Origin of the sequence: Bacillus marinisedimentorum, assembly GCF_001644195.2 — a bacterium.
GTDB classification, from domain to species: Bacteria; Bacillota; Bacilli; order Bacillales; family Bacillaceae_O; genus Bacillus_BL; species Bacillus_BL marinisedimentorum.
The window spans coordinates 1-57,671 of sequence record NZ_LWBL02000015.1 but is presented as its reverse complement, the minus strand read 5'-3'; the positions used below and the strand labels follow the sequence as shown (position 1 = coordinate 57,671).

Annotated in this window: 52 protein-coding genes and 2 tRNA genes; 14 read left to right on the top strand and 40 right to left on the bottom strand. The window is 45.2% G+C overall.

The features are described 5' to 3' along the window. Window positions 1-125: 125 nt before the first annotated feature. Together A4U59_RS04410 and A4U59_RS04405 are read right to left on the bottom strand one after the other, a co-directional pair. Window positions 126-1,100 (bottom strand): AAA family ATPase, encoded by a 975-nt coding sequence (locus A4U59_RS04410; protein WP_070120057.1) that lies wholly within the window; start codon window positions 1,098-1,100, stop codon window positions 126-128. A gap of 299 nt (window positions 1,101-1,399) precedes the next feature. Further along, on the bottom strand, window positions 1,400-1,729 hold the full coding sequence (locus A4U59_RS04405) for a PadR family transcriptional regulator (protein WP_070120056.1): 330 nt from the start codon (window positions 1,727-1,729) through the stop codon (window positions 1,400-1,402). A gap of 274 nt (window positions 1,730-2,003) precedes the next feature. On the opposite strand from A4U59_RS04405, the gene A4U59_RS04400 reads away from it, so the two are divergent. From A4U59_RS04400 to A4U59_RS04380, 5 genes are all read left to right on the top strand, one after another. Next, window positions 2,004-2,567 (top strand): sigma-70 family RNA polymerase sigma factor, encoded by a 564-nt coding sequence (locus A4U59_RS04400; RefSeq protein ID WP_070120055.1) that lies wholly within the window; start codon window positions 2,004-2,006, stop codon window positions 2,565-2,567. Further along, window positions 2,536-3,957, top strand: coding sequence for a DUF4179 domain-containing protein (locus tag A4U59_RS04395; RefSeq protein WP_070120053.1), 1,422 nt, complete (start codon window positions 2,536-2,538; stop codon window positions 3,955-3,957). Before A4U59_RS04400 ends, A4U59_RS04395 begins: the two co-directional genes overlap by 32 nt. Window positions 3,958-4,206: 249 nt before the next feature. Then, the gene (locus tag A4U59_RS04390; protein WP_070120051.1) at window positions 4,207-4,461 is read left to right on the top strand and encodes a DUF2642 domain-containing protein; all 255 of its coding nucleotides are present in this window, start codon (window positions 4,207-4,209) and stop codon (window positions 4,459-4,461) included. A 183-nt stretch (window positions 4,462-4,644) separates the two neighbouring features. Next, a complete protein-coding gene (locus tag A4U59_RS04385; protein ID WP_245680493.1) occupies window positions 4,645-5,916 on the top strand; it encodes a chloride channel protein in 1,272 nt (423 codons plus the stop codon). A gap of 63 nt (window positions 5,917-5,979) precedes the next feature. Then, a complete protein-coding gene (locus A4U59_RS04380; RefSeq protein ID WP_070120048.1) occupies window positions 5,980-6,591 on the top strand; it encodes a DUF421 domain-containing protein in 612 nt (203 codons plus the stop codon). 331 nt (window positions 6,592-6,922) lie between these two features. Here A4U59_RS04380 and rlmH read toward each other — a convergent pair whose 3' ends face one another. The 24 genes from rlmH to A4U59_RS04265 form a co-directional block, all read right to left on the bottom strand. Then, window positions 6,923-7,402 (bottom strand): 23S rRNA (pseudouridine(1915)-N(3))-methyltransferase RlmH, encoded by a 480-nt coding sequence (rlmH, locus tag A4U59_RS04375; protein ID WP_070120046.1) that lies wholly within the window; start codon window positions 7,400-7,402, stop codon window positions 6,923-6,925. Window positions 7,403-7,481: 79 nt separating this feature from the next. Then, complete coding sequence (locus A4U59_RS22175; RefSeq protein ID WP_245680492.1) at window positions 7,482-7,760, bottom strand: CxxH/CxxC protein; 279 nt, start codon at window positions 7,758-7,760, stop codon at window positions 7,482-7,484. Window positions 7,761-7,788: 28 nt separating this feature from the next. Continuing rightward, window positions 7,789-9,027 carry a S1C family serine protease gene (locus A4U59_RS04365; protein ID WP_070120044.1) on the bottom strand — a complete coding sequence of 413 codons (1,239 nt, stop codon included), beginning with the start codon at window positions 9,025-9,027 and terminating at the stop codon, window positions 7,789-7,791. Between the two features lie 204 nt (window positions 9,028-9,231). Next, on the bottom strand, window positions 9,232-10,029 hold the full coding sequence (locus A4U59_RS04360) for an MBL fold metallo-hydrolase (protein WP_070120042.1): 798 nt from the start codon (window positions 10,027-10,029) through the stop codon (window positions 9,232-9,234). Window positions 10,030-10,044: 15 nt separating this feature from the next. Further along, window positions 10,045-10,851 carry a two-component system regulatory protein YycI gene (locus A4U59_RS04355; RefSeq protein WP_070120041.1) on the bottom strand — a complete coding sequence of 269 codons (807 nt, stop codon included), beginning with the start codon at window positions 10,849-10,851 and terminating at the stop codon, window positions 10,045-10,047. Beyond that, complete coding sequence (locus A4U59_RS04350) at window positions 10,838-12,205, bottom strand: YycH family regulatory protein (RefSeq protein WP_070120039.1); 1,368 nt, start codon at window positions 12,203-12,205, stop codon at window positions 10,838-10,840. Before A4U59_RS04350 ends, A4U59_RS04355 begins: the two co-directional genes overlap by 14 nt. Then, window positions 12,202-14,025 (bottom strand): cell wall metabolism sensor histidine kinase WalK, encoded by a 1,824-nt coding sequence (gene walK / locus A4U59_RS04345; RefSeq protein WP_070120037.1) that lies wholly within the window; start codon window positions 14,023-14,025, stop codon window positions 12,202-12,204. Before walK ends, A4U59_RS04350 begins: the two co-directional genes overlap by 4 nt. 6 nt (window positions 14,026-14,031) lie before the next feature. Beyond that, window positions 14,032-14,736, bottom strand: coding sequence for a response regulator YycF (gene yycF / locus A4U59_RS04340; RefSeq protein ID WP_070120035.1), 705 nt, complete (start codon window positions 14,734-14,736; stop codon window positions 14,032-14,034). A 506-nt stretch (window positions 14,737-15,242) separates the two neighbouring features. After that, window positions 15,243-16,685 (bottom strand): peptidoglycan DD-metalloendopeptidase family protein, encoded by a 1,443-nt coding sequence (locus A4U59_RS04335; RefSeq protein WP_083270651.1) that lies wholly within the window; start codon window positions 16,683-16,685, stop codon window positions 15,243-15,245. 646 nt (window positions 16,686-17,331) lie between these two features. Continuing rightward, window positions 17,332-17,403, bottom strand: a tRNA-Glu gene (locus A4U59_RS04330). Window positions 17,404-17,407: 4 nt separating this feature from the next. Further along, window positions 17,408-17,483: transfer RNA gene (locus tag A4U59_RS04325), tRNA-Lys, on the bottom strand. A gap of 268 nt (window positions 17,484-17,751) precedes the next feature. Beyond that, window positions 17,752-19,044, bottom strand: coding sequence for an adenylosuccinate synthase (locus A4U59_RS04320; protein ID WP_070120033.1), 1,293 nt, complete (start codon window positions 19,042-19,044; stop codon window positions 17,752-17,754). Window positions 19,045-19,334: 290 nt separating this feature from the next. After that, window positions 19,335-20,699 (bottom strand): replicative DNA helicase, encoded by a 1,365-nt coding sequence (dnaB, locus tag A4U59_RS04315; RefSeq protein WP_070120031.1) that lies wholly within the window; start codon window positions 20,697-20,699, stop codon window positions 19,335-19,337. A gap of 30 nt (window positions 20,700-20,729) precedes the next feature. Further along, entirely contained in the window at window positions 20,730-21,176 is a 447-nt protein-coding gene (gene rplI / locus A4U59_RS04310; protein WP_070120029.1) for a 50S ribosomal protein L9, read from the bottom strand. Further along, complete coding sequence (locus tag A4U59_RS04305) at window positions 21,173-23,146, bottom strand: DHH family phosphoesterase (protein WP_070120027.1); 1,974 nt, start codon at window positions 23,144-23,146, stop codon at window positions 21,173-21,175. The genes rplI and A4U59_RS04305 overlap by 4 nt, the downstream gene beginning before the upstream one ends. A 35-nt stretch (window positions 23,147-23,181) precedes the next feature. After that, window positions 23,182-24,117: a YybS family protein gene (locus A4U59_RS04300; RefSeq protein WP_070120025.1), complete on the bottom strand. Its 936-nt coding sequence runs from the start codon at window positions 24,115-24,117 to the stop codon at window positions 23,182-23,184. Window positions 24,118-24,652: 535 nt separating this feature from the next. Next, on the bottom strand, window positions 24,653-24,811 hold the full coding sequence (locus tag A4U59_RS21650) for a hypothetical protein (RefSeq protein WP_169823910.1): 159 nt from the start codon (window positions 24,809-24,811) through the stop codon (window positions 24,653-24,655). A 338-nt stretch (window positions 24,812-25,149) separates the two neighbouring features. Then, window positions 25,150-25,380 (bottom strand): 30S ribosomal protein S18, encoded by a 231-nt coding sequence (rpsR, locus tag A4U59_RS04295; RefSeq protein ID WP_070120023.1) that lies wholly within the window; start codon window positions 25,378-25,380, stop codon window positions 25,150-25,152. A gap of 46 nt (window positions 25,381-25,426) precedes the next feature. After that, window positions 25,427-25,930, bottom strand: coding sequence for a single-stranded DNA-binding protein (gene ssb / locus A4U59_RS04290; RefSeq protein WP_070120021.1), 504 nt, complete (start codon window positions 25,928-25,930; stop codon window positions 25,427-25,429). A gap of 22 nt (window positions 25,931-25,952) precedes the next feature. Beyond that, window positions 25,953-26,240 (bottom strand): 30S ribosomal protein S6, encoded by a 288-nt coding sequence (gene rpsF / locus A4U59_RS04285; protein ID WP_070120019.1) that lies wholly within the window; start codon window positions 26,238-26,240, stop codon window positions 25,953-25,955. A gap of 701 nt (window positions 26,241-26,941) precedes the next feature. Next, a complete protein-coding gene (ychF, locus tag A4U59_RS04280; protein ID WP_070120017.1) occupies window positions 26,942-28,042 on the bottom strand; it encodes a redox-regulated ATPase YchF in 1,101 nt (366 codons plus the stop codon). A gap of 400 nt (window positions 28,043-28,442) precedes the next feature. Continuing rightward, entirely contained in the window at window positions 28,443-30,446 is a 2,004-nt protein-coding gene (locus A4U59_RS04275) for a molybdopterin-dependent oxidoreductase (RefSeq protein WP_070120015.1), read from the bottom strand. Window positions 30,447-30,481: 35 nt separating this feature from the next. Beyond that, on the bottom strand, window positions 30,482-30,676 hold the full coding sequence (locus tag A4U59_RS04270; RefSeq protein ID WP_245680491.1) for a DUF951 domain-containing protein: 195 nt from the start codon (window positions 30,674-30,676) through the stop codon (window positions 30,482-30,484). Between the two features lie 141 nt (window positions 30,677-30,817). Further along, window positions 30,818-31,831 carry a YkvI family membrane protein gene (locus A4U59_RS04265; protein ID WP_070120012.1) on the bottom strand — a complete coding sequence of 338 codons (1,014 nt, stop codon included), beginning with the start codon at window positions 31,829-31,831 and terminating at the stop codon, window positions 30,818-30,820. Window positions 31,832-31,911: 80 nt separating this feature from the next. Here A4U59_RS04265 and yyaC point away from each other — a divergent pair, with 80 nt between their 5' ends. Continuing rightward, window positions 31,912-32,550, top strand: coding sequence for a spore protease YyaC (gene yyaC / locus A4U59_RS04260; RefSeq protein WP_070120011.1), 639 nt, complete (start codon window positions 31,912-31,914; stop codon window positions 32,548-32,550). A 510-nt stretch (window positions 32,551-33,060) separates the two neighbouring features. Here the strand turns inward: yyaC and A4U59_RS04255 are convergent. From A4U59_RS04255 to rpmH, 14 genes are all read right to left on the bottom strand, one after another. Further along, window positions 33,061-33,795 carry a DUF554 domain-containing protein gene (locus tag A4U59_RS04255; RefSeq protein WP_070120009.1) on the bottom strand — a complete coding sequence of 245 codons (735 nt, stop codon included), beginning with the start codon at window positions 33,793-33,795 and terminating at the stop codon, window positions 33,061-33,063. A 10-nt stretch (window positions 33,796-33,805) separates the two neighbouring features. Then, window positions 33,806-34,960 carry an aminotransferase class V-fold PLP-dependent enzyme gene (locus A4U59_RS04250; RefSeq protein ID WP_070120007.1) on the bottom strand — a complete coding sequence of 385 codons (1,155 nt, stop codon included), beginning with the start codon at window positions 34,958-34,960 and terminating at the stop codon, window positions 33,806-33,808. Between the two features lie 197 nt (window positions 34,961-35,157). Continuing rightward, a complete protein-coding gene (locus tag A4U59_RS04245; RefSeq protein ID WP_070120006.1) occupies window positions 35,158-36,015 on the bottom strand; it encodes a ParB/RepB/Spo0J family partition protein in 858 nt (285 codons plus the stop codon). After that, the gene (locus A4U59_RS04240; RefSeq protein ID WP_070120004.1) at window positions 36,008-36,769 is read right to left on the bottom strand and encodes a ParA family protein; all 762 of its coding nucleotides are present in this window, start codon (window positions 36,767-36,769) and stop codon (window positions 36,008-36,010) included. The genes A4U59_RS04245 and A4U59_RS04240 overlap by 8 nt, the downstream gene beginning before the upstream one ends. A 569-nt stretch (window positions 36,770-37,338) precedes the next feature. Next, the gene (noc, locus tag A4U59_RS04235; RefSeq protein ID WP_070120002.1) at window positions 37,339-38,190 is read right to left on the bottom strand and encodes a nucleoid occlusion protein; all 852 of its coding nucleotides are present in this window, start codon (window positions 38,188-38,190) and stop codon (window positions 37,339-37,341) included. Between the two features lie 92 nt (window positions 38,191-38,282). Then, window positions 38,283-38,999 (bottom strand): 16S rRNA (guanine(527)-N(7))-methyltransferase RsmG, encoded by a 717-nt coding sequence (gene rsmG, locus A4U59_RS04230; protein ID WP_070120000.1) that lies wholly within the window; start codon window positions 38,997-38,999, stop codon window positions 38,283-38,285. A gap of 77 nt (window positions 39,000-39,076) precedes the next feature. Then, window positions 39,077-39,217 carry a hypothetical protein gene (locus tag A4U59_RS21645; protein ID WP_169823909.1) on the bottom strand — a complete coding sequence of 47 codons (141 nt, stop codon included), beginning with the start codon at window positions 39,215-39,217 and terminating at the stop codon, window positions 39,077-39,079. A gap of 10 nt (window positions 39,218-39,227) precedes the next feature. Next, on the bottom strand, window positions 39,228-41,108 hold the full coding sequence (gene mnmG / locus A4U59_RS04225; protein ID WP_070119998.1) for a tRNA uridine-5-carboxymethylaminomethyl(34) synthesis enzyme MnmG: 1,881 nt from the start codon (window positions 41,106-41,108) through the stop codon (window positions 39,228-39,230). 37 nt (window positions 41,109-41,145) lie between these two features. Beyond that, window positions 41,146-42,522 carry a tRNA uridine-5-carboxymethylaminomethyl(34) synthesis GTPase MnmE gene (mnmE, locus tag A4U59_RS04220; RefSeq protein WP_070120143.1) on the bottom strand — a complete coding sequence of 459 codons (1,377 nt, stop codon included), beginning with the start codon at window positions 42,520-42,522 and terminating at the stop codon, window positions 41,146-41,148. Window positions 42,523-43,412: 890 nt separating this feature from the next. Beyond that, entirely contained in the window at window positions 43,413-44,054 is a 642-nt protein-coding gene (gene jag / locus A4U59_RS04215) for an RNA-binding cell elongation regulator Jag/EloR (protein WP_070119996.1), read from the bottom strand. Continuing rightward, window positions 44,051-44,773, bottom strand: a complete 723-nt coding sequence (spoIIIJ, locus tag A4U59_RS04210; RefSeq protein WP_425388875.1) for a YidC family membrane integrase SpoIIIJ — start codon at window positions 44,771-44,773, stop codon at window positions 44,051-44,053. Before spoIIIJ ends, jag begins: the two co-directional genes overlap by 4 nt. A 123-nt stretch (window positions 44,774-44,896) precedes the next feature. Next, window positions 44,897-45,127 carry a membrane protein insertion efficiency factor YidD gene (gene yidD, locus A4U59_RS04205; RefSeq protein ID WP_070119992.1) on the bottom strand — a complete coding sequence of 77 codons (231 nt, stop codon included), beginning with the start codon at window positions 45,125-45,127 and terminating at the stop codon, window positions 44,897-44,899. Continuing rightward, window positions 45,124-45,489 carry a ribonuclease P protein component gene (gene rnpA, locus A4U59_RS04200; protein WP_070119990.1) on the bottom strand — a complete coding sequence of 122 codons (366 nt, stop codon included), beginning with the start codon at window positions 45,487-45,489 and terminating at the stop codon, window positions 45,124-45,126. Before rnpA ends, yidD begins: the two co-directional genes overlap by 4 nt. Before the next feature lie 467 nt (window positions 45,490-45,956). Further along, window positions 45,957-46,091, bottom strand: a complete 135-nt coding sequence (gene rpmH, locus A4U59_RS20780) for a 50S ribosomal protein L34 (RefSeq protein ID WP_083270649.1) — start codon at window positions 46,089-46,091, stop codon at window positions 45,957-45,959. A gap of 692 nt (window positions 46,092-46,783) precedes the next feature. On the opposite strand from rpmH, the gene dnaA reads away from it, so the two are divergent. The 8 genes from dnaA to A4U59_RS04160 all read left to right on the top strand — a co-directional run bounded on the left by dnaA (window position 46,784) and on the right by A4U59_RS04160 (window position 57,501). Continuing rightward, the gene (gene dnaA / locus A4U59_RS04195; RefSeq protein ID WP_070119988.1) at window positions 46,784-48,133 is read left to right on the top strand and encodes a chromosomal replication initiator protein DnaA; all 1,350 of its coding nucleotides are present in this window, start codon (window positions 46,784-46,786) and stop codon (window positions 48,131-48,133) included. Window positions 48,134-48,373: 240 nt separating this feature from the next. Beyond that, entirely contained in the window at window positions 48,374-49,510 is a 1,137-nt protein-coding gene (dnaN, locus tag A4U59_RS04190) for a DNA polymerase III subunit beta (protein WP_070119986.1), read from the top strand. Between the two features lie 239 nt (window positions 49,511-49,749). Then, window positions 49,750-49,962 carry a S4 domain-containing protein YaaA gene (yaaA, locus tag A4U59_RS04185; RefSeq protein WP_070119984.1) on the top strand — a complete coding sequence of 71 codons (213 nt, stop codon included), beginning with the start codon at window positions 49,750-49,752 and terminating at the stop codon, window positions 49,960-49,962. 15 nt (window positions 49,963-49,977) lie between these two features. Next, window positions 49,978-51,096, top strand: a complete 1,119-nt coding sequence (gene recF / locus A4U59_RS04180) for a DNA replication/repair protein RecF (protein ID WP_070119982.1) — start codon at window positions 49,978-49,980, stop codon at window positions 51,094-51,096. 9 nt (window positions 51,097-51,105) lie between these two features. Then, on the top strand, window positions 51,106-51,375 hold the full coding sequence (gene remB / locus A4U59_RS04175; RefSeq protein ID WP_070119980.1) for an extracellular matrix regulator RemB: 270 nt from the start codon (window positions 51,106-51,108) through the stop codon (window positions 51,373-51,375). Between the two features lie 176 nt (window positions 51,376-51,551). Then, window positions 51,552-53,471 carry a DNA topoisomerase (ATP-hydrolyzing) subunit B gene (gene gyrB / locus A4U59_RS04170; RefSeq protein WP_070119978.1) on the top strand — a complete coding sequence of 640 codons (1,920 nt, stop codon included), beginning with the start codon at window positions 51,552-51,554 and terminating at the stop codon, window positions 53,469-53,471. Window positions 53,472-53,741: 270 nt separating this feature from the next. Next, entirely contained in the window at window positions 53,742-56,306 is a 2,565-nt protein-coding gene (gyrA, locus tag A4U59_RS04165; RefSeq protein ID WP_070119976.1) for a DNA gyrase subunit A, read from the top strand. 88 nt (window positions 56,307-56,394) lie between these two features. Further along, window positions 56,395-57,501, top strand: a complete 1,107-nt coding sequence (locus A4U59_RS04160) for an HD-GYP domain-containing protein (RefSeq protein WP_157888133.1) — start codon at window positions 56,395-56,397, stop codon at window positions 57,499-57,501. Window positions 57,502-57,671: the final 170 nt, after the last annotated feature.

Below are 57,671 nucleotides of genomic sequence, written 5' to 3'. Positions count from 1 at the left end.
CCTGACCGTTCGGGTTTATCATGATCTGAAATACTTATGTCCCAGCCTCTTTCAAAATATCTACAATTTATTTATTTTTCATTTAGCAATAACCAATTCCACTCATTATTTTATGATATGTATCATCATTTTTTTGCCTTATATAAGGTTTTTCCATCTAAACTTTTTCTGCTGCCGCTTAAGTTAAGTTCATATATGGAACCCTCTTGATTTTCTGTAAAAGTAACCAAAACGGGAAACGATTCTATATAGAAATGAAGATTATCCCCTTCTTTGACAGGTAAAATTTTAATATCCGGCCAGATTAAATCACAGACAAGATTGCCATTCAAAATTTTGATAGTGCATTCTACTTCGCCTTCCTGGTCTCTATAAGTCCCGCAATATCTTATATTCTCTTCTGAAGTCAGATCTGGATTACTTCTAACAAAGTTTACGTCTAAGAATTCTAAAATCCGTTGACGGTATTCATCCCAGTTTCCTTCTGAGTTTTCAATGGATAATTTAGTAAACTTGTAATTCTCAACAAGACGATTGGTGAAGTTTTGATATTCTGACCAGAGTTTAATCACTCCTGTCTCTCCTGCTAAACCGCTTTTCTTAACATAAGGAGTGAGGATGTCTAAATCAACAAACCATTTTTTCCAGCCTGGTCCCCGGCGTTTCCAGACCTTCCGAATCGACTGTTCAGCATTCTCCTGATAGAAATAAATCAGGGCAGGATTCAGTGGACGGATGATCTCTTCAATCTCCTGCGTGAAGTCTCTGATCCGCTCTTCTCCTAAATTATTTTGGAAAAGGAGCCTAACGGTATTTTGCAAAATGAAGCTCTCAATAATATGTACCTGATCAGATTCGCTGACATGCTTGGCAAATTCCCGCCATATCTTCGGGGTTTCCTCTAAAAACGCCTCTAACTCAGCCTGTGAAGTAAAAACCTCTATGTCTTCTTCATAATTCAGGGGATGGTTATCTTCTTCTTCATGATACCACTTAACTTTAATCCCATTGTTCCTTAACTGGTTTGCCAGGAACTGAGCGGTGGTTGATTTGCCTGAACCTGTTATCCCGTCAATCAAAATTAGTTTTGTGTTAATCATAACTGTATCTCCTTGTCTCAAGGTATGGTGTATTTCAAATAAACGAACAGTTTCACCTGTTAAACGCTAGTGTTGATTTCCGTTGCAGGTACTCGCTTTCCGCGGGGCGGGCGGTGAGCCTCCTCATCGCTATCGCTCTTGCGGGGTCTCACCTGTCCCGCTAGTCCCGCAGGAGTCTCGCACCTTCCACTCCAATCAACTAGTGTAAAAAATCAACATTGAGCTTTAACACAGCCTTGAAATTTAAAAAAAGCGAAGTTCGATCAAAAACTGTTCAGACTCTTTAGAAAGGATGTTTTTTACAACTTCTTTTTATTTAGAACATTATTAACAGTTAAGCTTAACTGGTCCCAACGCTTGATAAATAACTTCAGCTCTTGTTCCCCCTTTTCTGTTAATGAGTAATATTTTCTTTTAGGTCCGGCCGTTGACTTTCTTAAAGTAGCACGAACTAATCCTTCCTTTTGCATTCGAAGTAGTAAAGGATAAATGGTGCCTTCACTGAATGAGTTAAACCCATAAGACTCCAGCCTCGCCGCTAATTCGTATCCATAGATTTCTCCATCTTTAATGATTGCGAGAAGACACCCATCTAATATTCCTTTTAACATTTGAGTTGTATCTGCCACAATATTTACTCCTTCCAATACCTTGTAATACAAGATATATTTTCATTATAATTTTTACTATCTTGTATTACAAGGTATAATTGAAAATAGTTCCAATAATAATAGCCCCGCTTGGGTTCTCTTTAAATAACTGATCTTTTTGGAAATTTAAAATTTTAATCTGTTTGCAAGTTACTGTTCACCGAACTTCATAAAACAATATTTGAACTTGAATAGAAACGCCATTAAAAGGTAAATCACTTGAAACTTTTTTATCCGATGACTGCTCTAACAAATGAAAGGAGGCATTGATTTGGATAATAATATAGATCTTGTTAAAAAAGCAATAAATGGCAATGTTAAAGCTTTTGAAAAGCTTGTTAAAAAAGAAAGTGAGAAATTGTATAAAACAGCCTTTCTTTATGTACGGAATAAAGAGGATGCTTTGGATGTACTCCAGGAAACAATCTATAAAGCATTTGTATCAATAGAACAAGTGAAACAGCCTGAGTTCTTTAATTCTTGGCTAACGAAAATATTAATCCGCACTGCGTATGACTTTCTTAGGAAAAAAAAGAGAGTTGTCTTAGATGACACCCTTCTGAACAACTATAAGACAGAAAGCAGACTTGATATTGAAGGGAAAATTGACCTGGTAAATGCAATCACTAAATTAAATCAGGATTATCAAACGGTTATTATTTTATTTTACTATCATGATTTACCGATTCGCTGTATTGGAGAGACCCTTGAAATGTCAGAGAATACAGTGAAAACAAATCTTCGACGGGCAAAAATTGAATTGAAAAAAATCTTGGGAGGGATGAATGAATATGAACAAACAGCATCTCAAAAATGAAATCAGTGAAATCGAGTTCCCTCAAAGTGAAGTTTTCGATGCAATTAATAGCGGGATAAAAAAAGGGCGAAAAGAAAAAGGATCAGGAAGAATGCCACGAATTAAAATGATTGGAACTGTTTCATCCATTGCTGCATCTGCCTTTCTTGCGTCAGGTTTAATATTTGCACCCATAACCAATGTTTTAGCATCTGTACCAATAATAGGTTCAATTTATGATAAATTCAGTTTGCAAATCGGACATGAATTGCTAGAAAGCAATTTAATCACCCAACTTAATGAAGAAGCAAAAAGTAATGGAATAAATATGACAATTACAAGTGCTTATTATGATGGAAATGTAATCGGTATAACCTTTAAGGCCGATAGCGACAGTATAGCTTTAAATAAAATTGGCGATAAAGGACCTGAGACTGAATATGGATATAGTTTTCACCTGTTTAACGGTAACGAACAAGAACAATGGTCTTCTACTATGACTCAATTGGAAAAGTCAGATGATGGGTATATTGCTGCTATGGAATTTTATAATCCCGATGCTGATTTACCTGAAAATTATACTCTTCCTCTAACTTTCACCTCTATTACTGGCGTAAAAGGTATTTGGAAGTTTGACATTCCTGTTAAACAAATTCCTTCCGAAACAGTTACTACAGAAGGTAAAAGTATTTTTAAGGATTATTCTATTCAGGTGGAATCGGTTATTAAAGGAAAAGCAACTACATTCTTAAAATACAAAACAACATTGCCGTTAGTAGGAAAAAATGATGATATCAATATAACTGTATTTGATAATGAAGGTAATAGATTATCAAAAAACCGTGCAGATGTATTATCAGCAGAACAAAACAATGATGTTGTAGTAAAAGATGTTCGAGAGTTATTTAACAGCAAAATAAAAGAAAACACTAAGTATTTAACAATTCAACCTGAAATCAGAAGGCACGAACAAGAGGCACTAAGCTCTTTGGAAAAGAACACTCCTTTTATTGTTGATAGTAAAAGGTTTGATTATAAAATACGTGTAAACAATATAGAGCAAAATGGAAATCAAGTTATTTTAAATTACAATGTCCAGAATGTGGAAACAAAAGACTTCAGGAAAGATATTATTCAAAACTTTGCTGATTTCATCATGATTATAAAATCTGATAAAATACGTGAAAGTGAAAGTGGAGAGTTGGATATGAAACAAATGCTTGAGCATCGCATTCGAAGTAATCAAGCAAAAGAAACGGGTGATGATAATCTACATTTCCGATCTGTTTTTACTATTGAAAACTCAGTTGGATTTAATATAAAGGACTACTCTTTAATGGTTCCGTTTGGAACTTTAAGTAGCAACACACCTATTGAAATGGAACCAATTAAAATTGAATTAGGTAAATGATGTTTAGGGGGGGCAGAGGGACAGGTCGAGGCCACTGTCCCATAACAAAAACCGGGACAAGGTGCCTGTCCCTTGTCTTCTTTGGTGTTTGGATAATCTCCTCCAAAATTGGTTCATACATTCTCCAACAGACTTCTTATATATTCTCTTTGAACGAATCATTCATGAAAATAATGGCTCTCGGAACAAGTCAAGCTATACTGTCATAAATTGATAAGGTAAAACAGCACGTACTTTGGAGGAAAAAGAATGAACCCTATGTATGCCTATCGCATGAATCCGCAAATAACACAAAATGGACCGGTGCAAGTTATTGTCATAGAACCTTTCGTATATGAAGCCCTGCGCAGTCTAATAGGAAAAAGAGCGGTTCTTGATACTACACGCGGTTCCGTTAGTGGAATGGTTGTTGATACAAAGCTTGATCATGTTGTCATTCAAGAGCATGATTCCACATTCTTTGTTCGCCTACGTGAAATCGTTTGGATAATGCCTGAATCTTAAACCTATCCATGATTTCATTAGCTACAGCCCGAGCTTAAAGACAAAGGGCGGGCAGAGGGACAGGCCCACTGTCCTATAACAAAAAGGGGACAAGGTGCCTGTCCTCTGTCCCTCATAATTTAAATACAGTGGGCAAAACTAGAAGCGATATTCACATTAGATTAGAAATGAGGTGAATTGTCGATGCTTCTAACGTATAAAAACTTTTTTTCAACTCTTGGCCAATGGGTTTTCTTTGGAAGCATAATTGGTTTAATCGTTGGCTCGACAACCACTTTCCTTTTAGAAATAAACGATTATCTTGGTGATGATATACGGTTAAAAAGAGATTGGCTTATCTTCTTTCTCCCCTTTGGAGGAATTGTAATAGGATACATATACATGAACTATGGAAAGGTAATTCTGAATAATACTTTGAATGACACTGCTGAATTAAATAACCTCGTGATCGACTCCGTTCACGGAAAAAAAGAAGTGCCGCGGAGAATGGGTCCCATCGTCTATCTCGGGACTTTTATAACCGTCCTATTTGGCGGGTCAACGGGAAGGGAGGGTGCAGCGGTCCAAATGGGAGGAAGTGTAGCTGCGGCAGTCAATAAATACTTTAAAGTGAACAGACTCGACACAAAAACTCTAATGATGAGCGGAATAAGCGCTGGTTTTGGCGCTGCCTTCGGGGCACCCATAACCGGCGTTGTATTTGGCATGGAAATGACTGCATTAGGAAAATTGAAGTTTGAAGCACTCGTTCCATGTCTTACGGCGAGCTTTGTTGGCCATTATGTAACTACCGCCGGTTGGGGACATAAACACGAAGAATTCATCATCCAAAGCGTACCTGAAGTGTCGATTATTACGTTTCTGAAAGTTATTCTCTTATCTGTGATTTTCAGCCTGATAAGTGTTTTCTACTGTCAGTTGAGGCACGGAATACAAAACTTCTCTGAGAAACTATTCAAGAAAAATCACATGAAAAGAGCCTTCTTTGGAGGAATCATCATTGCAGCATTAACACTAATGATTGGCTCACAGGACTATAATGGCCGGGGATTAGATATGCTTGAACAATCTTTCCAGGAAGAAGTCCCTCCTTTTGCTTTTCTGGCCAAACTGATATTTACTGCTGTGACTCTAGGCAGCGGATTTGTTGGCGGGGAAGCCATCCCCCTCTTTTTCATAGGAGCGACACTGGGAAATACTTTACATACATTTATCGACTTACCTATGTCTTTTCTCGCTGGATTAGGATTAATTGCTGCCTTTTGTGCAGGTGCCAATACCCCTTTGGCAGCTTTCCTTTTGGCAATGGAGATGTTTGACGGAAAAGGATTAGAGTATTTTTTGGTTGCCTGTCTGGCCAGCTATCTATTTTCAGACATCACGGACTATGGCCTTCTCAAAAAATATATGATCCTAAGAGCAGGTTATATAATCTTCCCCAGGGAGAAACCATAGAAAATATAGAAAAAAAGAAAAAATCCACCAAACAAAATTGATTGTTCGGAAAGGGGGGTGCTTGTGGATTTTCACTTCATATGGAAAGCAATTGTCGTCGTGGTTGGAGGAGTCCTTATTTTGCGGTTAGCTGGAAGAAAGTCAATCTCACAGCTTACGGTTGCTCAGACTGTCATGATGATAGCGGTTGGATCATTGATTATTCAACCTGTTGGCGACAGGAACATCTGGATTACAATGGTGATTACCTTTCTAATGGTACTTACCCTTATTTCTATTGAGTATGTGGTGTTAAGGTCGAATGCTCTAGAATCCTTCATATATGGAAAATCTCTTATAGTAGTCGAAAACGGCCAAATTAATGAAAGCAATTTAAAAAAACTGCGCTTAACGGTTGATATGCTTGAAGTACGAATGAGACAGCAAAACATCCAGCATTTCTCTGATTTACAATGGGCGACAATAGAACCAAACGGGCAGTTAGGTTATATGCTGAAATCTGATAAGCAATATGCTACGAAAGAGGATATACAAATGCTGAAATCATTGATTGAATCAAATCAATCCAATCCTCAACATGAAACATCAAAAACGAAACCAAGTGTCTCAAATAACATATTTAACGAAGTTAAAAATAGAAAGCATAAAGAAAAACCTAAAGAGAATTTGGATTAAGAGTAAACGCTAAACGGCACCCAATTAAGGAGACATCATTTTTAAAGTTCATCGGCGATATTTCAGGGAAATTGTCTGTTCGATTACAGGTTTCTTTTTGGTGACAAACGAGGCTGGGACAAAAGTATTTTAGTCAAAGAAAAATCCGAACTATGTTGCGAAAATCTAAATAGAGCTTCGCAATAGTTCGGATTTTTTTATGTATTTTTTAACTGAAATTATTTGTCTATGGAGTCGGGCCATTTAGTTATTGTCCAGTCTCGTTATGTCAATTGTCACCCTATTAAAAACTAAACGGCATAGATTACCATCGGCTGAGTTTATCTTCTCCTTACTTATGATACGGTTCCCCCCGATTAATCCGAAACGCCCGATACACCTGCTCAACCAGTACCAGCCGCATCAGCTGGTGCGGCAACGTCATTTTCGAAAACGACATCGAACTGTCCGCCCGCTTCATCACTTCTTCACTTAATCCGAGGGATCCGCCAATCACAAAAGCGACTTTACTTTTGCCGTACGTTGCAAGATTATCGAGGGTTTTTGCGAATTGTTCGCTTGTTTCCTGCTTTCCTTCTATCGCTAGAGCGATTACGTGGCTGTCAGGGGATATTTTTTGGAGGATGCGCTCGCCTTCTTTTTGTTTCACCTGGAGCATTTCCGCATCGCTTAAATTTTCAGGCGCTTTTTCATCAGGCACCTCGATGATCTCCATTTTCGTGTAAGGCTGCAGGCGCTTCACGTATTCCTGGATACCCTGCTTCAAATATTTTTCTTTCAGTTTGCCAACCGTAATAATTGAGATGTTCACACTTATCCCCTTTCTACGCACAGATTATCCACAGATTTTATCCACATATGCACAATATCTGTCCACATATGGTATAGGATCACCCGTTCGATACCATATACAATGCAGGATTAGAGCAGAATTCACAGGTTGTGGATAACTTCTTGTCTTCAGCCAGTTTGTTGAACTCAGGCGGGGTGTCCGCCACATCCAGTGCGCCTTCGAGTGCTCTGTCCACATGATCGTTGCAGCAATATATCACCATGTTCCCGGTTGCTCCCTTCTTTACCGTGTTGTAGATATGTTTCTTCCGGTCTCTCCATATGCATTTTACCCGTTTTATCCACAATTCATCAACTTCAAAAAGAAAGCCTTCCATTCATTACTTGGAAGGCTTCTCCTTGCTCTTATTGTGCTCTATTCTGATCTTCTGCCAGCGTCATTTCTGTTGTCTGTTTCTTGCCGTTCCGATAAAACGTAATCGCCAATTTCTCGCCAATCTGTTTATCTTGATACAGGTATTGTCGGAGATCCAGTACATTTTCAATTGGCTCGCCATCAAGCGCCGTAATGACATCAAGCTCCTTGAGGCCTGCTTTTCCTGCAGGGGACATTGGTACGACACCTTCCACAAAAACACCTGATTTGATATCTTCAGGAAGCTTTAATGTTTCCTGCCAGTGGTATTTCGGCACTTCGCTGAGAGAACGGATGCTGACACCCATATATGGCCGTTTTACTTCCCCGTTCTTCTCAAGCTGTTCAATGATCGGGATGACCGTGGACGTCGGAATCGCAAGTCCGATCCCTTCAACCGCCGACTGGGCAATCTTCATTGAATTGATTCCGATGACCTGGCCGTTGATATTGACAAGGGCACCGCCGCTGTTACCCGGGTTGATCGCCGCATCCGTCTGGATGACTTCAGCCTGCCAGTCCTGGGTGCCGTCCCCATTCAAATCAACCGGAATTGTACGTTCAAGGCCGCTGATGATTCCTTTGGACACGGATCCTGAAAAACGAAGTCCGAGCGGATTGCCGATGGCAAGCGCTGGTTCACCTGGTTTCAGGTTTTCCGAGTTGCCGAACTCAGCTACTTTTTCAACATGTTCCGCATCCATCTTCAAAACGGCAAGATCCGTGAAAATGTCGGTTCCAACCATTTCTGCCGGGACTTTTGTGCCGTCGGCAAGGCTGACTTCAATCTGGCTGGCGCCCTGGACTACGTGATTATTCGTGACGACAAACGCTTCGCCATTTTCCTTTTTATAGATGACGCCTGAACCTGTCCCTGCTTCCTGCGTCTCGCCGCCTTCCTGCTGCGACCAGAAATCGGCCTGCTGAAGGTTTACGACACCCACTACAGCTTCTGACACTTTATCAACCGCTTCAGTTACAGCGGTGTTTACATCAACATTGACATTCTGTGTGGTCGATGGCATCTCATCATTGCCGTTTTCCTCGCTGCTGCCGACAATTGGTTCGTCTTGTTGTCCAGAGACTCCCGGTACGATCCCTGATTCAAGCAGAAACGGCAGGGAAAAAAGAACGATAAGGGCACCGATGATGACACCGAACAGTCCTTTGAACCATCCGCCGCGCCGTTTGCTTCTGCGGTTCTCATACTCATCATCATAATATCCCATTGTAAGCACCAATCCTTTCATTTTTGAGGGAATTATTTTATGAATTGTGCTGGATCTTGCGAAGCCATTTTTCCTGGCTCCTCATTGATGATTATAAATGGAAAATGTATCAAATGGATGTCAAAGCCCGAACAAAAGTCTCCTTTTCTGTTCCCTTTTCTTTTCAGTATGAAAACATTTTTTACAAATCAGGGATAACCGGTCCTATAATGTAATGATTTCAGTCGGTTCCTGCGGATCGGTATCATACAGGCCAAACTGTTGTTCACCAATGGCTAAGCCTTTTTGTTCAAGTGTCTGGGCCACCGACATTCTGGCAAGATCTTTAATATTGTTATCTTTACTTAAATGAGCCAAATAAATACGCTTTGTCTTATCTCCAATTATATCAGCGAGGGCGAGTGCAGCGTCTTCATTTGAAACGTGTCCGACGTCGCTTAAGATTCTTCGCTTCACATTCCACGGATAACGGCCCATCCTCAGCATGTCGACGTCATGATTCGCTTCAAAGATGATCATATCCGAATCACGGAGCGTTCCTTTAATCCTGTCGCTTACATAACCGGTGTCGGTGGCAAGCGACACTTTTTTTCCTTCATGATGAAAGACATAAAACATCGGTTCCGCCGCATCATGGGACACGCCGAATGATTCGACATCAAGATCGCCGAACGTTTTTACCGTCTCCATATCAAAGACGAACTTTTGGCCTGTATCGACTTTGCCGATCATGCTGTCCATCGCCTGCCATGTTTTTTCATTTGCGTAAATCGGCAGCTTGTACCGCCGGGCAAGAATGCCGAGCCCTTTTATATGGTCGCTGTGTTCATGTGTCACTAGGATGCCGTCAAGCTCTTCGGGATTGATTTGCCTCTGACGCATCAGTTCTTCCATTTTTTTGCCGCTTAGTCCGGCATCGACTAGCAGTTTCTGTTTGCCGGTTCCGATATAAAATGCATTACCGGAGCTGCCGCTGGCCAGAACACTGAAATGTAAACCCATTTATACTTCACTCCACTATTGATAAACTTGTTCCAAAAACTCTTCGGCCTTCACTTCAATGACTTGCCCTTCAACTGCATTGACAAAAAAGCTTTTTCCCTCTTTTAGCCTTATATGCCATGTAGGGGCCACCACCTGGCCACCTCCTGAAAGTGGGACAAGCGTGTAATACCCCATACTGATATGTGTGATTTCACTGCCAGAAGGAAGCATGTATTTCCGATAGAGGTTTTCGATGGCCTTAATTGCAGGCAGGATGCTCTGTTCCTCCACGTCCATTTCTTCAAGATCGACCAGATAGGTCTGATAATAACGGGTAATTTCATTATCCTCATTCAATTCCATCAGGACCATCCCGTTTTTATTAAAGTAAATCGTACTGTTTTTATATGTCTGAAAGAACATAAGAACATTATTCGATTCATCATGGCCCCAATACGTATAATCTTCACCGTGCATGACATTGTTTTCCATAAGTGCCCGCAATTCCTCATCGCTCATTTCTTCCGAAAACTGCACTGGTTCTTCAAAGGTGGACATGATCATCGTTTCGTTCCTGATGTTGATATTCTGCCCGTCGAGGTCACCCAGTTCATCAGGGGTGAATTTTTTGCTTTTCCCGCTTATATATTGCTTGATTTCGTTATTTTTCGGAATCGCCGGATACGTGATGTCCTCCTCTTCCAACTGTTCCTCGATGGTGGATTCAGTCACCTGGTCCAGCTGCGATTTATTGATTTTTTCAATAAGCTGGAAGGTCAGGAAAACATTCAGAACGAGGAAAGACAATATAAAAATGGTTTTTGTTTTATTCCAATCCAATTTTTATACCCTCCCCGCCTGATTCCTCTTTCATGGATACCTGTTCCCATCTGCCGTTGAAACGGATGAACCATGCGGGCTTGAAAAGGAGAACTTCCGGCACTTTATCATCCAGCGCAAATCCAATTTTAATATCCTCGATCATTTCCGAGTCAAATCCCTGCCTTTTCTCCAGTGCCTCGATCACCTTTTGTCCGGATGGCAGTGTGATATCAGCTGTTTCATTTTCAAGCGGGTCGCCTTGCAAGTATAGAAGCGGCCTTGTATAGCGGTTCACTCCCTCATTGTTCCAGGACAGGCTTAAAGCTGCTGTTTCAATAGATTGATTTTCCCTGATAACTGGAGAAACATCGAAAACAGGATAGTGGGCCAGATACAGACGGAACTCCGCTTCATTTTGAAGGGTTGTCCAATCAAATAAATAGTACGTATCCACCCAGCCGGCATGGTCATTGACAAACTCGACACTGTCAAGCACGAGTTCGGCGGGATCTTTTTGCAGGCCTGCCGACGGCACCTGGTTTTGAAACCGCATCAGGCTGTTTTCCTGTAACGTTTCGAGCGCGCGGGTGCCGTCGGTGTACGTCTGTTCCCCGATATCTTTTTTATAATTTTTCACAAGGTTCTTATTGCTGAACAGCGCTTCGCTGAACAAATCCGGGTTCAGCTTATCTGTGAAAAAGGTGTATGATTTCAATCGGACGTCTTCAGCCGGCAAGAAAAATTCCTTTTGTTCCGAGATGGTCTGCAAGAAATGCGGCTTATAGTCCCCTGTCACTTTAGTAAACGTATTGATCAAGTACTCAAGGTTCAAATTGCTCAACTTTGCCCCGTAAACATTCTGAGTATCATACGACACGAAAAACGCTTCGGGCTGGCTGTCTTCTGCCACGGAATAATCAATAATGACCCGGTCAAATGCGTGGGATGCTTTTAAATCTGCCGAAAACGTAAAGATTCTTTCAAAAACACCGAGTGGAATCTCCGTAGGAAAAATGATTTCAAGTGTATTGTTCCGGTCAATTTTTTTATTGAAAACATCCTGGTCCGTTATTTCGAGCGGATACAGCTGGTGAAACGTCCAGTTTTGCATCTCCCGGTACAGTTTGTTCACAAGGGATTGATCCATTAACCCATAATGGTGCCCGCCTGTATTCAGCATAACGGAGGAAGGCCTGATCAGCTGGCTTGGATACCGTTTATCGGCAATGCTCACGTCCTGGAGATATTCAGCATTTGGAATCCTTTCATATTCAGGCTGGTATGTCCAAATGCTGTACGTTAATACAACACTCAAGATGACCAGGAGGGTAAGCGCTACCGTCTTCATTGTTTCGAGGTTTTTTCTTGTCATAGCACATCATCCTCGCGATCTCTCTCAAGAGGAAGGACAAAGTTAATGGCTGTCCCTTTCCCCTCTTCACTTTCTGCCCAGATCCTTCCGCCATGAAGCTGGATGATTTCCTTTGCAATAGCAAGTCCGAGGCCAGTTCCGCCCATTTTGCGGGAGCGCGCCTTGTCAACACGGTAGAAACGTTCGAATACCTTTGATAAGTTATCCTTTGGAATCCCCATTCCCTGGTCTTTAATACTGATCTGGATATCCGTCGGATTATGAATAAGCTTGAACGTGACTTTTCCGCCTTCAGGAGAATATTTCAAGGCGTTTGAAATGATATTATCAATGACCTGGGTTACCCGGTCCGCATCTATATAAACATATAAGTTCTCATCCGGAATGATCCGCTCAAACGAAACATTTTGAGCTTTCGATAATTCGAACCGGTCAATAATGCCGTGATAAAAAGGCGTGAAATTGACACGGTTTAAATTCAGCTTGATATCTTTACTATCAAGCTTGGACAGCTGCAGCAAGTCATTGACAAGCCGGATCATCCGCTCTGTTTCCGTCTGAGTGACACCGAGGAAGCGCGGTGCGATCTCTTTATCCTGCCATGCCCCATCAGTCAGGGCTTCGATATAACTTTTCATCGTTGTCAGCGGCGTCCTTAATTCATGTGAAACGTTAGCAACAAATTCACGGCGTTCCTGTTCAATCCTCTCCTGCTCTGTAACATCATATAATACAGTCATAAAACCATTCGGATAGCCGTGTTCATTTTGAATAATCGAGAAGTTTGCACGGATGATCGATTCCTCATCCTTGCCGGTATAAAAATCAAAAATAAGCGAATCGTCATCTTCATAAATATTTTCAAGTGAAATGTCCGACTCGATTGGAAGAATGGATAACAGCGATTCACCAATTGTTGTTTCACGTGAAACATGCAGCATTTTTTCAGCCTGATTATTCATTAAAATGACGTGTCCCTGCCTGTCAGCAGCAATGACGCCATCGGTCATATGAGCGAGAACAGAGCTTAATTTTTTCCGCTCTTCTTCGGTCATATCCTGGGCGAGCTTCAGCTTTGTAGTCAAATCGTTGAAGGTAAGGGCAAGCTGCCCAATTTCATCGTCCCCATACACTTTGACTTTACGTGAGAAGTCTCCGCGGGCCATGACTCGTGCCTGCCGTTTCATATCTGATATCGGCCTTGTGATCGTCTGCGCCAGAAAAATGCCGAGCAATGCTGTGATCAGCATCGAAATGAGCGTTCCAGTGGCAAAAATACCATTGATCTGGTTCATTTCATCATAAATTTCTTCCATAGAAGCGACAAGATAGATGACACCAAGTACCGACCCGTTTGATTTAACAGGCATCGTTCTCGCGGTCAGACGCTGTCCCCGGTCAAGAAGCCTTCGCGTATCGCCCTGGCCGGAAACAAGTGCAATATCGACCATCCGCTCTGTTGTCCGCTTTCCGACAAACGATTGCTTGTAAGGATTCGATGTACCCACAACACGCTGATTGGTATCGATCACCTGGACTTCAAGGACGTTATCGGATTGTATATCACTAAGCAAACTGCGGATATCCTCTTCTAATGTTTTACTGTCTTCTGCGGAACGATCCTTCGTCATTTCCTGCTCAACAGAGGAAGCGAGCATCTGCGACCGCTCCCGCAGCGATTCATCAAAGTTATTCATTAAACTATCTTCAAGTTCGCGCACAAAATAAACGCCGATGACCTGCATGGCGATCAGGATCAACAGCGTATAAATAAGAATGAACTTAAAATGAATCGATTTAAAGAAACCGATTTTTCTCATGTAATCTTACTCCTGTTCAGGATTGCGGAGATAATAGCCTACCCCTCTCCGGGTCACGATCCATGCCGGGTGACTCGGGTTATCCTCAATTTTTTCCCTCAGGCGCCGGACGGTGACATCAACTGTCCGGACGTCGCCGAAATAATCATATCCCCAGACCGTCTGCAATAAATGCTCACGGGTCATGACCTGGCCGATATGCTTGGCGAGATAATGAAGCAGTTCGAATTCACGGTGGGTGAGCTCAATCGTTTCGCCGCGCTTGGATACGACATACGCATCAGGGTGAATGACAAGGGAACCGATTTCAATTTCGTTCGTGTCATCGCTTCCATTGTCTTCTTCTTGCTGATGGCGGCGCAGATTCGCCTTGACCCTGGCAATCAGTTCACGTGCAGAAAACGGTTTTGTCACATAGTCGTCTGCTCCGAGTTCAAGGCCAAGCACTTTATCGATCTCCGAGTCCTTGGCGGTCAGCATGATGATCGGCATTTCATATTTTTTACGGATTTCGCGGCACACTTCCATACCATCTTTTTGCGGAAGCATAATATCCAGCAAAATAAGGTCGGGCTTCACTTCCTCAACCTTCTGGAGTGCTTCATCGCCATCGTAGGCACAGGTCACCTCGAACCCCTCTTTTTCAAGATTGAATTGCAAAATGTCTGCGATTGGCTGCTCATCATCAACGACTAATATATGTTTGTCCATTGTCTGTCTCTCCTTTTCATCTTTCTGCGATAAAAAGTCCACTCTTATACTTTATCATGTCATGTGCATGAAAGCATCTTTTGACTTTTTCAGGAAGCGGACGTTTTTCTTGCAGAACCCAGTTATTCAAAAAGTGCATAAGATATATATTACTATCCTGTCTGCCTGTTCCATAAACACGTTTCTTTTCGCAAATTTCTGCCATGCCATAGTTTATTAACATATTTTCTTCAGCGTGATAGTTTATGCTGGACCTTATTATTGATTTTCGGCCTTTTTTTAAACAGGATCAACCCGAATTGACCAGGCAGACTGACAGACCTCCCACTGCAGGGGTTCGATTGGCTGAGAGCCTTAATAAGGGCCCTGCGGATTTCACTCCTGTTTTTGAAGCTGTTTCATGCGCTGTTTAAACAGGGAGCATAGCTTTTCAAAAAAGAGAGAATCATCCTATCGTATATCCGTATGAAAAGAACCTCCGGCTGCAGCCGAAGGTTCTCATGCTATTAGAAAAAGTCTAATGGATTTTTCAGTGCACCATTTTTGGTAACCTCAAAATGAAGGTGGACACCTGTGGATCTTCCGGTTGAGCCCATGACTCCGATTTTCGAGCCGCGCGGTACGGTATCACCGACACTGACTGATATGGAACTGAGGTGGGCATATAAAGTCCGATAGCCGTTGTTATGGTCAATGATTACTTTATTTCCATATGCACCACTGTTACCTGCATATACGACCTTGCCGTTGTCCGCAGCCTTTATCGTTCTGTTACTGACGCCGGCAATATCGATGCCTTTATGCTCCCGGCCCCACCGGTAACCCATTTTGCTTGTTACCGTACCGCCGACAGCCGGCCAGGTAAAGGTGCCTGTCCCGCGTGACGGCATCACTTTCGTTCCTTTAATCAGGATTTTATCCTTTTTTTCTTTTACCGTTTCTTCTGCCAGGATTTCTTTTTTAGTATTTTGGCCGTTTACTTCAACAAGAAGATACCGCACTTTTTTCTCGCCATCGTATCCTTCTTGTTTTACTTTGGTCTCACCTTTGTACATATCTTCATCTTTAACGATTTCGACTTTATGAGGGATTTTTTCATTCACATCTTTTTCTTTCTCTACGATGACATTAATGAAAGGTGATTTTGCCGTTACGTTTACTTTGTCATCGATATGGAGAAGGCTGTCCTCCGTGATTTCCGGATTAAGTGTCAGCAGCTGCTTCAAAGATAGTTCATATTGTTCCGCAATATTGACAAGCACTTCGTCTTCCCGAATAGAATGGGTTTTTTCTACCACTTTCCCCGTTTTAAGCTGCTGAAGGGCTTCCTCCACTGTCATAATATCTCCAGGTAAAGAAAATCCTTTTTCGATGTTTGGTTCAACGGAAAAACGGATATCTTTAATAGTGGAATCCGAAATATCTTTCTCTCCGTTTTGGACTGCTTCGTAAATCTTCAGTTCTTCTTCACTGGTAAACTGAAGTGTCAACTGGCGGATGACTTCTTTCGCCGCTTTTTCATCTTTTACATAGCCGACGATTTCGTCCCCAGCTTTAATGGCAAAGGCAGAGGCTTTTACAGCCAGCGACTCATCAAGTGCTTTTTCTACCGTCTCATTATGAAACTGGGCACGAAACGTCTTTTCCGGAACAATCGTCACCTGATTTCCGTATGAAAATTCGAGATCAGGGTACTTTTCCTTCAGAGCTTCCGCTTTCTCTTCCACTACTTCATCTACCACAGACTTTTCATCGACTGTTCCTACCTTGGTTTCACCAAGATAAATATGGTAGACGGTCTGGATGTTTTCTTCTGCTGATGCTGAATTAAAGGATAAAATGGCTGCTGCTGTCAGTACGGCAACAGATTTCGCCACCATTCCGCCAATCCGGCTGCCTGCTTTTTTCACTTTTTTAGACTGTACGTTCGGTCGATCCTGTACTAACACGGTTCTCCCCCTACAAACATTTTTAGTTCTTTCTCTCTATTGCTTTTAAAATATAATTATTTTATTAACACGCCATTTTAAATTATCATAATTTAATAGACTAGTGAAGAAATTGAGCCTTCTGTAACAGAATTGTAGTATACGTTCCAAAAAGTGGTGGGTTTTGTAATGGTTCTGTAATAAACCCCTGGGGCTATCTTCCTTTTTCTGTTAGGTTTAGTTTGGAAGTGGGGATTTTGTAAAAAAGTGTCGGATGGTGGGTGAGGGGGAAGTTCAGCCTCCCATGCGGGATTGAATTTGGTGTTCGATTGCATATAGAGGAAGAGTGCGTAATTACGATCCTTTGTTGTTGCGTGAGTAGAATGAGAGACAGTGCTGAATGGAGAATTGTTGGTGTCTCTGATCGCTTCTAAGACTATATTTACTCTTTAGAGGATATTATAGGTATGGTACTGAATCAACATTCAGTGCCCCTATTTCCGTTTCTTGCCTCATTACAGGCACTGAATCTGCATTCAGTGCCCCTATTTCCGTTTCCTGCCTCATTACAGGCACTGAATCTGCATTCAGTGCCCCACATAGAAAACAAAAAAGATGGAACGTAATACAGCACCAGGCTGCTTCACATCCCATCTTTTTTAATGTATGACCCCTAGGGGATTCGAACCCCTGATACCGCCGTGAAAGGGCGGTGTCTTAACCACTTGACCAAGGGGCCTTCATGGTGAGCCATGGAGGACTCGAACCTCCGACCCTCTGATTAAAAGTCAGATGCTCTACCAACTGAGCTAATGGCTCGTTAACAACAAAAATTATATTAGCACATAACCTGGTAGCTGCGCAACTAAAAATCTGAAATACTTCCATTATTTTTTATAACTGCAGAATTCCATATAAAGAAAATACGCCGATTGGCGAAGACAGGTGCGCAGCTGCCATTATCACTATTCTTTAAATTGGCCATTGCATCAACATACTCCGTGATGACAACTTATACTTTCCAATGAAAAAAGGCTGCCTTTTAAAGCAGCGGCAGCCTTTTTTCACAATCTGTATTTACCTTATTTTAGTCGTTTGCATACACACTGCGGACCATATTTGTCTGGCTCCGGTCCGGTCCGACAGAGAAAATGGAAAGCGGAATGCCTGTCAGCTGGGAAATCCGTTCAATATAATGGCGGGCATTGGCAGGAAGTTCGCTTAAATTGCGGACACCTGTAATATCCTCTTCCCACCCCGGCAGTTCTTCATAAACAGGTTCACATTCAGCAAGGACTTTCAGGCTTGCCGGAAATTCCTCGATGATTTCCCCTTTATATTTATAAGCTGTGCATATTTTCAATGTTTCAATACCTGTCAGGACATCGATCGAGTTGAGTGACAGATCGGTTATTCCGCTTACACGGCGGGCATGGCGGACGACGACGCTGTCAAACCAGCCGACTCTGCGGGCACGACCTGTCGTGGTTCCGTATTCACGGCCGACTTCCCGAATTTGATTCCCGATTTCGTCATTCAGTTCAGTCGGGAAAGGACCATCGCCGACCCTTGTTGTATAAGCTTTTGAAACCCCTACAACATGATTGATTTTTGTAGGCCCGACACCAGATCCTATCGTCACGCCGCCAGCGATCGGATTTGAGGAAGTCACAAATGGATATGTGCCCTGGTCGATATCGAGCATGACTCCCTGAGCCCCTTCAAAAAGGACCCGGCGTCCTCCGTCAAGTGCATCGTTCAATACAACTGATGTATCGGTGACATAGCGGGCAATCTGCTGCCCATATTCGTAATATTCATCAAGGATGTCTTCGATTTTGAACCCTTCTGTTTCATAAAATTTTTCCAGGAGGCGGTTTTTCTCCTTGAGGTTTTCAGCAAGCTTCCGTTCAAATTCCGCCCGATCCAGCAAATCGGCAATCCTGATTCCGTTTCGGGCCGCTTTATCCATATATGCAGGGCCGATCCCCTTCTTGGTTGTACCGATTTTGTTGGCGCCTTTCCGCTCTTCTTCAACTTCATCAAGCTTAAGATGATAAGGCAAAATGACATGCGCCCGGTTGCTGATGCGGAGGTTGTCTGTATTAACTCCTTCGTTATGAAGATATTCAAGCTCCTTAATGATCGCTTTTGGATCGATGACCATGCCATTTCCGAGCACACATACTTTATCTTCATAAAAAATACCTGATGGAATCAAGTGAAGTTTATACGTTTTCCCACTGAATGCAATGGTATGGCCCGCATTATTTCCACCCTGATAGCGCGCGACCACTTCCGCATTTTCGGATAAATAATCGGTGATCTTCCCTTTTCCTTCATCTCCCCACTGCGTGCCGACAACTACTACTGAAGACATGTACCGCACCTCCGCTGTTATTCTCGTTCTTTAATTTCAGTTAAAATCCACATTCAGTGTATCAATTTAGTGCAATAAAGTCAATAAAATACGAACATTATTAATACATACATTAATTATGTTCGCTTTTATTCCTGCCACTTAAAACTAGCCTATACGCGAAAAGTGCCAGGCATTGACCCACTGGATGACCCCTAGAGAATGCCTGGCACTAAATTGCACGAAACTCATACAGGAAACAATCCCATTATCTCCACAGTACAAAAAAATAACCGCCTGCAAGAGGCGGTTTACGCACCGGAAGGAATCTCATTTTCCTGATGGCGCCGTTCGAGATTGACGAACTTGTTATATTCTTTTACAAACGCAAGCTCAACGGTTCCGACCGGGCCGTTACGCTGTTTTGCGATAATGATTTCAATGATGTTCTTGTTTTCACTTTCTTTGTCATAATAGTCATCTCGGTACAGGAATGCGACAATGTCGGCATCCTGCTCGATACTTCCGGACTCACGGATATCGGACATCATCGGCCGTTTATCCTGGCGCGATTCCACACCGCGGGAAAGCTGGGACAGGGCGATGACAGGGACTTCAAGCTCCCTGGCAAGTCCTTTCAATGCCCGGGAAATTTCGGAAACTTCCTGCTGCCTGTTTTCGCCGCTTCGGCCGTTCCCCTGGATCAGCTGCAAATAGTCAATCAGGATCATGCCAAGCCCTTTTTCCTGCTTCAAGCGGCGGCATTTGGCCCGGATATCGCCGACTTTGATGCCGGGGGTGTCATCAATGTATACACCGGCATTCGATAAGCTTCCCATTGCCATCGTCAGCTTCTGCCAGTCATCAGGGGTCAGCTTGCCGGTCCTGAGCCTTGTTGCATCAATATTCCCTTCTGCACACAGCATCCTCATGACAAGCTGCTCAGCGCCCATCTCAAGGCTGAAAATCGCAACGTTCTCATCTGTCTTGGTGGCGACATTCTGAGCGATATTAAGCGCGAATGCCGTTTTACCAACCGATGGACGGGCTGCCACGATGATCAAATCGTTGCGCTGGAATCCTGCCGTCATGTGGTCAAGATCCGCGAAGCCGGTCGGGATACCCGTCACATCTTCCGTCCGGTTATGAAGCATTTCAATGTTATCATAGACGTCGACAAGAACATCCTTGATGGCCTGGAAGGCACCTGTATTTTTGCGCTGCGACACATCCAGGATGCTTTTTTCGGCCTCGTTCAGGAGCGCCTCGACATCATCATCTTTTGTATAGCCATCGGTGGCAATTGTTGTTGCCGTTCTGATCAGGCGCCTGAGAATCGATTTTTCCTCGACAATCTTGGCATAGTACTCGACGTTGGCGGCAGTCGGGACTGCCCCGGCCAGGTCGCTTAAATAAGAGACGCCGCCGACTTCTTCGAGCAAGTTGTGGTCTGAAAGCTCTGACGTGACGGTGACAAGGTCAACCGGCTCGCCTTTTTCGGATAAGTCAAGCATTACGTTGTATATCTTTTGATGTGCTGCCCGGTAAAAATCTTCAGGGATCAGAATCTCTGAAGCGCTCGTCAACGCGGCCGCTTCCAGAAAAACAGCACCGAGAACCGCCTGCTCCGCTTCTATGTTATGCGGAGGGGTGCGGTCGGCAAATAAATCGCTCATACCTTTTGCTCCTCTCCCCGGAATGCCTGATTACTGTTCACTCACATGCACCTTCAGTGTCGCTGTCACGTCGCTGTGCAGCTTGACTGGAACATTCGTGTATCCCAGTGAACGAATCGGTTCATTAAGCTCAATTTTGCGTTTATCAATTTTGATTTTGTGGTTTTTCTTCAAGTCTTCAGCAATTTGTTTGCTCGTGATGGAACCGAACAGCCGGCCGCCTTCACCCGATTTTGCTTTAAGTTCAACTGTCAGTTCTTCAAGTGTATCCTTCAGCTCTTTGGCTTGTCCAAGCTCTTCCTGTGCTTCTTTGGCAGCCTTTTGCTTCTGGCCTTCAAGCTTGCTTACGTTTGCCTTCGTCGCTTCAACCGCATAATTTTTTTTAAGGAGAAAATTCTGGGCGTAACCGGTTGATACTTCCTTCACTTCACCTTTTTTTCCCTGTCCCTTTACGTCTTTCAAAAAAATTACTTTCATTCTTCTTCTCCCCCTTCAAGATAGTCATCGATTGCGCTTTTAAGCATGGTTTCTGCCTCTTCTATCATTATATCTTCAAGCTGGGTGGCGGCATTGGTCAAGTGGCCGCCGCCATTCAGTTTCTCCATGATGACCTGGACATTCACATCACCGAGGGATCGAGCGCTTATGCCGATCACATTATCATCCCGCCTGGAGATGACAAATGAAGCCTGAACCCCGTTCATGGTGAGCAGCGTATCCGCCGTCTGGGCAATCAATACCTGCCCGAATTTCAGTTCTTCCGTACCCCTGGAGATGGCAATTCCGTCTTTGTATAAGTAAGACCGTTCAATAAGCTTGGACCGTTTTACATACTGGCTCAGATCTTCCTTCAGGAACTTCTGGACAAGGACTGTATCGGCTCCGTGCGCCCGTAAGTAGGAAGCTGCATCAAAGGTGCGCGAGCCCGTCCGGAGCGTGAAGCTCTTCGTATCGACGATGATCCCGGAAAGGAGAGCCGTGGATTCAAGCATATTGAGTTTCAAATTCTTTGGCTGGTACTCGAGCAATTCCGTTACAAGTTCAGCCGTTGAGGATGCGTAAGGCTCCATGTATACAAGTACCGGATTGTTGATGAATTCCTCACCGCGGCGATGATGGTCGATGACGACAACATGCTCAATTTTATTCAGCAGCTTCTCTTCTATGACAAGCGATGGACGATGTGTATCGACGACGACGAGCAGCGTATTATCCGTCTGTTCTTCGAGCGCCTGTTCACGGCTGATAAACCGGCTCCACAATTCCTCCTGGCCCTGGATTTCCTCCATCATCCGGGAAACGCCGGTATCAAGTTCATTTTCATCAATGATGACATGGCCTTGTTTATGATTGGCCTCAGCGATTTTCAATACACCGATCGCCGCTCCGATCGCATCCATATCGGGATATTTATGGCCCATTACATACACTTTGTCACTCGCAAGGATCAGTTCCCGCAATGCATGGGAAATAACCCGGGCTCTGACTCTCGTCCGCTTTTCGACAGGGTTTGTTTTGCCCCCGTAAAATTTGACTTTGCCGTTGCCCTGCTTGATGGCAACCTGGTCGCCGCCGCGGCCGAGCGCAAGGTCAAGGCTTGATTGGGCCAATACACCCAGTTCCGGCAACGACGGTGAATCGGTCCCGATCCCGATGCTGAGCGTAAGGGGCAAATTTTGTTTGCTGGTCATTTCCCTTACCTCATCCAAAATATCAAATTTCGTTTTTTCCAGTTCCTGAAGAATTTCCTTATTCATGACAGCAAAAAACCGGTCCGAAGATGTCCTCTTCAGGAATATCCCTTTTTCCATCGACCACTGATTCAAAATGGAGGTCATCTGGCTGTTGATATTGCTTTTGACCTGATCCCCCATACCCTGTGTCACTTCATCATAATTATCAAGAAAAATGATTGCCAGGACAGACTGGTCTTTTTCATACAGCTGTTCCATTTTGACCTGTTCGGTTACATCAAAGAAATAAAGGAGCCGTTCCTCAGGCTTGATGTTGACGCGGAACTGCCGATTGAAAAGCGGGATGATCACAGATTCCTTGCTTCCATCCAGTGACGGAGGGAGCGAATCTGAAAGATCCTCGATCGAATAGCCGATTATGGTATCCTCATCAAATAGAGAGGCCATATAAGGGTTGGTCCACTCTACTTGATTGGTTTCATTGTACAGCACAATCCCATAAGGCAGCTCCATCAGCGCTTCTTCGCCCACTTTTTTGACCCGGTGGGAGATAGTGGAAATATATTCATCCATATCTTTTTGGAAGGCCAATTCAGCCTGAAATGTGAGATAGATGAGAAATGCTGTCAACACGATGGCTCCGATGCCCAGTACCCAGTTGTAAAAAATGACAACCCCTGAAAGAAGAAGGGCCACGGCCATAAGGATGAACATCGGATAGCTCAGCCATTTATCGCGGATAAAATTTGACATAACGTCAGCTCCTACACGAATTGGTAAACCTTATTTCACTGCTCCCTGAATTTTTTTCGCAAATCGAAACCTAAGTCAATTATACCTAAGATTCGAACAAGATAAAGGAGTATTGCTGGAAGCAAAAAGGAAAAAATCACGATTACGATCGGCACACCTTTTGACATGTTTTTGGCATGGAAATAGAAAAAAATGAATGAAAACCCTTGAACCGTAATGATGAACTGCAGAAGCATGTAAACATTGAGCACAGCTACATAAACGGCGGAACCTGTTTCCAGGCCGACCATCATTAACACAGCGGCCAGTAAATAGTACCAGATCAAGCTTCTCGGAAAGCGCCATTCCCGAAAAGGCGGCCATACCGAAGGACTGTACTTCAGCCTTTTCAACACCATCGAAGATACCGACTGTGTCAGGACCGCAAGGATGATGCCGAGGGTCACAATCACCGTTGGAAGCAAATACTGCATCAGTTCAAACGATTCCTTCAGCATTTCCATCTGCTCTTCAGCATCCTGCCCAAGTGAGGACAGCATGCCCTCCGTCATTTCCATCGAACCTTCCAGCGTCATTTTCACTTCTTCAATCGGATTCAAGTTGAAAAGCAGGGTGCTAAGGGCGTACGTGAGCACAAGGCCGGCGATATAGGCAAGGGTGCCGCCAATCAGTACAGAGAAGGCGCTTTGTTCTTTTTTATACAGATAGCCCATCACCAGGCCGGCACTGCCGAATAAAAACGTTGCCGGCAAGGAAAGGACGGTTCCGATGAGGGCGGTAATAACGAGTGCCAGCAGGCCAAAAAATATACCCGCTTTCAAATCATGCCGCACGACATATACGACAAATGGGACAGGAAGCATAACGATCAGAAAAGGGCCGACCACCGGCAAATACAGGGAAAGTCCAAGCAGCACCGCGTATATGGCCAGCAGGACAGCACCTTCAGTCAAAACTCTCGTTGATTTCACTTTTTCACCTTCTATATGGATAGATCGATCATTGCAGCGAACAAGATTTGAGGGATCCTGTCATTCAACCGCTGACATCTATACTAATATTCTTAGTCATCTCATGATACCATCATATACGAAACCTTATCTTATTTTATGTTTTTCTCTCCCATGTTTCAACTTACGAAAAATTAGGATTGATTTTGGAAGAGGCTGCCCCGAAAAAAACAAATGCGCAAGGCGTACGCTTAGCGGCGTACGCATATGCGGGGGTATCAGCAATGAGGCTCTTTTCCCTCCCGGAGTGGAGCAGCCGATCCACATCCCAATATGATGCCAGCACAGCCTGAGTACCCCGTTGCACGTTCTTCCACCGTTTCAAGCAAGCTGACGGCCAAAACCGGGCTATATTCTCATATACAGGATCACTCAAACCATTTAGGCCCGATAACCTGCCGGATTTGTCTCATTTTATAAAAAGACTATTACTTTTCTTCGCATTTCTCGCCAGATGACTGTTCCTTCGCGCTATATCCCCGGCTTTTCACGCCGTTTACGAACAACTGCAATCAGGGGCTGCGCTTTCGCGCGGCATCCGGGTTCTTTCACGCCAAACTCTCACCGTTTCACGCGTAATCTCCCATATTTCATGCCGTAGAGTCCAACTTTCACGCCGGAGCAGCTGTTTCACGCCGTTCAACCCGGCTTTCACGCCGGAACTCCTTTTTTCATGCATGGCGAGGTCCTGGCTCGCAGCCGAACATCCAGAAATGCGGAGAGCCCTTGGTCAGCGGCGTACGCATAAGCAGGGCCGTACCAGGAAGGGCGCTTTTCCCCTTCATGGGGCGGCAATGCTTATGACGTTAGCCGCTAGGGCTCGCAGCTGGACAATCGAAATGCGCAAGGCACCAGCTTATGACGATAGCCGCAGGCGCCTGGAGCTGGACGAATCCCTTTTGGCTTTAAATCCTCAACGCTAAAATTTTATACTTTCCTTAAAAAGAAAAAGCACAATAGAGTCTTCCCCTACTGTGCTTTCTTGATTTAAAATTAATCGGTCACGTACGGCAACAGTGCCATTTGACGAGCGCGCTTGATTGCGATAGTCAATTTGCGCTGGTACTTTGCAGAAGTTCCTGTCACACGACGAGGAAGAATCTTGCCGCGTTCTGATACGAACCTTTTAAGAAGATCCACGTCTTTGTAATCGATGTGGGTAATGCCGTTTGAAGTGAAGAAACACACTTTCCGGCGTTTACCGCGTCCACGACGTCCTGCCATTTGCTACACCTTCCTTTCTTTTCCGTTTTCCGTATGAAAAGGCGTATTAAAATGGGAGATCATCATCGGAGATATCGATCGGCTGACCGTCTCCGGAGAATGGATCGTCATCCATTTTCGTATAGCCTTCATTTTTTCTATTGTTGTTATTGTTATTATTAAACGGGTTCTGACCTTGTCCTTGCGGGCCCCCATATTGGCTGCCACCTGTTGAAGGGCCTCCGCCGCTTCCTTTCGGCTCAAGGAATTGGACACTTTCAGCCACCACTTCAGTCATGAATACTCTTTTGCCATCCTGGCCTTCAAAGTTTCGTGTTTGAATGCGGCCGTCCACACCTGCGAGGCTTCCCTTTTTAAGGAAGTTCGCCACATTTTCAGCCTGCCTGCGCCAGATGACGCAATTGATAAAGTCGGCTTCGCGCTCCCCCTGCTGGTTGGTGAAAGGACGGTTCACAGCAAGTGTGAAGTTCGCCACGGCCACTCCGCTCGGGGTGTAACGCAATTCCGGGTCTTTAGTTAATCTGCCCACAAGAACGACGCGATTAAGCATCAGAACCCCTCCCTAATTGCTATTACTCTTCTTCTTTTACAACGATATGGCGAAGCATGTCTTCGTTAATACGTGCAAGACGTTCGAATTCGTTGATCGCCTCATTGTTTGAAGACACGTTCAGAAGCATGTAGAAACCTTCACGGAAGTCGTTGATCTCATATGCGAGACGGCGCTTTCCCATTTCAGTTGTCTTTTCAACCTCCGCACCATTGTCAGCAAGAATGCCATTGAAACGCTCAACAAGCGCTTTTTGTGCTTCTTCTTCGATGTTCGGGCGGATGATGTACATGATTTCATATTTACGCATCTTTTTCACCTCCTTTTGGACTAAACGGCTCCGTAACGGAGCAAGGAGCAATTCGCTAATTACTCACAATATAGTATTGTACCAAAAAGGATTGTGAAAGACAACCCCATGGTATGATTCAGCCCTTTTTTCTTTTGCCAGGACTCTGTAAAATTTGTTGTTGATCATTCGCCAAACAGCGTAAATACATCAAATGGAAACCATTGATACGCTCAGATTATCTAGTTTAAGAAAGGAATTTGATCTTCAACCCTTGCACTTTTGACGGGAAGTTGATTTCCGCTGCAGGGGCTCGCTTTCCGCGGGGCGGGCGCTGAGCCTCCTCGTCGCTGACGCGCCTGCGGGGTCTCAGCTGTCCCGCTATTCCCGCAGGAGTCGAGCCCCTTCCGCTCCAATCAACTTGCTCGTGAACAGATGTCCCGCTTTTATTTTATTCAACACGTGGTTTGTATAAAAACAAGCAATCCTGATCCGTTTGAATGAAAAGAACAGTCCTTCTAAGAAAGGGTGCTGATCGGTTTTCCTTAACTATTCACAGTGGAGATGTGCATCATATCAAAGTTGTTCATCAGTTTTTGCAAACTTATTATTTTACAACTGAGTGGATTGCAGCGGAAAGGAACGGGCAATCTCCAGAATAACCTGCTATCATTTTTGCAATTTTAAAGGTGCGTTAGTTATATGAGCCAAAAATGATTTTACTAGACGTTGAAACGGAAGTGGATGACATCGCCATCTTTGACGATATAATCTTTCCCTTCAAGGCGGACCTTGCCCTGTTCTTTGGCGGCAGCCATTGAACCGGCAGCAATAAGATCATCATATGAAACGGTTTCGGCCCGGATGAAGCCGCGCTCGAAGTCCGTATGAATGATGCCTGCTGCCTGCGGGGCTTTCATGCCCTTTTTGAACGTCCATGCCCTTACTTCCTGGACACCGGCTGTAAAATATGTGCCAAGTCCGAGAAGGTTGTATGACGCCTTGATCAGCTGGTCAAGCCCTGATTCGGCTATGCCGAGTTCCTCAAGGAACATTTCTTTTTCTTCCCCTTCAAGCTCGGCGATTTCGGATTCAATTTTTGCGCAGACAACGATGACTTCCGCATTGTCTTTTTCCGCGTGTTCACGGATTTTCTGCACATACGGGTTGGAAGAAGGATCAGCGACATCCTCTTCACCGACGTTCGCCACATAAAGCATCGGCTTGATTGTCAAGAGATGAAGCTGTTTGACAAGCTTCATTTGCTCGTCCGTAAATGAAACGGTGCGGGCGGTTTTTTCCTCTTCAAATGCATCTTTCAGCTTTTTCAGGATTTCATATTCGAACATTGCATCTTTGTCTTTCTGCTTAGCCATTTTTTCAACTTTGCCGATTCTCTTATCGACTGTTTCCATATCGGCAAGAATCAACTCAAGATTGATCGTCTCAATATCCGAGATGGGATCGACCTTACCGGAAACATGGGTGATGTTATCGTCACGGAAAGCGCGGACAACCTGGCAAATCGCATCCACCTGGCGGATATGGGATAAAAATTGGTTCCCCAGTCCTTCACCTTTACTGGCGCCTTTCACAATTCCTGCAATATCTGTAAACTCAAAAGCGGTTGGCACCGTCTTTTTCGGTTCTACCATTTCAGTAAGCTTTTGCAGCCGCTCATCTGGTACTTCCACTATTCCTACGTTCGGGTCAATTGTACAAAACGGATAATTGGCAGATTCAGCGCCCGCCTGGGTTATCGCGTTGAACAGCGTCGATTTTCCTACATTCGGAAGGCCGACAATGCCAGCAGTCAATGCCATTTCTTTCACTCCTCTTAATTTCCGAAACATGACAGTCTTTCACAATTATAGAGACAACTGTTGAAAAATACAAGCATTCAGGAGCGGGCATTACGGGAGATTCGTGTGCTGCGACGATGGGGGTTTATCTTCTAGTTTGGAGAGGTGAGCAGCGGTGAATCATTGCTGTATTTCGCATTACTTCCATTTTGATGCAAAATGAACGGGAAACCGCAACTGTATTTCGACTTTTTTCAATTTGACGCGGGGCTGGATGCATGTTGGAGGGGAGGAGTTTGTTTTGTGAACCAAACGTGTGCATTTGCATTAAAGAAGTGCCAGGCATTCTCTGGAGGTCATCCAGCGGGTCAATGCCTGGCACTGTGTTTTTGTTTTTTTTGGTTGCGATATGGTATATGCATCACTTGCCGTCCACTTTTTCAATCTGAACAAGGCAATCGTAAAATGTGCTGCCCATTCCATTGTCGGACAGTCTGGCTGATGTCAGGGCGTTGACACTGCCGCCAAACTTTTTCCATTGTCCTTCATCTATATTGATTGTGCGGGGATGGCCGCCTTTCAGAACGGAAACCGTGCCGGTGATGCTGCCGCGGCTGTTAAACACCCTGATCTGGTCGCCTTGCTGTAAGCGGCGATCCTTCACAATGTCTTCCGACACTTCCACTTTGACCCGCTGGATGCCTTCAATAAGCGGATAGTACTGGGAATGATTGGATCTGAGCGGGTGGATTGACAGCAAGGAATATGGATACTGTTTGGCAAGTTCCGGCTGGTTCTGCGCCGATTCAAAAGGATAGTCAATCTTTAACTCTTCTTTTGCATCTCTTAAACTGGCAAACTCGTATTTCCCTGAAGGTGTATGGAAGATGTGATCCTGCCAGGGGATATCATCAACCGGAAGCTTCACCCGTTTATTCGTTTTAAACGTCTCCAGTGTGATTCCCCTGTCCACAAGTTTGCCGAGTCCCATTTCCAAAAATTCGGCTATCGAGAAGGAAAATAAGTTTCCGAATCCAAGCCGGCTGGAAAGTTCAGTCCAGATCCAGAGGTCCGATTTCGCTTCACCTGGAGGCTCGGACAGCTTCGGCCCATAATTCGCGTAGGCATGGTACATGGAGGCATAATAAATGTCCTCTTCTTCGAATACTCCGGCAACAGGGAGGACGTAATCGGCCAGTTCTGCCGTGTCCGTCATATACTTGTCCATCACCACAACGGTTTCAATCTGCCTGAATGCAGTTTCCGCCAGGTTCGTATCCGGAAGCTGGGCCAGCGGATTGCTTCGTGACACCACCGCCAGCTTCACTGGCGGTTCAGCTGCTTTTAAAATTTGTTCAGCCTGACTGATTCTTGAAAAGACGCGTCGTTTCTTTTTCAAATCGGGGCGCGTCATGGCAAGCAAATCAAAACTTTCACCGACACCAAGGCCGCCGAAGTTGGCACCTCCGCCTGCAATGCCGATATTTCCGCTTGCTGCAATGAGAGCATCGATTGCCCTGATCGTATTGCCTCCGTTTGTATACCGCTGCAAGCCGAGCCCAAAATAAGTGGCTACAGGCCTGTCCGCATACACCCGGGCAAGCTCAGTGAAAACCGCTTCTTCTACTTCCGCCGCTGCTGCAAGCTCGGTAAGGCTTGTAGCGGCCAGCAGGTTTTCTACGTTTTCAAAACCGATTGAATGAGCTTCAATGAATAACCGGTCCTCGAAGCCGAGCCGAAGCATTTCTTTTAATATACCAAGAGCAAGCACACCGTCCATCCCCGGTTTTATAGAAATATATCGATCGGCAATTGCGGCTGCTGTTTCATTTTTGATCGGATCGATGACAATGACCCGGATTCCCTGCTTTTTGGCTTTCTTTAAATTCACAAGCAGGTGCAAGTTCGTCCGGGCCGGGTTCCTTCCCCAGATTACGGCTGTCTTACTGTTAAAAAGATCCTCCGGAGAATGGCTGTACGCATTTCCGAAGTCCCGCTTCTGTGCCTCGATACCTGCTCCCCAGCAAAGGCTTCCTTCCAGTTCAGTCACACCGCCGAATCCGTTAAAAAAACGGTAATCAAGATTTTTCAGCAGGCCGTTATTGGCATAGTCATGGCTGTGCAGGACTGCGGTGGTGCCGTATTCTTTTTTAACGGCCGAAAGGCGTGATGCAATTTCATCCAGCGCCTGGTCCCAGCCGATTCTTGTAAATTTGCCGTCCGTCTTTTTCAGCGGATGCAAAATCCTCTTATCAGAGTTGGCACGTTCCGCCAGCATTCTGCCGCGGCCGCAAATCTTTCCTTTTGTAACCGGATGTTCCCGATCGCCTTCAACTTTTGTTACTTTCCCCCTGTCGACTGTAACTGTGAGCCCGCAATTATCCCAGCAGTTCAGTGGACAGGATGCCGTTTTCTTTTCCAACAGCGGCGCTCCTCTCTTCTCTCGCTATTCTGTCTTCTCTATGACTCATGGTGTTCAAGCACTTTTTTAAACTTGCGGCTGAATTCCCGGCGCGGCATCATGACACTGTGCTCACAGCCGAGGCATTTAATACGGATGTCCATGCCCATACGAATGATTTGCCAGCGATTTTTTCCGCATGGATGGGGCTTTTTCATCTCCACGACATCATTGAGCTCAAACTTCTTGTCCATCTTCATAACCCCCGTTCTTAAAGAATGATCTGCCACATGACCGCGCAGTACCACACTATTTTTCTATCAAGCGGTGCATGCCGTACCCGGGAATGTAAACCCGGCAGTTTATATAATAGAACCTATTTTAGCAGGATATGGTTAAGTTTTGTAGTGGTTAAGTATTGGATAAAGCAAAATAGCAGCCATGACGTACAAGTTTAAAATTCCGTAGAGAGGATAAAGAACAGCAACGAGGGTTCCAAAACCGAACGAAGTCAAAGGGACCATGAGGACTAAAACAATGCTTGCAAGCAGCCAAGACGGTAAGTTTACACCGTTTTGAAAACGGGAAATTAATCCTAAAAGACCTGATGCTGCGGTCGTATAAATGGCCAACCATAAAAGAATCGACATGATGATGACCATAAAATAAGGATATCGTTCCAACACGGCAAACAAGGGGATTTCATAGAACATAATATCCTGGATCTGCAAAAGCGACTGATTGTAGAGGTACGAAACAGACCCGAGCAGAAGCCCGCTGCCGATGCTGGCAATGTATACTTCCCCGGTATGTTTCATTTCTCTTCCGATAGCAGACAGCACCGCAATCAACGGAAGGATGTTCAGGGCCGTAAAGGTGAAAGAGGACGGCCAATTTCCCTGGTGCTGCCAGTCAAATTGCCAGTGTTCCCCGTTTAAGAGGATGAACGAAAGCAATACGCCGACAAGCCCAAGAATGAGGAGCGGCAAAATGACACTGTTCATGTTCAGGATACCTTTTATTTCCCAGATGAACAGGAAGACGAGAAGCAGGCAAAGGATGAGGACGCCTGTCCAGTAAGGCATGCTGAATGTCTGCAGTGTCGCACCGCTTCCCGCCAGCATCACGACGGTGGTCGTAAATAAATACAAAATAATCATAATATCATATACACCGGTCAGCCGCTTGCCGATTAAATGTTCAAGAACAGGAAGGTAATGATGGGATTGCTTTTCAAAGCTGATACGCATGATGACGAAGCAGCTTACAATGAAAAAAAACGTGAAAAGGATGATAGCCAGTCCGCTTTCATGGCCGAAAAATTGCCAGATTTCACGGCCTGAAGCATATCCGGCACCTATCATTGTCCCCATGATCAAAAACATCCATTTCATTCCGGCTCTCAGCATATCGGCTCGCCCCTTTTATTATGTATAGATTTACGATTTCTTCCGTATACTGTTACTACTATTACCGAGGAGGCAATCCTATGAATCTTAAGCCGCTCAAACCTAAACTTTTTAATAAAAAAGAGAACTATTATCGGGTCCATCATGATGAGGAGGATGCCGTACAAATTTTATCAGCCAAAATTGCAGAAATGATTCCATCCAAATCCCCGCGCCCGATTGCCATTGTCAATATTGGAACAGACCGCTCCACCGGCGATTCGCTCGGGCCATTGATCGGCACTTTCCTGCAAGAAAAAGCGCCGGCTAATTTCCATGTTTACGGAACGCTTGATGATCCGGTTCATGCCGTCAATCTTGATGAAAAACTTACACATATTAAAAAAGACCTGGTTATGCCTTATATTATCGGAATAGATGCCTGCCTCGGAAGATTGAAGAGCGTTGGTGTAATTACACTTGGAGAAGGCCCGGTAAAACCTGGTGCGGGCGTTAACAAAGAACTGCCAGATGTAGGGGACATCCACCTTACCGGTATTGTGAATGTGAGCGGATTCATGGAGTTTTTTGTCCTGCAAAATACAAGATTGAGCCTTGTCATGAAAATGGCGCGGAGCATTGCCGACAGTCTGTATGAAGCAGACCAGATCATCCAGAAGAAAAAAAATATGGAAAGGCTCCAGCTGAAAAGCAGAATGGCTGCCCGCAGTGTAAAGTGACGGCGTTTCCATTTTTTTGCATAGGCTTTGTTAAAGCTCAATGTTGATTTTCTCACTAGTTGATTGGAGTGGAAGGTGCGAGACTCCTGCGGGACTAGCGGGACAGGTGAGATCCCGCAGGAGCAGAGCGACGAGGAGGCTCACCGCCCGCCCCGCGGAAAGCGAGTACCTGCAACGGAAATCAACACTAACATTTAACAGAGCCTTTGCATAAATAAAATGCCATGCATTCCCTGAGAGTCATCCACAGGGTCAATGCGTGGCATTTTTTGTTTAACTATTTAATAAAATCTTTGTTAGAGGATATTGTTGACTGGTGCAGGTGTGCGAGACTCCGTCTGAAGCAGCGGTACAGGTATAACCCCGCAGGCGCGTGGTTAACCGGGCTGATGCTCACCGCCCGTCCCGCGGCAAAGAACGGGAGACCGTGAAGCGGGTAACTGCATCGGAAATCAACAGCGTTTAACAGAGTCTATTGAAAAGAAAGCTGCCTCGCATTTGTTTTGCCAACTATGAAAGAAAAGGAAGGACAGCAGCAATCGTCTCCCAGTAGTAGAGGCCAGTCACAAAAACTCCTGTGACAAGGATGCCCGGCAAAAAATTCGCAACCCGAATCGACGTCAGATTCAATAGATTCAGGCCGATGGCAAAAATCATTATGCCGCCCACACTGGTCATTTCCGTTATGAAAGAATCCATCAGAGCTTCCGGGACCCACCTTTCAATCTGTACGGCGAACAATGCTATCGCTCCCTGATACAGAACGACTGGGACAGCCGAAAATAACACCCCGATGCCGAATGTCGTCGTCAAAAGCAAACTTGTAAAACCGTCAATGAGAGCTTTTGTGTATAAAATGCTGTGATCGCCGCGCAGTCCGCTGTCCAATGCACCGAGAACGGCAAGAGCACCAATGACGAAAATCAGCGTCGCAGTCACAAACGCTTTGGCGACACTTCCCTGTTCACTTGCTCCAAGTTTTTGTTCAAGCCAGTTTCCCGCGGCATTCAATTTACCGTCAAAGTCCCATATCTCTCCGAGAACCCCACCGAGGACGATACTAAGGATGACAATCAAAAACTCTTCGCTCTGGATTGCCATTTGGACACCAAGGATCATGACGGCCAGGGCAATCCCCTGCATGACAGTCGTACGGATCTTTTCGGGAATTTTGGTCAGCAGCAAGCCTATTAATGTGCCAGCGATGATGGTGGCACCGTTCACTATTGTTCCTAAAAGTACCATGTTTTTTCTCCTACCCGTTATAACCGGCGGCAATTTCTGTAATCGCCCTTACCAGCTGTTCTACTTCTTTTTCCGTATTGGTATGCCCAAAACTCACCCTCACAGCGCCGGTTGTGATTGTACCTATCGCTTCATGGGCAAGCGGTGCACAATGAAGGCCAGCCCTTACTGCCATTTCATAGTGCATATCAAGGATCATGGCCACTTCATGGCAATCTGCTCCATTGATGGAAAATGAAATGACGCCAAGACGGCCGCCGGATGTATTTTTGCCATATAGTTCAACACCTGGTATATCCTTGACTCCTTCAATGAATTGCCCGGTTAATTGCTGTTCGTGCTTCCGTATTTGTTCCAATCCATGCTCTTTAACTGCGTCAACTCCAGCAGCAAGGCCTAGAATACCAGGGGTGTTGAGCGTTCCGCTTTCAAACCGTTCCGGCCATTGCTCCGGCTGCTCGATGCTTTCCGAGAAACTTCCCGTTCCGCCATGAAAAATGGGATATAAGTCGTTTCCTTTGCTGACGAGAAGTGCACCTGTTCCCTGTGGGCCAAGAAGGCCTTTATGCCCTGGAAAAGCGAGCATGTCGATTCCCATTTTCTCCATATGAATCGGGAGGACGCCAGCTGTCTGAGAAGCATCCACCAACAGTTTGACACCATGACTCCGGGCGAACTCACTAATCTCCTCCAGCGGCAGAATCGTACCCGTCAGGTTGGACGCATGGGTAACCGTAATAAGTTTTGTTTCCGGGCGAAGAGCCTGTTCCCACTTGTCGGGTTCAAATACCCCTTCTGAGGATATGTGCAAAAATGTGGCATCAATGCCGCTTTGTTGTTTCAAAAACTCAAGCGGACGGCGAACAGAATTATGTTCAAATGAAGTCGATAGGACATGGTCCCCTTTTTGAAAAGGGAAACCTTTTAAAGCCTGATTCAACGCGCCTGTTGCGTTTTGAAAAAACAGTACCCTTTTCGGGTCGGACAACCCGAAGAATGAAGCGAGTTTCACCCTTGCTTTGTATATTTTTTTACTTGCCCCGGCTGCCAGCTGATGAGACCCTCTTCCAGGATTGGCTGCATAATGAAGCAGCGCTTCCTCCACTGCTTTCACAACCGGTTCCGGCTTTGGAAAAGAGGATGCAGCGTGATCGAAATAGATCATAGCTCTCTTCCTTTCTGTAGATGTAATCAGATCAGAGGAACCCTGCCCGGCAGGAAGGCAAAAATCCTGTTTCCCCTGATTTGACGAAGGCTTACAGTTTCCATATGTAACATCGCAGAATAACAAGATTAATATCTATTCATTATAAGGCAACAGTCATAAATTACAAAGAAAAAATAAACCACCGCATTGATGGTTTATTGGTCATTTGATTCATTCAGCATATCCAGAATTCGTTCCAGATCATCTTCTGAGTAAAACTCAATTTCGATCTTACCCTTTTTCTTGCCTTTTTTTATATTGACTGCTGTACCAAAACGGTCCCGTAAAAAGGTTTCTCGTTCTTTAATGAAAACGTCTTTTTTCGAATCCGGTTTCTTTTTTGTTTCACGTGAAACATTTTCGTTCAAATTGGTTACAAGCTGTTCAAGCTGGCGGACATTCAAATTTTCATTGATTACTTTTTCTGCTAATGGAGGCAAGTTCTCTTTATTTTTTAATCCAAGCAGGGCACGTCCATGTCCCATAGACAATTCACCCATGGCAATCATTTTCCGGAAGGGCTCCGGCAATGCCAGCAGGCGGATATGGTTGGCAATATGCGGCCGGCTTTTTCCAAGCCTCTTCGCCAGCTGTTCCTGTGTGATTTTCAGTTTTTCCATCAACAGCTGATATGCTTCCGCTTCTTCAATCGGTGTCAGGTCTTCACGCTGCAGGTTTTCTAGCAAGGCAAGCTCCATCATTTGCTGCTCCGATAATTCCCTGACAACGACGGGCACCGTCTGCAAACCGGCATCTCTTGCTGCACGGAAACGCCTTTCGCCTACAACAATTTCATAGCCTTTAATGCTCTTCCTGACTATGAGCGGCTGCAGGATCCCATGCTCTTTGATCGATTCCTTCAGCTCGTCAATCGATTCTTTTTCAAACGTCTTCCGCGGCTGATAAGGGTTCGGCCGCAGTTCTTTTATATCGACTTCCGCCACTTTTTGTTCATCGGAATTTTCCAGATCATTAAAAAAAGCACCAAGGCCTTTACCTAAACCTCTAGCCACCTGCCATCACTTCCTTTGCAAAATCTAAATAGACTTCTGCTCCACGGGATTTCGGATCATATAAAATAATCGGCTTCCCATGGCTCGGTGCTTCACCCAGCCGGACATTCCGCGGAATAATGGTCCGGTATACTTTATCCTGGAAGTACTTTTTCACTTCCTCAATAACCTGCAAGCCAAGGTTTGTCCTCGCATCAAGCATTGTCAGGAGCACACCTTCAATCATCAGGTCCTTATTCAAATGTTTCTGTACAAGACGGACGGTATTTAAAAGCTGGCTTAATCCTTCAAGTGCGTAATACTCACACTGGACAGGAATGATAACTGAATCGGAAGCAGTAAGTGCATTTATTGTCAGCAGCCCAAGGGAGGGCGGGCAATCAATGATAACATAATCATATTTATCTTCGACCTGTTCAAGGGCCCGCTTCAGTCTTACTTCCCGGGAGATGGTAGAGACAAGTTCTATCTCTGCCCCTGCCAGCTGGATTGTGGAAGGAATCACATCAAGCTTCTCGACGATGGTTGTCTTGATTACACTGCCGGCTTCCACATCATCAACAAGAACATCGTAGACGCATTCATCAACGTCTGCCTTATCAATCCCGACACCACTTGTCGCATTCCCCTGCGGATCAATATCAACGAGTAATACTCTGCTTCCTAAATAAGCAAGGCAGGCACTGAGGTTCACCGACGTTGTCGTTTTCCCTACGCCGCCTTTTTGATTAGCAACTGCTATAACTTTTCCCATGGTGTCACCTACCCCATACTTCGTAAGAAATGCGCAAGGCGCCCGCTTAGCAGCATACGCATAAGCGGGAGTACCCTCAGGAATGCATCCATCCTTTCCGAAGGGAATCCTTGCGGCGTACGCATAAACAGGGGCACGCGCAGGAAGGACTCCCCTCCCGCTGATGCCGCTGCTTATGATGATAGCCGCTGGCGCCTGGAGCTAGACACCTTGCAACATACTTAACCTTCTTATCCTCAGGCTCTTGTAAAGCTCAATGAAACGCAGTCAAAACCGTAAGACCCCATTTTTTAAATCTCCAATGAAGTAAAACAGCCTATCCTCTCCGCCAAACGGCTGTATAAAAGTCTTTTCCACATTCCCTTGCACTATTTTATCATGAAATGGTTGAAATTTTGCTTCGCTTTCATTTTTTTTTAAGAATCTTGTGAATGAAGATAAACAATCCTATAAAAAAGCTGGCAGAAGTCAAAAAATGATGCGCACTGACAATCTATCTTTAGTGCTGCCGTTTTCCCAGCCAGCAAAAAACCTATTCCATAAAAGAATAGGTTTCAACAAAAAAATCTTTATTTTTTCGGTATCTTGATGGTCACCTGGTAGTAATCCTCGAACTCTTCTTCCTGAGAATCAACATTTAAACCGCTGTCGTTCACCATATCCAGTGACTGGCGAATTGTGTTCAAGGCGATTCTCATATCTTTGCTGTACGCTTTCCGCTTCGGTTTTGGCTTTTTGGACGGGCCTTCGAGCAATTTAATGACTCTTTCTTCTGTTTGCTTCACATTTAAGTTCCGCTCGATGACTTCCTGGAGCATCTTCACTTGTTTTTCAGGGTCCTTCAGCATAATTAATGCACGTGCATGCCGTTCGGAAATGGTCTTTGTTTTCAAGGCGTCCTGGATTTCAACAGGCAGCTTCAACAGCCTTAATTTATTGGCGATTGTTGATTGCCCTTTCCCGAGGCGCTGTGCCAGTGCCTCCTGGGTAAGTCCGTGCAGCTCAAGCAACTTTGCATATGCACCCGCTTCTTCAATCGCTGAGAGTTCTTCACGCTGCAGGTTTTCAATCAATGCAACGGAAGCCGTTTCGGTGTCATCCAAATTTTTTATGATAGCAGGAATCGTTTCCCAGCCTAATCGGGTGACAGCCCGCCAGCGGCGCTCACCCGCTATGATTTCATATTGTCCTTCCTCATACTCCCTGACCACAATCGGCTGGATAATGCCGTGTGTCTTGATCGTCTGGGAAAGTTCATCAATTTTTTCATCTATAAACACTGTCCGGGGCTGAAAGCGATTGGGAATGATAGCCTGTACATTTAATTGCTGTACTTCTTCATGTTCATGGCTATCCTTCTGTTCCTCTGTTTCCTGCTGCTTTTCCCCCAATCCAAAAAACCTGGAAAAAGGATGTTTCATGCCCATACACCACCTTTATGTAACTCCTCAGTATATTTCGGTATCTGTTCTGTTTTTTCCTGCCAGGCACGAAAATGTTTCACGTGAAACAGTTACTCAATCGGACTCTTGTTGGGCGTTCCCGGCTTACGCGGATACTTCTTTGGGCTCTTGCGTTTTTTATCGATCAGGACAATATACCGTTCACTCTCTTCTTCAGGGAGCTGGAAATGCTGCACTTCTCTCGTATCCCCTCCGAGCACTTCTATAGCCATCTTTGCCGCTTCCATCTCTTCAGGAAGACTGGCTCCTTTCATTGCAGCAAAAATACCGCCTTTTTTCACAAGCGGTAAACATAGTTCGCTCAAAACAGACATTCTTGCTACCGCTCTTGCAGTCACAATATCAAAAGTTTCTCTCATTTCCGTCCGTTTTGCAAACGTTTCTGCCCGGTCATGGTAAAAAGCCACATCTTCCAGGTCCAGTTTGGCAGCCAGGTGGTTCAAAAATTGAATCCGTTTATTCAGAGAATCGACAATCGTCACCTGCAAATGAGGAAAACAGATTTTCAGCGGAATACTCGGGAATCCCGCTCCCGCCCCCACGTCGCATATTGATAACGGCCTGGATAAATCGAGATAAAAAGCGGCGGTGATTGAGTCGAAAAAATGCTTCAGATAAACTTCTTCTTTGTCTGTTATTGCGGTCAAGTTCATTTTTTCGTTCCATTCAACCAGAGTGCTGTAGTAAGTTTCAAACTGTTCCATTTGCCTGGGAGAAAGGGATATCCCCTTCTCCTCAAGCTTTTGGGAAAATTGTTCCGTATTCATGGCTCAATCCTTTCTCCATAAAGAAAGTATCTTTTCTTTTACACTTGGCCAAGTTAAATGCGCCAGTTGATTTCAGCTCAGGTACTCGCTTTCACCAGTGGCACTAGTGCGGCATCCGTAATTGATTCCCTTAGATCCGCGTTCACGGCGGCTTTTTTGCCGCTGGCCGGGCGGTGAGCGGCAGTATAGCGGCTGCGCTGCTCACCTGTCCCGCCCATTAATGCAGCCCTACACTTTTGCAATTCTTCCCTGTTCAATATACACAAGCAAAATCGAAATGTCAGCAGGGTTCACGCCTGAAATGCGGGAAGCCTGGCCGACAGAAAGCGGACGTACTTCTTTCAGCTTTTGCCTTGCTTCTGAAGCGATGCCCGAAATGGCATCATAATCAATGTTTTCGGGTATTTTTTTGTTATCCATTTTTTTCATGCGGTCAACCTGCTGCAATGACTTCTCAATATATCCCGAGTACTTGATTTGGATTTCGACCTGTTCTGTAACCTCTTCCGGAAGATCTTCAGGGGCAGGCGTGATAGTGTGTATATGCTCATAGGACATTTCCGGTCTTTTCAGCAGGTCGGAAGCCCTTACCGCATCTTTCAGTTTGCTGCCTCCTATGTCGCTGATCAAAGACTGGATTTCATCTGTCGGTTTCACAATATGATTTGTGAGCCGTTTCTTTTCTTTTTCAACCGCTTCGACTTTTGTTTTGAAATTCCGATAGCGTTCATCCGAAATCATGCCGATCTTGTAGCCGATTTCGGTAAGCCGCATATCGGCATTATCGTGACGGAGCAGCAAACGGTATTCAGCTCGGGATGTCAGCAGGCGGTATGGTTCGTTCGTCCCTTTTGTGACAAGGTCATCGATAAGGACACCGATATATGCCTGTGAACGGTCAAGAATGACCGGTTCCCTGCCGAGCGCTTTATGGGCTGCATTGATGCCCGCCATGATTCCCTGGCCGGCAGCTTCTTCATAGCCTGATGTGCCATTGATCTGACCGGCAGTGAATAAGCCGCTGATCCTCTTTGTTTCAAGTGTCGGCCATAGCTGGGTCGGAACAACCGCATCGTACTCAATTGCATAACCGGCGCGCATAAGTTGGGCTTTTTCCAGTCCTGGAATGGAAGCGAGCATTTTCAGCTGGACATCTTCCGGCATGCTCGTTGAAAGTCCCTGTACATATACTTCTTCTGTATGGCGGCCTTCCGGTTCAAGAAAAATTTGATGACGCGGCTTATCGTGGAACCGGACGACTTTATCTTCGATCGACGGGCAATACCGCGGGCCGGTCCCTTTAATCATACCCGAATACATCGGAGAACGCTGTAAGTTTTCGTCGATTAGCTGGTGCGTCCGTTCGCTCGTGTATGTCAGCCAGCATGGAATCTGGTCGGTGATGAATTTTGTCGTTTCATATGAAAAGGACCGCGGTTTTTCGTCTCCCGGCTGGATTTCCGTTTTGCTGTAATCGATTGTTCTGGCATTGACGCGCGGAGGTGTGCCCGTTTTGAACCGGACAAGCTTGAATCCCAGTTCCTCAAGGTGTTCAGACAGCTTGATGGAAGGCCGCTGGTTATTCGGTCCGGACTCGTATGACAGTTCACCGAGAATCACCTTGCCGCGCATGAATGTGCCGGTGGTGATGACGACAGACTCCGCGTAGTATTCTGCACCTGACTGGGTGATGACTCCTTTGCACACATCATCTTCAACGATGAGACGGTCCACCATTGCCTGGACAAGCGTCAGATTCTCCTGCTGTTCGATCGTCATTTTCATTTCCTGCTGATATAAGAATTTATCAGCCTGTGCCCGGAGTGCACGGACGGCAGGGCCTTTGCCTGTGTTCAGCAGCCGCATCTGTATATGTGTTTTATCGATATTTTTTCCCATTTCGCCGCCGAGTGCATCAATTTCCCTGACTACGATTCCTTTGGCAGGCCCGCCGATTGACGGGTTACACGGCATAAAGGCAATCATATCGAGATTCAGTGTCAGCATCAGCGTATTTGCACCGATTTTAGCAGATGCGAGGGCTGCTTCAACCCCGGCATGGCCGCCGCCGACTACGATGACATCATACTTGTTGTCATGATGTTCCATTCATTTTGCCTCCTCTTTGATGGTAGAGTATTTCCATTTATTTTCCGAGACAGAATTGGGAGAAGAGCTGGTTAATCAAGCTTTCATGGACAGTATCACCGACAATTTCACCAAGCAGCTCCCATGCCCTGGTCAAATCGATTTGGGCCATGTCAACCGGAATGCCGTTCTCGATTCCATCTACCGCGTCTGTTACAGCCTGTTTGGCTTGCTGCAGAAGAGCGATATGCCTTGAATTCGATACATACGTGATATCCTGGGATTCAAGCTTCCCTTTGAAGAAGAGATCCGCAATCGCTTCCTCCAATTGGTCGACACCTTTCTCTTCAATAAGGGCCGTTGTCACGAGCGGATGTTCAGCACTGATTTCCTTCACCCGCTCCATATCGAGCTTGTTCGGAAGATCTGTCTTGTTGACGATGACGATGACATCCATTCCTTCTACAGCTTCAAACAGTTTTTCGTCCTCTTCAGTCAAATCTTCTCCATAATTCAATACAAGCAATATCAAATCGGCTTCTTTCAATACTTGCCGCGACCGTTCGACGCCAATCCGTTCGACAATATCTTCTGTTTCCCGGATACCTGCCGTATCAACGAGCCGCAGCGGAACGCCCCTTACATTGACATATTCTTCGATCACATCCCTGGTCGTACCGGGAACATCCGTTACGATCGCTTTCTTTTCGTGGACAAGGCTGTTAAGCAGAGAGGATTTTCCGACATTCGGCCTGCCGATGATGACAGTCGATAACCCTTCACGTAAAATTTTCCCCTGTTCTGCCGTCCTTAGCAGTTTATTAATCTCATGCTCGACATTACGCGCTTTTTCGATAAAAATGTTGTGAGTCATTTCTTCAACATCATCGTATTCAGGGTAATCAATGTTGACTTCCACATGAGCGAGGGTTTCGAGCAGCTGCTGCCGGAGTTCCTGGACAAGCTTCGAGAGCTTCCCTTCCATCTGGCCGATGGCAACATTCATGGCCCGGTCTGTTTTTGCCCGGATCAAGTCCATGACCGCTTCGGCCTGGGAAAGGTCTATTCGTCCATTTAGAAAGGCCCGTTTCGTGAATTCACCAGGTTCGGCCAGCCGCGCTCCTTCCTTCAATATGAGCTGAAGCACGCGGTTCACAGATACGAGTCCGCCGTGGCAGTTGATTTCGACAATATCTTCCCGTGTGAACGTCTTCGGTGCCCGCATTAAAGAAACCATGACTTCTTCAACGATTTCACCTGTTTTCGGATCTTTGATATGCCCGTAATGAATCGTATGAGTCGGTACTTTCTCCAGGTCTTTCCCTGTGAAAACTGAATTGGCGATTTTGACAGCATCTTCACCGCTTACACGGACAATCGCAATCGCCCCTTCGCCAAGTGCGGTCGATATTGCTGTAATTGTATCCTGTTCCATCTTTTCACCTCGCTTTTTCCCCATTTTTTCATCTATTTGTCTTACCTGAAAATTATTGTCTGAACAGCACCTTTTTCCTGGTGCTTCTATTGCTTTCAAATTGAAAAAGGCTGTCTGCATTTTTCAGCTGCAGTTCCTTCATCACCAACATCTAAGAATACCACAGCTTTCCAGCAAAACAAATGTCTCTCATCTACTATTCCCATAAAAACAGCGGAACAACCTTATCCACAGTGGATAACTGCTGCCGTTCAAATTATGTGCACAATATGATTAGTTTAACTTATCCACAGGCTTGCTATCAAGTTTCTTTCATTTTGCATTTATGCAGATGGATCATGCTGACTGCCAGAAAAAAGGTTGTTTTTCACAGGTTCAATGATTTGTTTCTTGCGGGGATATTCTTAAGAGGGTTTGTGTGAAAAGACAGGGATCATCAGATATGTATGGTCCCTTTGTTGGTCCGTTTAAGCACGCTTTAACGGAAAAACATTCTGTTAGGAATGATAGCAGGCTGCTCTGGATGTTATCCGTTCCTTTCCGCTGCAGGCATTCGCTTTCCGCGGGGCGACCGGGGAGCCTCCTCGGTGCTATTCGCGCCTGCGGGGTCTCCCCTATTTGCTACCCCCGCAGGAGTCTCATGCTTCCGCTTCAATCCACTCAGTTGTAATTTTATGTTTGTTATTGGAAATCGAGTTTATCGGTATGCATAGGAACACTAGGGCGAAAGCGAGCCCTGGCAATGGTTATCAATTTCCCTTCTAAAGTGCAATGTATGGGGGACAAACAGCAATAAAAAAGAACAGCAAACCAAAAATTCAATTTGGCCTGCTGTTCTTCTTTTTAAAAAGATAATCAGTATTTTTTACTCTGAACCAGCCCTGTAATGGTTACCGGGATGCTGGTTCGGTTGTTTGGGCGGGAACGATTACCACATGGCGGTGCGGCTCGTTTCCTTCGGAGTGTGTGTTCACTTTGTTGTTATCAAAAAGTGCGGTATGGATGATTTTCCTTTCGTAAGAAGGCATCGGTTCCAGGACAACCTGCCTCCTGGTCCGAAGCGCCTTGTTAGCAAGTTTGCCGGCAAGGCTTTCCAGCGTTTCCTTCCGGCGGCTCCTGTACCCTTCAGCATCCACTACAACGGACAGGTATTCATCGGAGTACCGGTTGGCGACAAGGTGTGTTAAATATTGAAGGGAATTTAACGTCTGCCCTCTTTTACCGATCAACAGGGCGATTTTCTCCCCTGACAGGTCAAACAGCAAGTCATTGCCTGTTCTGGTCCTTTCAATTTTTACGTCCACTCCCATTTTTTCAGTGACATTTTTCAGGAATGCCTCTGCTTCTTCGACAGGATCATGGATAAGTGTAACTTTGACAATGGCGGGCTTCGACCCAAAAACGCCAAACAGTCCTTTTTTTCCTTCATCAACCACATTGACTTCTACACGATCTTTTGTCGTTTCAAGTTCTTTTAGGGCAGCCTCTACAGCATCATCAACCGTAGGACCGGTGGTTGTCACTTGTTTCACTTCTTGGTTCCTCCTGTTTTCTCAGCCTGTGCGACAGGACTTTTGATGAAGTAGGTTTGCACGATCATAAAGATGTTACCCACTACCCAGTATAGAGAAAGTGCTGCAGGGAACGTAATCGCAAAAATGACGATCATAATCGGCATCAGCCAGAGCATCATGGCCATTTGCGGGTTCTGGTTCGCAACCCCCGCCATGATCATTTTTTGCTGCAGGAATGTTGTTACACCGGCAACAAGCGGCAAGATGTAGTAAGGATCAGCCTGTCCAAGGTCAAACCATAGGAAGTTATGGTTGGCAATTTCTTCGGTGCGCATAATCGCATGATAAAACCCGATCAGGATCGGCATTTGGATAAGCAGCGGGAAACAGCCTGCAAGCGGATTGACGCCGTGCTGCTGGAACAGCTTCATCGTTTCTTCCTGAAGTTTCTGCTGTGTTTTTTGGTCTTTGGAACTATATTTTTCCTTCAAAGCCGTTAATTCAGGCTGAATAGCCTGCATGGCTTTTGAATTCTGGTTTTGTTTAAGTGTAAGCGGCAAAATCGCCGTCCGGATGATAACGGTAACGATGACAATCGACCATCCATAGCTTTCGCCAAAAAGTTCTGCGAAGTAAATGATGAGCCAGGATAGCGGATATACAAAATATTTGTTCCATACTCCTTCACTTTCACCGGTGATCGGTTCATTGATCTCTGTACAGCCGGACAATAACATTGCCAGGCCAACCAGGGTTATCAATAGTAATATTCGTTTTTTCAAACCCTTTTCCTCCTAATCAGAAAAAATTCTCCAATATATTCTAGATGCAAAAGGCACATTTTCTATTGTACCATTTTTTTAACGCTCAGAGGTGTCCTTTTCCGGAACATAATCAATTCCGCCTGGATGAAATGGGTGGCATTTCACCAGCCTTTTGATTGTAAGCCAGCCGCCTTTCAGCGCTCCGAAACGCTGAACCGCTTCAAGGCCATAATGGGAACATGTCGGGTAAAAGCGGCACGTCGGCGGTTTTACCGGTGAAATGAATCGCTGATAAAAACGTATTATTTTTATAAAGAGCCATTTCAACGCGATCGCCTCTTTTCATCCTTCTTTTTCAAGGCACCTGTTTTTTTCAATACATGCTTCATGCTGCTTTTGCTCTGGTGGAAATCCATTTCTGCCACCGGCTTTCTGGCAATGACCACATAATCAAGATCGTGCCGCAGCTCGTCCTTCAGCTCGAGGAAAATCTGGCGGATATAGCGCTTTATTCTGTTTCGTACGACAGCATTCCCGATTTTTTTGCTGACTGAAAGACCAAGCCGAAGTTCTTCCTGGCCTTCTTTCCGCAATATGTAGACGACAAATTGGCGGTTTGCATAAGACCGCCCCTTTTTAAACACTGCCTGAAATTCTTTATCCTTCTTGATGCGATTTCGTTTATTCATAACATCTACACTCCAGAATGATGACGCTTGTAAAAAATGCTCTTTCTCCGAAAAAATGTGCTTTTAAAAGTGGACAGTTGATTTTTGCTGAGGCACTCGCTTTCTGAGGGCCGCACCGCTGCCCCGCCGAACTCCCGCACTTCCGCTCCAATGAGATTGCCGTCCAATAAAACAGGCATCCGGCAATGTTCGATAAGAGCCTTGATGTCTTCCTCTCATCAATTGCCCATCTCATTTCCTTCTATACAAACAAAAGGGAAAAACGGCTGGCCCCTCCCGGCTTCACCGTTTCTTCCTTCTGAATTCAGACATTATTGAATGACACTTGCAAAACATACGGGGCCGCGATCCCTGCTATCAATCCACCTTTTGCTTTTTCTGATTGATCAGCTCCAGATGCCAAAACAGCAGCGCCGCCTTCCGCTTTTCCTATTTACTAGAAAAAAAGCCACTGACAGTTCAGTGGCCTATGCAGACAATACTTTTCTTCCTTTGCGGCGACGGCGCGCCAACACTTTACGTCCATTTTTTGAACTCATGCGTGAACGGAAACCATGTACTTTGCTGCGCTTACGCTTATTTGGTTGAAATGTGCGTTTCATTATATATACACCTCCTCGAGGAATTTCAGTCGAAAGACAGTCGAATCTATTATAAGGAACAAATCCTGCATATGTCAACTTAATTTCACATTCGCTGTCTTATCCTCTTTTGACTTCCCGGGTCCCCACGTTTTGCTTTACCAGCATCTTGTTTGACACATTAAGAAATCTGCTGAAAAAACATGCCTGTGGATAACATCAATCGCCACGATTCGCCACTTTCTTTTTTTATCGACAGCTTTTGCACAAAATATAGTGCTGTGGAAAACTAATCTCCACAACAGGTTGGATATTGTGGATAAGTTTGTCCAACTCATTGCATATACGGCTTTTATCTGGTATTATATTTGTGTTTTCACTCTCTAATTATTTCTCTTATTCACAGCCTGTGGATAATATTGTGGACATTATTCACATGCCTGTTGAGTCCGTTGTCCACAAAAGTGTGTATAATGTGTAAAAGACACTTTTCTACTATATCATATATATTTCCACATTCCGTCGACAATTGCATAGATATTCAACGTTATCCGATATGGTGAACAAAAGTTATACAACCGGGAGCTCTGCTGCCGGTTTATAAGATTGGGAAGACTCTGCGTACGGAAAAAGGGGGACCACCGGACTTAAAAATGTCCTCCGAAAAGAGAGAGAATCTAATTGATACAGTCTATTCAGAAGGAGGGGATCAGGTGGAAAACATCAACGACCTGTGGGAGCAGGCTCTGGGGGAGATTCAAAAGAAACTGAGTAAACCCAGCTTCGAAACCTGGCTCAAATCGACAAAAGCCCATTCTCTAAAAGAAGACACACTTGTCATCGTCGCACCGAATGAGTTTGCCAGAGACTGGCTCGAATCACGCTATTCAGGGCTGATTGCCGAAACACTTACCGACCTGACAGGGGCAGAATTGGAGATCAAATTCATCATTCCGCAAAATCAGACAGAGGAACTTGTGGAAATGAAGCAGCCTCCAAAAAAACAGCCTCCAGCAGGAGATACGAATGATGTCGTGAAAACGATGCTGAATCCAAAATACATTTTTGATACGTTTGTCATTGGATCCGGCAACCGCTTTGCCCATGCAGCTTCACTTGCGGTAGCTGAAGCGCCGGCCAAAGCGTATAATCCACTGTTCATTTATGGCGGAGTTGGACTCGGCAAGACACACCTTATGCACGCCATCGGCCATTATGTGGTGGAACATAATCCTAATGCACGGGTGGTTTATTTATCATCCGAAAAATTCACAAATGAATTCATCAATTCGATCAGAGATAACAAAACCGTCGATTTCCGCAATAAATATCGAAATGTGGATGTCCTGCTCATAGATGATATTCAATTCCTGGCTGGAAAAGAACAGACCCAGGAAGAATTTTTCCATACGTTCAATGCCCTGCATGAGGACAACAAGCAAATCGTCATATCCAGTGACCGGCCGCCAAAAGAGATCCCGACCCTTGAAGATCGCCTGAGGTCACGATTCGAATGGGGGTTGATTACCGATATCACACCTCCCGATCTTGAAACGCGGATTGCGATTCTTAGGAAAAAAGCGAAAGCGGAAGGATTGGATATTCCAAATGAAGTGATGCTTTACATCGCGAATCAAATCGATACGAACATCCGGGAGCTTGAAGGTGCGCTCATCCGAGTTGTCGCCTTCTCCTCTCTCATAAATAAAGATATCAATGCTGACCTTGCGGCAGAAGCGCTTAAAGACATCATCCCGAGCGGCAAGCCGAAGGTCATTACCATCCATGACATCCAGCAGACTGTAGGCAACAAATTCAATGTCCGGCTTGAGGATTTCAAAGCGAAAAAAAGGACAAAATCTGTCGCTTTTCCCAGGCAGATTGCGATGTATATGTCGAGGGAACTTACCGATTTTTCGTTGCCGAAAATCGGCGAAGAATTTGGAGGCAGGGACCATACGACAGTAATCCATGCTCATGAGAAGATTTCCAGGCTGCTGCAGACAGATGCACAGCTACAAAAAGAAATAGAAGAAATAAAAGAAGCACTGAAAAGCCGCTGATCCAGCTGTTGAGAAGTGTGAATAACCGGTGCATGCCTGTACACAGTCTATCCACATGTGGATAGACTTTATCGCCTGCTTATTTCAGGGTTATCCACATTTTCACAGCCCCTATTATTATTACTGCTATTATTTTTAATAAAAATATATATTTAATAGATTCGCCAATTATGTCGAATGTAAGATAGAAAGCAATTGCCATGTCTCTTTTTCATGAAATAAGAAACAGGGGGAAAAACGATGCGATTTACAATTCAACGCGACGTCCTTGTGCAAAATGTGCAGGATGTAATGAAAGCCATATCTTCCAGAACGACCATTCCGATCTTGACGGGCATCAAAATGAAAGCAACCGAAGACGGTGTAACATTAACTGGAAGTGACTCCGATATCTCAATTGAATGCTTTATCCCGGCAGAAGAAGATGGAACCGAACTAGCCGATATTGCGAAGCCGGGAAGCATAGTGCTGCAGGCAAAGTTTTTCGGAGAAATTGTAAAAAAACTTCCTGAAACTGATGTCGAAATTGAAGTAACCGATCATTTCAATACCGTAATTAAGAGCGGAACAGCCGAATTCAATCTGAACGGCCTTGATCCTGAAGAATATCCTCATTTGCCGGAAGTTCAGGAAGATGAGTTTTTCCAGCTGCCGATCGACCTGCTTAAGCATATGATCCGGCAGACTGTTTTTGCAGTGTCCACCTCAGAAACACGCCCTATCTTGACAGGTGTAAACTGGAAGGTTGATGACAAAGAGCTTTCCTGTATTGCAACAGACAGCCACCGCCTTGCGATGAGGAAAGCGCCGGTTGAAAAAGGGAATCTCAGCCAGGCGAATATCGTCATTCCAGGGAAAAGCTTGAACGAGCTGAATAAAATTCTTGATGATACCGACGAACTGATCGATGTGTTCGTTACGGAGAACCAGGTGCTGTTCAAAACGAAAAACCTGCTTTTTTTCTCAAGGCTGCTTGATGGAAACTACCCGGATACATCGAGGCTTATCCCGGATGAAAGCAAAACGGATGTCACGCTTGGTGCCAAAGAGTTCCTCCAGGCGATCGACCGGGCATCACTTCTGGCGCGGGAAGGCCGCAATAATGTCGTCAAGTTTTCGACACTGGAAAACGGCTTTGTTGAGGTTTCGTCAAATTCCCCTGAAATCGGAAAAGTGTTTGAACGGGTGAAAACAAATAGTATTGAAGGAGACGAACTGAAAATATCATTCAGTGCGAAATATGTAATGGATGCTTTGAAAGCGATTGATTCCACTGAAATCCAGGTGAACTTCACCGGTGCGATGAGGCCTTTTTTAATCCGCTCCATCGAAGATCATTCCATTTTACAGCTTATCCTGCCTGTCCGTACGTATTAATCATAGGACCGATATGCGGACTGCAAGCATGGTTAGCGCACCGCGAAAAATGACATACTAATTCCAGTGAACAAGCTACCGGTACTGACATCCATGGATATACCGGTAGCCTTTCTTTTCTCAGCGGGTTACTTTTAGTAAACTGTATAAAGAAGGTGTACAATGAAGGCTGGAGCATTCATTCAGTCAGACGGTAAAGATGCTGCAAGCGAAGAAATTGCTGAAAAGGAGTCGACTAAATGGAAAAAATCCAGGTTACAGAAGATCCGATCACACTCGGACAATTTTTAAAACTGGCCGGTGTGATTGATACAGGCGGAGCAGCCAAATGGTTTTTAAGCGAATATGAAGTTTTTGTAAATGGAGAGCCTGAAAACAGGCGCGGGAAAAAGTTGACGGATGGAGATCAAGTCGAAATCCCGGATGTCGGCTCATTCATTGTGCAAGCATAGCCGGAGGGACTTCATTTGTATATTGATGAAATTAAATTAACCAATTACAGGAATTATAAATCCTGCTCAGTACAGTTCGAAAACCAGGTCAATGTATTCCTCGGTGAAAATGCCCAGGGGAAAACAAACCTTATGGAAGCCATCTATGTACTTGCCGTGGCGAAATCCCATCGGACGCCAAGAGATAAAGAGCTTATACGCTGGGACGAAGAATATGGTAAAATAGAGGGACAGGCTCAAAAGCGGAACGGGTCTGTCCGTCTTGAAATCATCGTTTCGACAAAAGGGAAAAAAGCAAAACTTAATTATCTGGAGCAGCAGAAATTAAGCAACTATATCGGCACGCTGAATGTCGTGATGTTTGCTCCGGAGGACTTGAATCTTGTTAAAGGAAGTCCGCAGGTCCGGCGCCGGTTCATCGATATGGAAATCGGCCAGGTGAATAATATCTACCTGCATGAACTCGGCAAGTATCAAAAAATCCTCCAGCAGCGGAACCATCTGCTTAAAAAAATGCAGCGAAAACCAAATGAAGACCAGACGATGCTCGATGTCCTTACGAGCCAGCTGATCGAAAGTGCGGCCCGGGTTGTAAGGAAGCGGTATGAATTCATCGGTTTGCTGCAGCAATGGGCCGCTCCGATCCACAAAGGCATCTCCAGAGGGTTAGAAGATCTGCAAATTCAGTATAAGCCGTCAATTGAGGTATCAGAAACGACGGATTTGTCGAGAATAATAGAAAGCTATGAGGAAAAGTTTGCTAAAATAAAAGATAGAGAACTGGAACGGGGCATGTCCCTGGCCGGCCCCCACCGCGATGACCTGCAGTTTATCGTAAATGGAAAAGATGTGCAGACATATGGATCGCAGGGCCAGCAGCGGACAACCGCACTTTCAGTGAAGTTGGCCGAAATCGAGTTGATTCATGATGAGGTCGGCGAATATCCGATTCTTTTGCTCGACGATGTACTTTCGGAATTGGACGATTTCCGCCAATCGCATTTATTGAATACAATCCAGGGGAAAGTCCAGACATTTGTTACAACAACAAGTGTTGAAGGGATTCACCATGAAACACTGGAAAAAGCGTCGACGTTCCGGGTGTCAGATGGTGAAGTCACTAAAGTGAAGTGAGGTGGCGGCATGTATATACATTTAGGAGAAGAAATTGTCATCCGGTCAAAGGACATTGTGGCCATAATTGACCGCCATTTACTGCAATCATCCACAATTATCAACGAATTTATAACTGGACAGCAAAAAAAACGCCAGGTAGTCGAAGTCACTGAGGGAGACATCAAATCCATTGTGGTGACGAAAGAAAAAATCTATTTGTCCTCTCTTTCTTCCGCTACATTGAAAAGGCGTGCTGAAACAACCGGTGAGCTTGTTATTGGAGAAGACCAGGACTAAACATTGTCCTTTTACTATAAAGCCAGGAAAGAGCCATTTAGAAAAGGAAGCCTGATCCGGCGCCTGCTTTAACAGGTTGTGCAGCCGAGCTTGCAAAGCAAGCGGCGCACCCGGCAAGGCCAGGCCGTTTTTTCCATTTCTATGAAAATAGTCTATAAAAGGCGTAGGTGATATATGTGTCATTAGAACAAAACATACAACCACAATACGATGAGAATCAGATACAAGTCCTCGAAGGACTGGAAGCAGTCCGGAAACGTCCCGGCATGTATATTGGTTCAACGAGCAGCAGAGGGCTCCACCACCTTGTCTGGGAAATTGTCGACAATAGTATCGATGAGGCGCTTGCCGGTTATTGCGATACAATTAAAGTGACAATTGAAAAGGATAACAGCATAACGGTTGAAGACGACGGCCGCGGCATTCCGGTCGGTATGCATGAAAAGCAGGGGCGCCCTGCAGTCGAAGTCATCATGACCGTCCTCCATGCCGGCGGGAAATTCGGCGGCGGCGGCTACAAAGTATCAGGCGGCCTGCACGGTGTCGGCGCTTCCGTTGTCAACGCCCTTTCATCCATTCTTGAAGTGAGAGTTCACCGTGACGGGAAAATCCATTACCAGAAGTACCATAAAGGTGTTCCGCAAAATGAACTGAAAGTGATTGGCGAAACAGACCGGACCGGCACAATCACCCATTTCAAGCCGGATCCGGAAATTTTCACCGAGACAACGGTTTACGAATTTGACATTCTCGCCACCCGTATCCGCGAACTTGCATTCCTTAACAGGGGCTTGAAAATCATTATCGAGGACACGCGCGAGGACGGCAAGATCAAAGAATACCGTTATGAAGGCGGCATTGTTTCTTATGTCGAACACTTGAACAGGACAAAGGAAGGCTTGCATGAACCGGTCTTCGTTGAGGGAGAAAAAAGCGGAATATCGATTGAAATAGCCATTCAGTACAATGAAGGATTCTCCAGCAATATTTATTCATTCGCCAATAATATTCATACTTATGAAGGCGGAACGCATGAGTCAGGCTTTAAAACAGCCCTTACCCGGGTGATAAATGACTATGCAAGACGAAATAACATGTTCAAGGAAAACGATCCGAACTTGACCGGGGATGATGTGCGGGAAGGACTGACGGCGATCGTTTCGATCAAGCATCCCGATCCCCAGTTCGAAGGACAGACGAAGACGAAGCTCGGGAACAGTGAAGTGCGCACGGTAACGGATTCCCTTTTCTCCGAGAAGTTCGAAACATTCCTGTTTGAAAATCCCTCTGTTGCCAAAAAAATCGTTGAAAAGGGACTTATGGCTTCGCGTGCACGGATGGCTGCGAAAAAAGCACGTGAGCTCACCCGCCGCAAGAGCGCCCTTGAAGTTTCGAGCTTACCGGGGAAATTGGCGGACTGTTCCTCCAAAGACGCTTCTATCAGCGAATTGTATATCGTTGAGGGGGATTCCGCGGGCGGATCGGCCAAGCAGGGCCGTGACCGCCATTTTCAGGCGATCCTGCCTCTGCGCGGAAAGATCATTAACGTTGAAAAAGCGCGGCTTGATAAAATATTATCCAACAACGAAATCCGTGCCATGATCACAGCTCTTGGTACAGGAATCGGCGAAGACTTCAATATCGAAAAAGCACGCTATCATAAAATTGTCATCATGACTGATGCGGACGTTGACGGCGCCCATATCCGAACACTGCTTATGACCTTCATATACAGGTACATGAAGCCTTTGATTGAACACGGCTATATCTATATCGCCCAGCCGCCCCTTTATAAAATCCAGCAGGGGAAAAAGGTTTACTACGCTTATAATGACCGCGAGATGGACCGGATCTACAGTGAACTTCCGGCATCGCCAAAACCATCACTGCAGCGTTATAAAGGGCTTGGGGAAATGAATCCGCAGCAGCTCTGGGAAACGACGATGGACCCGGAAACAAGGACATTGCTGCAAGTCCAGCTCGAAGACGCAATTGAAGCCGATGAAACGTTTGACATTCTCATGGGCGATAAAGTCGAACCGCGGCGGAACTTCATCCAGGAGAACGCCCAGTACGTTAAAAATCTTGATGTGTAAAGCGGGAAAAGCAATCTTTTCCCCTCTTCACCGAGTGATATAAACATAAATTAAACTCTTCAGCCCGCTAAATAAAGCTGGTTCAGTTTTTCTAGCATCCTGTGATCCTTAAATCCCCGGATGCTGTCTTTTTTGAAGAAAGGAAATGGCCAAGCCCGCCAAAGCAAGAGGGAACAAACGCTTAAGTCGTGCTGCTGCACAGGGCGGTATCCCGCTTAAGCCGCGGAGAAGCTATCCGGGTTTCCTGCAAAGAAAGAAGGAGGTTCTGCCATGGCAGATCAAGAGAACCACTCACAAGTAAAAGAAGTGAATATCAGCCAGGAGATGCGGACGTCATTCATGGATTATGCCATGAGCGTCATTGTCTCCCGTGCCCTTCCTGATGTAAGGGACGGACTGAAGCCCGTACACCGAAGAATTTTGTATGCAATGAATGACCTCGGCATGACGGCTGACAAAGCATATAAAAAGTCCGCCCGTATCGTCGGCGAAGTTATCGGTAAATACCATCCGCACGGCGATTCCGCAGTATACGATACAATGGTCAGGATGGCGCAGGACTTCAACTACCGCTATATGCTTGTCGACGGCCACGGGAACTTTGGTTCGGTCGATGGCGATGCTGCAGCAGCCATGCGTTACACGGAAGCCAGAATGTCCAAAATTTCCATGGAAATGCTGCGTGACATCAATAAAGATACAATTGATTATCAGGATAACTATGACGGCTCCGAGCAGGAACCGATCGTCCTGCCGGCACGTTTTCCGAACTTGCTTGTAAACGGAGCTTCCGGGATTGCGGTTGGAATGGCGACTAACATCCCGCCACACCACCTCGGGGAAGTCATTGACGGCGTCCTGGCTGTCAGTGAAAATTCAGATATCACGATTCCAGAACTGATGGAAATCATACCGGGCCCGGATTTCCCTACTGCCGGCCAAATTCTTGGCCGCAGCGGCATCCGCAAGGCGTATGAAACAGGACGCGGTTCCATCACCATCCGTGCAAAGGTGGAAATCGAGACACAGCAAAATGGCAAGGAGCGCATTATCGTCAGCGAACTTCCTTATCAAGTCAACAAGGCAAAGCTGATCGAAAAAATTGCTGAACTGGCACGGGACAAGAAAATTGAAGGCATCACCGACCTTCGCGACGAATCCGACCGCAACGGCATGCGGATCGTCATCGAGGTACGGAAAGACGCCAATGCCAATGTATTGCTGAATAACTTATATAAACAGACAACACTGCAAACCAGCTTCGGAATCAACATGCTCGCACTGGTTGACGGCCATCCGAAGGTCCTTAACCTGAAACAGATGCTGAAATATTATCTTGACCACCAGCGCATCGTCATCCGGCGCCGTACTGCATTTGAACTGAGAAAAGCCGAAGCAAGGGCCCATATTTTAGAAGGTCTCCGCATTGCACTTGATCACATCGATGAAGTCATCAGCCTGATTCGCGGGTCACGCACAACAGATATCGCGCGTGAAGGATTGATGGAAAAATTCGGATTATCCGAAAAGCAGGCTCAGGCCATTCTGGATATGCGACTCCAGCGTTTGACAGGCCTGGAACGCGACAAAATCGAAGAAGAATATAATGAACTGATGAAACTGATCGAAGAACTGAAAGCCATTCTTGCCGATGATGAAAAAGTGCTTGAAATCATCAGGGAGGAACTGACAGAGATCAAAGAACGGTTCCTTGACCAGCGCCGTACCGAACTCGTCGCCGGCGGCGTGGACTTGATTGAAGATGAGGACTTGATCCCTGAAGAAACAATCATTGTCACGCTCACGCATAACGGCTACATCAAGCGTTTGCCGCTGTCAACGTACCGCAGTCAGAAGCGCGGCGGACGCGGCGTGCAGGGAATGGGGATGAATGAAGATGACTTTGTCGAGCATCTGCTCACAACGTCCACCCATAACACGCTGCTGTTCTTCACGAATAAAGGGAAAGTCTATCGGGCAAAGGGCTACGAAATCCCTGAGTTCGGCCGGACCTCCAAAGGCATTCCGCTCATCAACCTGCTTGAAGTGGAAAAAGGCGAATGGGTAAATGCCATGATTACAGTCGAGGAATTCGCTGACGACTGGTATCTGTTCTTTACGACCAAACAGGGTATTTCCAAACGGTCTGCATTGTCATCGTTCGCAAATATCCGCAAAGGCGGACTGATTGCTCTTACAGTACGTGAAGATGACGAATTGATTTCGGTCCGCTTGACGGATGGAAATAAAGAAATCATTATCGGCACCAAAAACGGATTGATGATCCGTTTCCCTGAAACAGATGTAAGGGCAATGGGACGTACAGCTGCAGGGGTAAAAGGGATCACGCTTGCAGAAGATGATGAAGTGGTCGGAATGGAAATCCTCGAAGAAGGAATGGATATTCTTGTTGTGACGAAAAACGGTTACGGAAAACGGACGCCGATGGAAGAATATCGTGTTCAGGGACGCGGCGGTAAAGGGCTGCTCACTTGTAACGTTACCGACAAAAACGGCAAGGTGGTAGCCGTCAAAGCAGTAAGGGGCGAAGAAGACCTTATGCTGATCACCGCAAGCGGCGTTTTGATACGCATGGCGCTCGAAGATATTTCGACAATGGGACGCAACACGCAGGGGGTCCGCCTGATACGCCTGGGGGATGAAGGAGAAGTCGCCACAGTCGCAAAAGTGGATCCTGAAAAAGAAGAAGAAGTCCTCGAAGATATGGAAGAAATCGAAACACCTGAAAGCTATGAAGCGGAACAGGGTGAAATTTCTTCCGAAAACGAAGAGCCGGATACCGGAAGTGATGAAGAAGAACCTGAAAATGAATAAAAATCAGGAAAAAATTGAGAACCACGTTCGCGTGGTTCTCTTTTTTTAGTACAATGGAAATAGATGCAGAACAAACGGGGGAAAGATGATGAAAGTGCTTGTCAGTCAATTAAAAGAAGGCTGCATTCTTTCAGAGGATATAAACCTGAAAGGAACCCAGCCGTTCATGAGAAAAAAAACCGTCCTTACAGCCAGGCATTTGGAAGTGCTGCGCGCGTTTTTGATTAGAGAAGTGACGATAGAGCCTCTTCTTGCCAGCGGGGAATATTTTAAGGGCGGAAAAGAAGATGAAGAACATCAGAAACAAGAACAATCACGTAAACCATCCAGTTCAGGAATTAATATGAGTGAAGAACCTTTCCTCAATACATATTTGAAAGCCGTCCGCCAATTTAAAGCAATGTACAAGACGTGGGAAGCGGGTGCCCAAATCGATATCGTAAAAGTGAGAGAGGTGCTCATCCCGCTTTTTACTGTCTCGGAAACAGCAGGAAATGAAGTATTCCATCTGCATCACTATTCAACACCTGATGATTATCTCTACCATCATTCGGTAGCAACCGGCTTGATTTCTTCCTTCCTTGCGCGGAAATTGAATTATGCCAAAGCGGATATGCTGAATATTGGACTTGCAGGAGCATTGAGCGATATCGGCATGATTAAGCTACCAATCCGGACGATCAATAAGCCGGGGCTGTTAACGGAACAGGAATACGAAAAAGTGAAGCAGCACCCTATTTTGAGTTACAAAATGATCCGCTCATTGAACCTCCTGCCTGAAAGCGTAAAACTGGCTGTTCTCCAGCATCATGAACGGCTGGACGGCAGCGGCTACCCGATGGGATCATCCGGTCTAAAGATTCACATATACAGCCGTATCATTTCACTAGCTGATGTCTACCATGCTATGACAACCGAGCGGGTATACCACCAGAAACAATCGCCTTTCCGGGCAATAGAGGCGATCAGGAAAGAACATTTCGGACAATTCGATCCGGAGGTCATGCAACTTTTACAAAAAAGCATTATAACGTTTTCACCTGGAACTGAAGTGAAACTTTCCAATAGTGAAAAAGGAAATATCATGTATATCGATCAAGTAAACCCGACAAGGCCGATCATAAAGCTTTCAGGCAGCGGGGAATTAATGAAGCTGGCAGACCATCCGGAGCTATATATTGATGAAGTGATTTAAATAGAGCGAGAATTGGAACCTCCAAGAAGAGTTTATTCCTCATATCTATTTTCTTTTGGGATTCTATTGATTTATCTTGTTAGGCATGATATATTATTTAAGCTGTCGTTGAGGCAGCAGGAAACGAAAAACATTCTTTTAAAAAGATGTTGACTTGGTTTTCTATACAT

What these genes read in the sequence shown, in the direction of transcription:
- A4U59_RS04410 (WP_070120057.1), bottom strand. Translation starts at nt 1,100, where the DNA reads ATGATTAACACAAAACTAATTTTGATTGACGGGATAACAGGTTCAGGC.
- A4U59_RS04400 (WP_070120055.1), top strand. Translation starts at nt 2,004, where the DNA reads ATGAAAGGAGGCATTGATTTGGATAATAATATAGATCTTGTTAAAAAA.
- A4U59_RS04395 (WP_070120053.1), top strand. Translation starts at nt 2,536, where the DNA reads ATGAATATGAACAAACAGCATCTCAAAAATGAAATCAGTGAAATCGAG.
- A4U59_RS04390 (WP_070120051.1), top strand. Translation starts at nt 4,207, where the DNA reads ATGAACCCTATGTATGCCTATCGCATGAATCCGCAAATAACACAAAAT.
- A4U59_RS04385 (WP_245680493.1), top strand. Translation starts at nt 4,645, where the DNA reads ATGCTTCTAACGTATAAAAACTTTTTTTCAACTCTTGGCCAATGGGTT.
- A4U59_RS22175 (WP_245680492.1), bottom strand. Translation starts at nt 7,760, where the DNA reads ATGGAAGGCTTTCTTTTTGAAGTTGATGAATTGTGGATAAAACGGGTA.
- A4U59_RS04365 (WP_070120044.1), bottom strand. Translation starts at nt 9,027, where the DNA reads ATGGGATATTATGATGATGAGTATGAGAACCGCAGAAGCAAACGGCGC.
- A4U59_RS04360 (WP_070120042.1), bottom strand. Translation starts at nt 10,029, where the DNA reads ATGGGTTTACATTTCAGTGTTCTGGCCAGCGGCAGCTCCGGTAATGCA.
- A4U59_RS04350 (WP_070120039.1), bottom strand. Translation starts at nt 12,205, where the DNA reads ATGACAAGAAAAAACCTCGAAACAATGAAGACGGTAGCGCTTACCCTC.
- walK (WP_070120037.1), bottom strand. Translation starts at nt 14,025, where the DNA reads ATGAGAAAAATCGGTTTCTTTAAATCGATTCATTTTAAGTTCATTCTT.
- yycF (WP_070120035.1), bottom strand. Translation starts at nt 14,736, where the DNA reads ATGGACAAACATATATTAGTCGTTGATGATGAGCAGCCAATCGCAGAC.
- A4U59_RS04320 (WP_070120033.1), bottom strand. Translation starts at nt 19,044, where the DNA reads ATGTCTTCAGTAGTAGTTGTCGGCACGCAGTGGGGAGATGAAGGAAAA.
- dnaB (WP_070120031.1), bottom strand. Translation starts at nt 20,699, where the DNA reads ATGAGCGATTTATTTGCCGACCGCACCCCTCCGCATAACATAGAAGCG.
- rplI (WP_070120029.1), bottom strand. Translation starts at nt 21,176, where the DNA reads ATGAAAGTAATTTTTTTGAAAGACGTAAAGGGACAGGGAAAAAAAGGT.
- A4U59_RS04305 (WP_070120027.1), bottom strand. Translation starts at nt 23,146, where the DNA reads ATGTCAAATTTTATCCGCGATAAATGGCTGAGCTATCCGATGTTCATC.
- rpsR (WP_070120023.1), bottom strand. Translation starts at nt 25,380, where the DNA reads ATGGCAGGACGTCGTGGACGCGGTAAACGCCGGAAAGTGTGTTTCTTC.
- ssb (WP_070120021.1), bottom strand. Translation starts at nt 25,930, where the DNA reads ATGCTTAATCGCGTCGTTCTTGTGGGCAGATTAACTAAAGACCCGGAA.
- rpsF (WP_070120019.1), bottom strand. Translation starts at nt 26,240, where the DNA reads ATGCGTAAATATGAAATCATGTACATCATCCGCCCGAACATCGAAGAA.
- ychF (WP_070120017.1), bottom strand. Translation starts at nt 28,042, where the DNA reads ATGGCATTGACTGCTGGCATTGTCGGCCTTCCGAATGTAGGAAAATCG.
- A4U59_RS04270 (WP_245680491.1), bottom strand. Translation starts at nt 30,676, where the DNA reads ATGGACAAGAAGTTTGAGCTCAATGATGTCGTGGAGATGAAAAAGCCC.
- A4U59_RS04265 (WP_070120012.1), bottom strand. Translation starts at nt 31,831, where the DNA reads ATGCTGAGAGCCGGAATGAAATGGATGTTTTTGATCATGGGGACAATG.
- yyaC (WP_070120011.1), top strand. Translation starts at nt 31,912, where the DNA reads ATGAATCTTAAGCCGCTCAAACCTAAACTTTTTAATAAAAAAGAGAAC.
- A4U59_RS04255 (WP_070120009.1), bottom strand. Translation starts at nt 33,795, where the DNA reads ATGGTACTTTTAGGAACAATAGTGAACGGTGCCACCATCATCGCTGGC.
- A4U59_RS04250 (WP_070120007.1), bottom strand. Translation starts at nt 34,960, where the DNA reads ATGATCTATTTCGATCACGCTGCATCCTCTTTTCCAAAGCCGGAACCG.
- A4U59_RS04240 (WP_070120004.1), bottom strand. Translation starts at nt 36,769, where the DNA reads ATGGGAAAAGTTATAGCAGTTGCTAATCAAAAAGGCGGCGTAGGGAAA.
- noc (WP_070120002.1), bottom strand. Translation starts at nt 38,190, where the DNA reads ATGAAACATCCTTTTTCCAGGTTTTTTGGATTGGGGGAAAAGCAGCAG.
- rsmG (WP_070120000.1), bottom strand. Translation starts at nt 38,999, where the DNA reads ATGAATACGGAACAATTTTCCCAAAAGCTTGAGGAGAAGGGGATATCC.
- A4U59_RS21645 (WP_169823909.1), bottom strand. Translation starts at nt 39,217, where the DNA reads ATGGGCGGGACAGGTGAGCAGCGCAGCCGCTATACTGCCGCTCACCGC.
- mnmG (WP_070119998.1), bottom strand. Translation starts at nt 41,108, where the DNA reads ATGGAACATCATGACAACAAGTATGATGTCATCGTAGTCGGCGGCGGC.
- mnmE (WP_070120143.1), bottom strand. Translation starts at nt 42,522, where the DNA reads ATGGAACAGGATACAATTACAGCAATATCGACCGCACTTGGCGAAGGG.
- spoIIIJ (WP_425388875.1), bottom strand. Translation starts at nt 44,773, where the DNA reads ATGTTATTGTCCGGCTGTACAGAGATCAATGAACCGATCACCGGTGAA.
- rnpA (WP_070119990.1), bottom strand. Translation starts at nt 45,489, where the DNA reads ATGAATAAACGAAATCGCATCAAGAAGGATAAAGAATTTCAGGCAGTG.
- rpmH (WP_083270649.1), bottom strand. Translation starts at nt 46,091, where the DNA reads ATGAAACGCACATTTCAACCAAATAAGCGTAAGCGCAGCAAAGTACAT.
- dnaN (WP_070119986.1), top strand. Translation starts at nt 48,374, where the DNA reads ATGCGATTTACAATTCAACGCGACGTCCTTGTGCAAAATGTGCAGGAT.
- yaaA (WP_070119984.1), top strand. Translation starts at nt 49,750, where the DNA reads ATGGAAAAAATCCAGGTTACAGAAGATCCGATCACACTCGGACAATTT.
- remB (WP_070119980.1), top strand. Translation starts at nt 51,106, where the DNA reads ATGTATATACATTTAGGAGAAGAAATTGTCATCCGGTCAAAGGACATT.
- gyrA (WP_070119976.1), top strand. Translation starts at nt 53,742, where the DNA reads ATGGCAGATCAAGAGAACCACTCACAAGTAAAAGAAGTGAATATCAGC.
- A4U59_RS04160 (WP_157888133.1), top strand. Translation starts at nt 56,395, where the DNA reads ATGAAAGTGCTTGTCAGTCAATTAAAAGAAGGCTGCATTCTTTCAGAG.